This window comes from Bacillus cereus group sp. BfR-BA-01360 (assembly GCF_022663595.1).
GTDB lineage: Bacteria > Bacillota > Bacilli > Bacillales > Bacillaceae_G > Bacillus_A > Bacillus_A cytotoxicus.
Genome location: NZ_JAKUFV010000002.1, coordinates 1 through 57,671, shown reverse-complemented (window position 1 = coordinate 57,671; position 57,671 = coordinate 1). Strand labels below are relative to the sequence as shown.

The window sequence follows — 57,671 nt, the reverse complement described above, 5'->3', positions numbered from 1 at the left end:
CATCTTGCGGATATTGTATTATATGTTCAGCTATACTTCGAAGCTTTGGCGATAAGCCATTTAATGAAGCCTGAATTTTCCCTATACCAACTTTTGTACCAGGCATGTTATATCTTCCCCTTCCATATGAGTTTTATTGTACCTAATTATGCGAAGAAGAAAAACCGTTATTTGGTATCTTTATCTATTTCTTCATATTTCTTGTTTTACAGCGTAAAGTGCTGCCTGTGTCCGATCTTCTACTTCCAGCTTTGCAAGCACATTTGAAACATGTGTTTTCACTGTTTGCTCTGTAATATGAAGCTCTACTGCAATTTCTTTATTACTTCTCCCTTTCGCAATTTCATAAAGAACTTCTTTTTCTCTTTTTGTTAACAATGACAAGCGATTCTGTTTCATCGCTTCCTTTCATATCATATGCAATTTCCTTCAAAATTTTTAAACGCATTGTCTCCTTTTCTGTTGCTGTATCATCCATTTTTATCACCCAATAGCATTATAACATCACGAATTTTCTAAATACTACTTCAAAAAAAAGAAGCTGAATTGCTCAGCTTCTTTATTCTATATCAATAATATTTCTATTTTGTTTCACTTGATTAGATTTTGGTAACTCGATTGTTAACACACCATCTTTAAATTTTGCTTTTACATTTTCATTTTCTACGCCGTTAAATGTAAAACGACGAATAAATGAACCTGTAGAGCGCTCTTTACGAATATATGTGCCATGTTCATTTTTTTCTTCTACTTCATGATTTTGAGTCGCTTGAATTGTTAACATATCGTTTTCAAAGTCAACTTGAATGTTTTCTTTTTGAAATCCTGGTAAATCTGCTTCCACTACATATTTATCAGAATCCTCTTGAACATCTACTTTAAAAGTATTCATGTTCATCGGTTTAAAGAAAGCATCTGTCATCATCTCAAATAAAGAAGGCCCAAATTCTGCAACACCATTTCTACGATTTGTTAATTCCGGAAATAAATCACGCATATTTCATTCCTCCTTATAAGATATGAATGAAAGATTAACTCTTTCTGTCTTTATTATATCAAATAGTCAAAAAAGGTCAAACTATTTGCTTGATTATTTGATTATGTACTTTTTTCCATTATTTCTTTATTATACGGTATGTGAAATTCAAGATCTCACTAAAAAAGAATCACGTTTGTGGGATCTTGAATGATAGACAAGAATAAGACACTAAAACATATGAACACAACGGTATGATAGTAGTACCGTACTCACGAACCTATACGGTCTGTCGTGAGAGTGGTGATGGCACACCGCAATCTTGCACGTCAGCGATACCAGAAATGGACTTCGCCTTTAGTAGCAAGAATCCCACTGACTTTTAGGGGCGGGCGTGTCAAATGATAGGAAAGTCAATGAAGAAAATAAAAAAATTCCGCCAGAAACGGAATTTTTCACTTCAATTATCCTCTATAACATGTATTACCTTCTCCACCAGTTATGTTTTAACTTGTGATTTCACCCATTTTCTATTCAATGATTTCAGTATGAAAACAAAGTTTCATGTGATTGATCATGGCTTCACCAAGGTCAGTAAATGTTGCGACGCCTCGCTTATGTATTGCTGTTTGAAATCCTTCTGCATCTGCTCCAGCTATTGTCAAAAAGTCACAAATGTCCGTACATACTCCAACAGTATGCACTTTTTTCACTTCCAAGTTTTTCAAAGTAGCGGCCAAATCTGTTTTAAAGAATGCATTATAATTTGTTTTTGGGACATAAATTACATTTTCGTTTCCTTTATTTTCTTGATACCATTCATATAATTCACCATATAATTGTTGCCCTTCTGTATTCACAATATTATGGGGCGTCCATAATTGAAAATGAGGATCATCAGGCTGGTGCGCATCCATTGTAACAACAACAATATTCTCTTCTTCTAAAAAGCGAGTTGCTAATTCTGTAATATACGGTACAATTTGTTGCGCTGGTTTACCAGCAGTTAAAGATCCATTATCCGCTACAAAATCATTACTCATATCTACAATTAATAAAGCCTCTTTCCCCATATCCCTTCAACTCCTACTGTCAAATAGATTTTCACTCTGTCTTTGTACTGTTTTTTCAAACCTAATTTTAAACCCTACACTGTTTCATAAACGTTCTACTTGCTCGCATCTCGATTTGTTTCATACTAAACAATAGAAAACGTGCTTTTACGACGTCATATGTTGTATTCGACACTTTCAAACAAAATACCTACAAACATGATAACGATTCTAATCATTATGTCCCTTTCATTCTATATATAAAAAAAGTACACTACCTGTGTAAGTAATGTACTTTTTTTATATATTTTGTTAAGATGCTGGCTGCGTTTCAAAATTCGCTTGTTTGAAACTTACAACGTTTCCTTTTGGATCATTGTTCTCAAATTGTACTGCTGTAACTGTATGATGCCCAGTCTCTAATGTTGTTTGTTTTAATGCCACTGTTGTCTGCGTTACACTCGTAACTTGGTATTTGTCTGCAAATATATCATCTACGAATACAAACGTTTCTTTATCACTTTGAAAATTAGTGAGCTCTACCTCAACTTGTTGTATTAAAGTATCTTTCTTCACAAACACGGTTGGTACATTTCCGTTTTCCGAAGTACCATCTGGCGTAATGACTTTTACTTCTCCTTCCCCCATCGGACTTACTCCTTTAGGAAAAGGAATTAAATTTTCATCACTTGCATTTACAACTTGTTCTTCTTTCACAGACTGCACTTCTTTCATTTCATTTTGCGCAGTACATCCGATAAGCAATAAAGCAGACAATCCAGCGATTATGAATTTTTTCAAAATCCATTCCCCCTGTCTATTGGTCCCTTTCGTTTATTATACAAAAATAGTTTTATGTTCTAAAATTCATTTTTAACACTTACGTGAACAAACTTGTTTATTCGCGATTACTATATCATACTTTCTTTTTTAACAATATTACATTTTTCAAGAAATTTGTGGAACCTCCTCTTTCTATTTCATTTTAACCCATTTTATTTAGGAAATATTCATATGAGAAAAAGAAAACAGACATTGATCAAAGCAATGTCTGTTTTACCATATCATCCTTAAAAAATGAATTTTGTAATCTCTTTTACTTCTTTTCGTGCGAGCTTCCTTGGATGATCTTTTGGATATCCTAATGCAATCACCATATTCATTTGTTTTTCTCGCTCTATTTGTAAATACTCTCGTAATTCATTTTGCGCCAACAGCACCGGCCCTGTCATCGGACATGTGCCTAGCCCTCTTGCATGTGCTGCTAACATTAAGTTTTGTGCTGCTAAGCAGCTGCTTTTCATTCCTTCTTCTTCCCATACTGCCTCTGGAACAAACGAAATAGGATCAAATATTTTTTCGCGAAATTTAGATTCATACGGTGTTGCTAAACATATAATTAGCACCGGTGCATCAGAAAATGCCGTTGCATATGGTCCAAAGGAACGCGTGAGCAGTTTTCCTGCTTTCTCTTGACCGTTCTTTGTAGCTTGATCAGCCAATTTATGTAATGCTTCCCATGTCATATTCTCAATATCTTTAATTTTATCTCGATTCATAATCACAATAAATTCCCATGTTTGAGAGTTTGTATCACTTGGTGCATAGCGAGCACAATCAATAATTTCCTCTATGTCCTGAACAGATACTTCTTGTTCTGTAAACTTCCGTATACTTCGTCGGCCATGAACTATTTCTTTAAATCTTTCATAATTCATATGATAATGTCCCCTTTTATAACGTTTTCAAAAGTCATCCTATTCCTTGCATTATATCACGAAAAAAAGCTGGGAGAATATCCAGCTTCTTTTTTCTTGCAATACTTAATTTGTTACCTTTAAAGGGGCAATACTTTCTTCATAAGCGGCTTGTAATTTTTTTGTCACAGGTCCTCTTTCTCCATTTCGAAATCGCTCATTTCCTATTTGAACAACTGGAAATATTTCAAGAGGGGTTGCAGTAAAAAAACATTCATCCGCTTCATAAACTTCCTGCAAAGAAAATTCTCTCTCCTCCACTTCAATACGTAAAGACTTTGCCAACGAAATCACATGATGACGGGTAATTCCATGTAAAATAAACTGATTAGCAGGATGTGTAATCAATCTATTATTCTTTACGATAAAGAAATTAGAATGACACCCTTCCGTAACAACTCCATCTCGAACCAGTATCGCTTCTTGATATCCTTGCTCATGAATTTTATTTTTAATCATAATGTTAGGAAGCAGATTTAAGGATTTAATATGGCACAACTTCCAGCGAATATCTTCTTCTACCGTAACTTTTATTCCTTCTTCCATTGTCTGAGTAGGTCTTGGATATGGAACAATGTTTGCAAAATACGTAGCTTGTAAATTCGAGTCGTATACATGATCTCGAGGCTGAACACCTCGTGAAATTTGAAGATATACATTCCCATCTTCCTTACATTGATTTTTCTCAATCAATTGTTGAAGTTGCTCGATAAGTTCTTCTTTTGTAAAAGGGGGAATCAAATGAATTTCTTTCATAGATGTAAAAAATCTTTCCAAATGTAACTCTAGTAAATGTGGCTTTCCGTTATACAATCGAAACACTTCGTAAATTCCATCTCCAAACTGCAATCCTCGCTCTTCTAACTCTATCGTCGGCCTTTCTTGCTTTGTATTTACAATTCTTCCATTAAACAAAATCCATTCTTTATAAACACCTGTCAATTCCTTCACCTCTTTACAGCATATTACTTCTATTGTACACCTACTCCCCTTTAATAAAAACAATTTTCTGATATTTCAATCTATAAAACACATACTGAAAATGGATTGCGGTCTCTATCCTTCCCTTCAATATCCCCGCTCTCTTCCTTTCTTCTATCTATACTAGGAATCCATACACTTTCATGTATATACGAAAACCGCCTTATATATGGCGGTTGTTATCATCTCTGTTTAACCAATTTAAAATAAATATGTAAGACTGATAATGAGTATGGCGTATACAAAATAGACAAAATAAAATGAGAAGCCCAATTCCGCTATATAATAAGCCAAATTTCAAAATAATACTTAACAGCGGTGGAAAATGAATGATATTTCGCACCAAAAATAAAGTAATCAGTAAAACGAAAAAAAACGGAGTATATTGCCATTCGCACGGCTTGCGTTTTATTCGCATATTTCTTCGCATAAAAAGTTGGCACATTTCTGCAATAAAAAAGCAACTCCCTATTAATACAAGACCGGTTGTTATCGACATTCCCCCACCTGCCTTACATTTATTTAAGTGTTAAAAACGTTTTATGTATCTATTTTCGTCTAACGTAAAGCCTACTCCTTCAAGAAAAGCTCTTGCTTTATCATTTACATTTTGGATTGCTACTTTTATCTCTTTTATTTGTCTATGTTTTATCATCTCCTCAAATGTAAAATAAGCATTCGTACCATATCCATAACCTTGATAATCAAAATGAATGACAAAATGAGATAATTGTGCACTTTTATCTTGAACGACATAACCAATTACGCCAATATATGTATCATCAGCTTTTATACAATATTGCACGTCTTCTGTCTCTAAGCCGTGGGAAGCAAACATTTCCTTAACTACTTCTTTTGTACCTGCATTCACTTTTTCAAATGTAATCATACATTGTCCATCCTTTTATTCTTATTGTATCAAGTATAGTGTGTATTTATGAAAAAAACCTTAAGATCAAACGTGACCTTAAGGTTTTTTAAAATTAAACTAAGCTATATGCACGCTTTGTTTCTTCATGGAATTCATTTGTATCATATTTATGTTCAACAAAGATTTGATGCCATACCATAAATGCTAATACTGTCCAAATTTTACGGCTATAATCGCCTTGATCCGCACAATGCGCTTCTAGTAAGTTTAATACATATTGCTTATCGATTAAATGCTCTGTTTTGCTTTCTTTAATGATATTAACAGCCCAGTCGTGCATTTCATCTTTTAACCAGTGACGAATTGGCACCGGGAATCCTAGTTTCTTACGATCTAACACATGATCTGGAACAATTCCACGTACCGCTTCACGTAAAATTGCTTTTGTTGTTCCGTTAGCGATTTTTAATTCTGTCGGAATTTTTGAAGCAACGTCAAATACTTCTTTATCTAAAAATGGTACACGAAGCTCTAATGAATTTGCCATTGTCATTTTATCCGCTTTTAATAAAATGTCTCCACGTAACCATGTGTACATGTCAATATATTGCATTTTACTTACATCATCATAATCTTTAATTTCATTATACAATGGTTTCGTGACATCCATATAGTTAATACTTTCATTGTAGTGCTTCATGAATACTGCTTTTTCTTCTTCACGGAAGATTTTCGCATTGCCATAGTAACGCTCTTCAATTGGTGTACATCCACGCTCTAGGAAGCTTTTTCCTTTAAATCCTTCTTTCAGTGCTCCGCTCAAAGCTTTTAAAACAGCTTTTCCTGGAGTAGGAATGTAAGAGAACATTTTTAAAGAATTGGGCTCACGATAAATATTATATCCACCAAACAGTTCGTCTGAACCTTCACCAGAAAGAACAACTGTTACATGTTTACGCGCTTCTTTTGCAACGAAGTACAATGGTACTGCTGCTGGATCCGCTAATGGATCATCCATATGCCACATAATTTTCGGGAATTCATTCATAAACTCTTGTGGTGTTACAAATACACTATAGTTTTTCACACCTAACTTCTCAGCAGTTTCCCTCGCTACGTCTACTTCACTAAAGCCGCGACGTTCAAAACCAACAGAGAACGTTAGAAGATTTGGATTCATTTCTTTTGCAATAGAAGCAATAATAGATGAATCAATACCACCAGATAAGAATGAACCTACTGGTACATCACTGCGCATATGCACTTTTACTGAATCATATAGTACATCGCGAATCGCTTGAATATGCTCTTCTTTCGTTGCGTTTGAAGCCTTGAAATATGGCTTCCAGTAACGATGAATCTCCATTTCTTTACCAATTTCTTTTACAAAATAATGGCCAGGTTCAATTTTATTGATATCTGTTGTCAATGTTTCTGGTTCTGGACCATATTGGTACGTAAAGTAATGTTGTAGCGAAGTTGGATTTACACCTTTATCTTGCATAACATGCATAATACTTTTCTTTTCAGATGCAAAGAATGTTGTATCCCCTTCTGTTGCGATGTAAAGAGGTTTGATGCCGAAATGATCACGCGCTCCGAAAAGTTTTTTCTCTTCACGATCCCAAATCATAAAGGCAAACATACCGCGAAGGTAATCCACACACTTTTCTTTCATATGTGCATATAACGCAATAATTACTTCAGTGTCAGATTGCGTTGCGAATGTTGCCCCTTTCTCTAGTAACATTTCTCGCAATTCTACATAGTTGTAAATTTCACCATTAAAAATAATTACATATCGATCATTTTCATAAGTTAGCGGCTGATGTCCTGCCTCTAAGTCAATGATACTTAAACGGCGGAAGCCAAATTGTACATGCTCATCACGAAAATACCCTTCGTCATCTGGACCACGATGGAAAATAATCGTGTTCATATTTTCAAATTGATGTTTTTCTGTTTCTGAAAACTCTCTAGGGTTTTCACATAAACATCCTACAAAACCACACATACTTCTTACCCTCTTTCAGTTTTCATTCTGTTTCTATACTACTATATCAACCCTATTTATACTAGCATAATCAACTTAATATGGCGACAAAAACTATAAAAAAATCACTCCGTTTCGCATTTTTAGCATTTTTTTATATAAACCTGAAAAATAGGCACTCACATTTCTCCACTTTTGTCATATGATATTGCAAATTGATTTCTAGGAGGGATCGTCATGAGCGAAGAGCAAAAAGAGTCGTCTTCACGTCCACCAGCCCGAAATTACTTGAAACAAATTGATGATTTTTTCGAGCAGACACCTCTTCGTAACGTAATTGCTGATTTGAATCATTTTTTCCAAAAGGGAAATCGTTTATTAACATTCCCCGTTGATTTATATGAAGCTGGTGAAGAACTTGTTGTTACAGCTGAACTTCCAGGTGTCCAAAAAGAACAAATACAAATTGAAATGCAAAGTGAATACTTAAAGATTTCTGTAACTGAAGATATTCTTGAAGAAACAGAAGACAAAGCTTCGCATAATTATTATCGTCGTGAACGCTCTGTTTCAGAATCTTCTCGTATGATTAAATTACCCTATTTAATAAATAAAAAGACCGCAAAAGCTACTTATCAAAATGGTGTATTAGAAATTCGTGTCCTAAAGCTTCCGCAGCAACATGATATTTTATCCATCGATTAATTTACAAGTGAATGTATTTTAAAAAGAAGGATGCTGAGCATCCTTCTTTTAATCCAATAGCCGTTTCATATCACGCAATATATCTTCATATGGAGTATTACTAATTCCACTATACTTTTTCATTACTTTCCCATTTTGATCAATTAGATAAAATGATGTTACATGAACAACCTGCCCATTTTCTGGCTTTTCAACAAATGCTTGAAAATTTTCTTTTGAGAATTTTTTTATATCTTCTAACGAATATCCTGTTAATAAGTTCCAATTACTTGTATCATCTGTAAATTTTTGTATAAATGTTTTTAAATTCTCCGGCTTATCTACTTCAGGGTCTACGCTAAACGAAACAAATTGAACATCTAATTTTTGTTCTTTTGCCATTTTTTGCAATTTCGCCATATTGGCAGTCATCGGTGGACAAACTGTTTGGCAATTCGTAAACATAAAGTCAGCTACCCATACTTTTCCCTTTAAATCTTTTGTTCCAAATTGTTTTCCATCTTGATTTATATATTGAAAAGTTTCTAAATCCCAATTTAATGGTTTACGGAGTTTTGATCCTGAGCCGCATCCTGCAAGTATAAAGAAGCAAAAAACAACTATGAGACCAATCAGCTTTTGATAACGCTTCATTTTCAAACCTCTCTTCTCTTTCCTTAATATGTATTTTAAGTTTATCATAACAAAAGTAAACACTATGAGAAAATTGTTTATCCTATTTGTTCACGAAATCGTACGAATTTATAGAGATTCGTTTCATTTGCAAGTAAATAACTGGACAAACATTTCATTATTTACTAATATTATTCCTTTACAATATCTTCACATTGCATACTTCCAACAAATACATGCTTATTTTGTAAAGAAGTTCAAACCATTCTTTACAAGTTTTAAATGATTCATCAATGCTTTCCACTGTTTTCCTTTACAAGATTTCGGTACAATACAACTAAAAAGATTTTAAATGAGGTGATGTTCATGGCGAAACGCTACGAAAACATGGATACCGTTAGTACAAAAAAATCGATTCGTTCGTTTTTAAAGTGGCGAAGAGAACGTAATTTAAGTAAAAAAGATTTTTCATTTCTCGTGGAACAATCACCTGTAAAGCAAGTTGAATTTTTACGAAAGAACAATGAACAAACGACTATTACATGGATCGGACATTCCACTTTCTTCATTCAAACAAACGGATTAAATATTTTAACGGATCCTGTCTGGACAAAGAAATTAAAGTTTATACCGCGACTTACAGAGCCCGGACTCTCACTACAAGAACTACCTAATATCGACATTGTGCTTATCTCACATGGTCATTACGACCATTTAGACTTTTCAACACTCCGCCAACTAGACAATGATGTTCTATATTTAGTACCTGCGGGACTTAAAAAATTATTTTTACGAAAGAAGTTCACGCGTGTAGAAGAATATAACTGGTGGGAATCTACAACAATTGATGAAGTCTCATTCCATTTTGTTCCATCTCAACACTGGGCGAGACGATCATTGTTTGATATGAATACTTCTCACTGGGGAGGTTGGATAATTCACAATGAAACAGCGGACGAAACCATTTATTTCTGTGGAGATAGTGGCTATTTTCGAGGATTTAAGGAAATTGGAAAACGCTTCTCAATCGATGTCGCACTCATGCCTATAGGTGCCTATGAACCAGAGTGGTTTATGAAAGTCTCTCATGTCTCACCTGAGGAAGCCGTACAAGCCTATTTAGATGTGAATGCAACTCACTTCATCCCTATGCATTATGGAGCATTTGCGCTTGCAGATGAAACGCCGAGGGAAGCTATCACACGCCTTCGCAATAATTGGAATTTGCGTATGTTACCTTGGGAACACTTACATGTGCTATTTCTTGGGCAAACATTTCTATATTCTTCCGTACCAAAACAGGCAGAAACTAAAAAAATTTTAGAACCTTTCCAAGCATAGCCTTTTTTCTTGAAAATATATTATATAGAAAAAAGCGGAAGGTGCTTAGATGAAAGAATACTTACAAACACGATTTATCATTAGTGGAAGTGCTTGTATAGCTCTGCTTATTTCTTATTTTTTATACAATTAAAAAAAGCTACTTGAATAAAAATTTCAAGTAGCTTTTTTCTACTCAGCTAAATACATAAAACCGATTGCTCCTGGTCCTGTATGCGTACTGATAATTGGTGTTGTATAGAGAATCTCTGCCTGTGCAAATCCGCTTACTTTCTCAACAGCAGCTTTTACACTTTCTGCAAGCGAAAGTGCTTTTGCATGTGGAATTGCTACTGCCTTCACAGTCTTTCCAGCTATATCTTGTTCAAACAATTTCGCTAATGTTTTTACAATTTGTCCTTGGCTACGTACTTTCGTAACAGGATTATAAACTCCATCTTCAAGGCTAGCAATTGGTTTAATATTTAATAATGAACCAATGAAGGCTTTCCCCTTTCCGATGCGTCCACCTTTCACTAAATTTTCTAGCGTATCTACAACAACATATAAACGAGTGTTTTTTCTTACTTCATCAAGACGATTTAAAATTTCTTCTAATGAACGACCTGCTTGTACCATCTTGGCTGCCTCAAGAACTTGATACGCTAAACCATGAGAAATAAATTGAGAATCGACAACTGTTACTTTTGTGTCTGTCATGGATGCTGCGCTATTTGCGGTTGCAACTGTACCGCTCATCCCACCCGTCATATGAATGGAAAGAACTTGGCTACCATCTTCTCCTAATTTTTCATACATTTCAACAAATGATCCCATAGCAGGTTGTGATGTTTTTGGTAATTCCTCTGACTTCAGCATTTCTTCAATAAATTCATCTGGTTGTATATCTATTCTATCTAAATATGTTTGTCCATTTACAGAAATAGATAATGGGATTACATGAATATCATATCTCTCAATCACATCTTGTGATAAATCTGCCGTTGAATCTGTTACAATTTTAATTTTTTGCATATTTTGCTTCTTCCCTTTCCAATACGCTCTCCTTGTTATTATACTAGTATTCCTAATGCTTTCAACCATTTGAAAGCATTTTTCTGTAAAAAATCTTCTCTTTTATGCCCAAAAAGAAAACGGCAGAGCTCATTTGCTCTGCCAATAGTTCCATCATGCATTTTTTTCAAGTGTATTTGTTCGATATACATTTGCGTAATCATTCCACTTTAAACAACTTTGTAAATATTCTCGGAAAGAGTATGAGACCCTCGGGTGTTTTTGTTTTTGAATTTTTGTGATAAATAATTGGAGGCGCGACTGAATCAGAAACGCTAATGGATGATGTGCTTGTAGAACCGGTATTTCGAATATTTTAATACAATTTCCTGTTGAATGAGTAAAGTAAAAACTTTTCATAATCACAATATCAATCCTCTTTTTTATTGGATTTGTAACTTCAGTATAAACTTACAAAGGTGAAAAGTTTGTCTAAATTTCGGAGATTCTATAATTTTTTTCTTTTTTATATTGTATGCGATTATAAACATAGTATAACAAATACACTCAAAAAGTGCCTTTATAATGAGGCACTTTTTGAGTGTATTTCTTCTCTTCTTTGCTTCCTTCTACTTGTAAATTTAGATATAGCAATACTTATTTCATAAATACAAATAAGAGGTACAGCCACTAAGCTATGTGATAAAAAATCAGGTGGCGATATACAAGCAGCAAGAATGATTAATATAACGTAAGCATATCTTCTGACTTTTTGCAGAAATTCCGCTGTTAATAAACCTATGCTTGTTAAAAACATAACAATGACTGGTAATTCAAATATAACCGCAAATGGAATTGTTAAATTTAATACAAAATGAAAATATTTTTCTGTCGTAAACATCGTATAAAACATTTCATTTCCAATTGTTGTTAAAAAATGAAATAAAAATGGCATTACAATAAAATATCCAAAACATAAACCCGCTATAAATAATACAAATAATACAGGAATATACATTAATGTCATTTTCTGCTCACGCGGATGTAATCCCGGTTTTACAAACAACCAAATTTGCATTGTTGCAATTGGAATTGTACAAACAATGGCGAATACAGTAGCAATCGAGAAAAAGATCCATAATACGTCACTCGGACCGAGAACTGTCAGCTTCATCGGTAAATCTTTTACTAACCAAAAATAAATATCTTTCGTAAAAACAAAACCGACTATTAAAAATACGATAAATGATAAAACAGTAATTATTAGACGTTTTCGAAGTTCTACGATATGTTCTACTATACTCATCTCTCGATCTTCCATCTCGTTCACCACACTTCTCTCACCCAATCTAGCAAAAATTCTACTACACTCTCTCGTTGAAATCGACTTTCATATATCGATCATACTCCTTGACTATAAAAACAAGAAAAGCATTTCTAAAAAGCACTCTCCTTTTCTATGCATAGACGTTCTTCCTATCTAAGAAATATTTCATATCACGTTTTACTATGATTTATTTTTTCTCTTTCTCCTGAAATGCATCATCCGTTAACTCTCGCGTCGATTTTTTAAATTCTTTTAATGTTTCACCTAAAGACCGTCCAATTTCTGGTAATTTTTTCGGACCAAATAATATAAGTATGGCTACTAAAATTAAAATTAATCCCGGAAAACCAATATTTGATAACATTTCCTCATCCCCTTTTCACTCGATTTTTCCCTTCTACTATCCCACAACCTCATTTTGTCAAAAAATTTCGTAAACGTCAACGAATCTATTATATTTTGTCAAAAAAATTAAAAAATATAATCAATTATACAAATTTCATTTCCTATTTTTATTGCATATGATATGTTTAAAGAGATAGTAATTGATTTTATCGATGGAAGGGATTAATTATGACACAAAAGATAACTAAAATGACACAGTTCGTAAAAGAAGAAATTGCGAATGCGATTACTCACGGAATTGGTGCTATTTTAAGTATACCCGCATTAATCATATTAATTATCCATGCTTCAAAGCACGGTACAGCTTCTGCCGTTATCGCTTTTACAGTCTATGGCGTAAGCATGTTTCTACTATATTTATTTTCAACATTATTACATAGCATTCACCATCCAAAAGTTGAAAAACTCTTTACCATTTTAGATCACTCTGCTATTTACTTATTAATAGCCGGAACATATACACCTTTTTTACTCATTACGCTACGAGGCCCTCTTGGCTGGACACTTCTTGCCATTATTTGGACATTAGCAATCGGGGGGATTATCTTTAAGATTTTCTTTGTACGCCGCTTTATTAAAATGTCAACACTTTGCTACATTATTATGGGATGGCTTATTATAGTAGCTATTAAACCCCTGTATGAAAACTTAACTGGACATGGATTTTCTCTCCTTTTAATTGGGGGGATTCTCTATTCAGTCGGTGCTATTTTCTTCCTGTGGGAAAAACTACCGTTCAATCATGCAATATGGCATCTATTCGTATTAGGCGGTAGTACAATGATGTTCTTCTGCGTATTATTTTACGTTTTACCTGTCGCATAAAAAAACTCTCAGCTTTTTCAAGCTGAGAGTTTTTTTATTACTTATGTAATTGAGCAACAATCATATCCTTTGTATACTGCGTTAATTCTTTAACATCCATACTTCCATATTGCTCAGGTGTAATTGGTTTTGAAATAGTAAGCGTTACATGTGCTGGTTTCAGCCTATTTCCATTCGCTTCAAACATCTTATATGTCCCCTCTATCGTGACTGGTAAAATAGCTACTCCCGATTTGATTGCAAGGTGAAAACTCCCTGCTTTAAACTCACCTATTTCGCCGCCTTTACTGCGTGTTCCTTCTGGAAAAATTACGAGAGAGTGACCCTTTTTTAATCGTTCAATCCCCTCTTTAATCGCTTGAAGAGATTGACGGCGATTACTGCGATCCATAAACACACAATTCATTAATTCCATCCAAGCTGGTACAATCGGAATTTTTTTTATTTCTGCCTTTGAAACAAATCCAATCGGCTTATTTAAATATCCTAGTAAAACAGGGATATCCATATTACTTTGATGATTACTTACAACAAGTACCGGTTGATCTTTCGGTACATTTTCAAGACCTTTTACTTCTACAGTCGATCCAGCTCCAGCTGCACCAACCATCTTTTTTCCAAACCAATTTGTTGTTTTATATACAAGGCGATCTTTCTCTTGTGGCGATAGTGTATTTACTTTCTTTTGAATGCGCCACAATCTCGGTGTAATACCGATTACAATTACAATTAAATATAAAGCTTTAAAAAACGTTTGAATCATACAAAACCCCCACCTATTATCATTCCGTCCTTCATTATACTAGACAAACGAGGGAAAAAGAAGAAAAAATGTCCAAACGACAAGCGTTTGGACATTTTTGAGTTTTCTATATTAGAAACGTTTTGCTAATTCACGTGCTTTAGCAATTGCTGCTTCTTTAATTTCTTGTGCTTTTTCAGGATTTGCATTCATCCCTTCGACTGCAAGATATTCTGTGTCAGATACACCGATAAATCCTAATACGGTATTTAAGTGTTGACGACCAAAGTCTACTGCTGCATAGTCACCTTCAGAGTAAATGCCACCTGTAGCTTGGATATGAAGTGCTTTTTTACCTTCTAATAATCCTACTGGACCATTTTCAGTATATTTAAACGTTTTACCTGCAATAGCAATATTATCTAAGTATGCTTTCATTACTGGTGGGTAACCGAAGTTCCACATTGGTGTTACAAATACATAACGATCTGCATTCATAAATATTTCTAAGTTTGTGTTCATTGCTGCAATTTTTTGTTGTTGATTTTCAGTTAATGCTTCAAAACCTTCACCTGCTGCAAATTTGCCCCAAGCTGCAAATACATCTGCATCAATGACTGGTACTGTTGTGTGAAATAAATCGATTGTTATAACTTCATGTTGTGGGTTTTCATTTTTATATGCTTCGATAAAAGCTTCTCCTACTGCCATACCGAAAGATGTTTCTGCTGAATTTGGATTTGCTGTAATAAATAGAACTTTTGTCATTATATTCTCTCCCTTTATACATTTATCTTTAATTTGAGATTTGTTTTTTAAAAGTAAATTACTTACCTTATGTAAGTATAATACAAAAAGGTTTCTCCTTTGTCAACAAAAAATAGTAGCTTTTTTTTCGTAAGTTAATAAGTTGTTTAGTTTTACTATATCCCATTATAACAACTTTATAATATTACCCTTAAAAAAGCTATCTCTACTTTAAATAGAGATAGCTCCTCTCGTTATCTATCACTTTTGAAAAACATGCTTTACTTTCTCAGCTGGAATATTGCTTCCACCCCGCCCTTTTACATCTTCAATCATCATTGTAACAATCATGTCAGGTGCATTTAAATCAAAAGCAGCGAACCATCCAAGTTCTTTACCTTCTGCATCTTTTGCTGCCTTTAACTCAGCCGTTCCTGTTTTTCCAGCAAGAGTCATGCCATCAATTTTAGCAATTTTCCCTGTACCATCTGGGTCATTAATAACTTTTGTTAATGCTGTTTTTAATATATCTTGGTTTTCTTTAGAAATGACATTCTCTTTCCAAGCCTTTGGTAGTTTCTCTGTCTTGATAAGGTGCGGTGAAGGTATCGTTCCATCATTTACAATTGGCGCATATGTGAAAGCTAAATGAAGAGGCGTCATTAATACTTGACCTTGTCCATACCCTGTATCCGCCATTTGAATATCATTTTTCATTCCATCATTCACAATTTTTGAAACTGGGAACCCGTACTCAATTGGTAATTTCTCATCAAATCCGAATTTTTTTGCTTCATTTATAAATTTATCTTTCCCAATTTTTAATGCTTGCTGTGCAAAATAAATGTTATCAGAATACTTCATCGCTTTGTCAAAATCAATTGGACTTGCATCTTTTACACGTGTTACATAATAGTTACCCCATGAGGAATCTTTCGTCCATTTCAATCCTTCAATTTTTAATTCTTCCTTCGGATCAATTGTTTTTGTTTCAAGACCAATTGCACCTGTAATAGGCTTAAATACAGAACCTGGTACAGCTAACTGTGTAAATCGGTTCGTCATCGGCTTTTTCAGGTCATTAGCCCAAGCTTCACGTTGCGCTTTTGAAACTCCTCTTACAATGATATTCGGATTATAAGCTGGGCTACTAACAAGTGCGATTGTCTCACCACTTTTCGGATTAATGGCCGCACTTGAGCCTGCTTCTCCTTTCATTTCATTATAAATTTTTTCTTGAATCGTACTATCAATTGTTAAATTGATATTTTCACCATCTACCGCTTCCGTTTTCACCAATGTTTTGATTTCTTTTCCTTGCGCATCTTCCATAAAGACACGCCCACCTTTTTTACCACGTAGCTTTTCTTCAAACACTTGCTCTAAACCAGCTTTTCCAACTGGATCATCCGCTTGATAGCCCTTTTTCGCAAGTTTCTTTAAATCATCAGCATTTACTTTTCCAATATAACCAGTTAAATGTGCTGCCGCTTCTCCTAATGGATATGTACGAACATCTACAGGACGAGTTACAACACCCGGTAAGTCAATAAAATCATTTTGAGTAGCTCCCTCTTGTAAAATGCCAATTGGCACAAGGTAATCTGATTTTACCCATTTTGCATTTAATTTTTGATCGATTTCTTCCACAGACATATTTAATAGTTTCGCAATCGCTTCTTTTGTCTGTGCTGCATTATACTCTAATTTACCAGGAACAATGCTTACTTGAGATGCTTTTCCATTTATGGCAAGCCCTTTCCCGTTGCGATCATAAATTTCACCGCGTTTTGCTTGGAATGTTTGCATACGGATTTTGCTATCTTTTGTCATCCCTGGAAAGATAAAATCAGGAGTCCAGTCTATTTTCCAAACTTCTTTATCCCCACTTTTTTCTTTTACCATTTTCGCTTCGTGTGAAAATGAAATATTTCCACCAACAGTATCCATACTTACTTTAAAATGTACAGGTCCTTTGCCTTCTTGTTCCTTATTTCCCTCACCTGTTTCTACCTTTAAGTTTTTCACCTCAATACCCGCATAAATTTTCTCGTATTTCTCAGTAAATTCTTTTTTAGAAATTTTCTTTTTTGCATTTTCTGATAGTTGATCATACATCTCAGCGAACTTTTGCTTATTCCACGCTTTGGCATATGTATGAAATGCCTCTACTGGCGTTTCTTCTTTGCCACAGCCAACTAAGACCAACATGAAACAAAGAAAAAGAGCCCCCCATATTTTTTTCAAACTATTCTCCTCCTCCTAGTAAGCAACGAAATACACACTCTCTTTCATAATAATATATAGTAAAAGGCACATGCTCGTTCTCATTATAGCATCTTCAAAGCAATTTCAGAAACTTTCATCTAACCATGTAAATAAAAAGATTGATGCAAATAAACATATTCACATCAATCCTTTTTATTATTGTTTCTTTTCATATATATGATAGTAATATGTGTACGGGTTCTTCTCGTCCGTTACACCTTTCTCTACAAACACTTCTTTCCACTCTTTCATATCGATTTCTGGAAAGAATGTATCACCTTCAAAGGCATGATGAATCTTCGTTATATATAACTTATCCACATACGGTAAGAATAGCTCGTAAATTTGCGCTCCACCAAAAACAAAGATTTCCTCTTCATTTTTACAAAGTTCAAACACTTCCTCCACAGAATGAGCAATCTCACAACCTTCCACGTAATAATCCGTATTGCGTGTAACAATAATATTTCGTCTTCCAGGAAGCGGTCTTCCAATGGCTTCATAATTTTTTCTTCCCATAATGAGAGGGTGTCCCATTGTTGTTTTTTTCACGTATTGTAACTCGCTTGGTAAATGCCAAGGCAACTTATTATCTTTACCAATTACTCGATTTTCATCCATTGCAACCATAAATGAAATAATCATCTTTTCATCTCCTCTTACAATCAGACTGCAACTGGTGCTTTAATTGCTGGATGCGGGTCATATCCTTCTATTGTTAAATCTCCCATTTCAAAATCAAAAACAGATTTCACATCTGAATTTAATTTTAATGTTGGAAATGGACGTGGTTCACGTGCTAATTGCTTCTTCACTTGTTCAAAATGATTTGTGTAAATATGTGCATCGCCAATTGTATGAACAAACTCTCCTACTTCAAGGCCACACTCATGAGCAATTAAATGCGTTAACAGCGAATAGCTTGCAATATTAAATGGAATACCTAAGAAAATATCTCCACTTCGTTGATATAATTGACAAGAAAGCTTTCCATCTGCTACATAAAATTGGAATAATGTATGGCATGGAGGAAGTGCCATATTTGGTACATCTTCAGGATTCCATGCCGAAACAATTAAGCGGCGAGAATCCGGTGTTTTCTTAATCATTTCAATTACATCTTTTAATTGATCAATCGTTTCACCTGCAGCCGTTTTCCAAGCGCGCCACTGCTTGCCATATACATCTCCTAAATAACCATACTTCCGCGCAAATTCATCATCTTCTAATACATTCTTTTTAAAGATTTCCATTTGCTCATCGTATTGTGTTTTAAATGCTTCATCTTCTTGTGAGCGCAGTCCGAAATTCGTCATGTCCGGCCCTTTATATTCATCACTTTCTACCCAGTTTTTAAACGCCCATTCATTCCAAATATTATTATTATGTTGCAATAAATAACGAATATTGGTATCACCTTTCATAAACCAAAGTAACTCACTTGCAACAAGACGAAATGGCACTCGCTTTGTCGTTAATAAGGGAAACCCTTTACTAAGATCAAAGCGCATTTGATATCCAAATACAGATACCGTCCCTGTTCCTGTACGATCTTCTTTCTTTGTACCATGCTCCATGACATGGCGGCATAAATTTAAATATTCATATTCAGCATGTTTCATATATAAGAAAAACCCTCTTTCGCATCTATATCTATATGGAGTTTATCATATTAAAAACAATCATGCATACATTTACAAAGTTCTCACCCAAAATATTTATATTTTAAATTAGTTTAAATATCGAATTTTTCTAAATAATAACTTTATTGATCGTTAAAAATTTCTTAATTTTTCCACATCCAAAAGGCTTTCACTCTCAATGATAGAAATACTAGCATGGGAAGAAAAAATATATTTGGAGGTTAAAGCGATGGCGAAAATTGAAACCCCTGTTATAGGAAACTTACAAACGAAAGTTAAAATGATGATGAACGATTTACACGTCCCCGGCGCTGCTATAGCAGTAATAAAAGATGGCGAGGTTATGATTTCGGAGGGATTTGGTTATCGAAATGTAGAAAAAGGAGAAGCTGTTACACCGAAAACACGCTTCGCAATTGGTTCCGCAACGAAAGCATTTGGCACCTTTTCATTAAGCTTACTAGCGCAACAAAACAAATTTTCATGGGACGCTCCTGTTCAATCTTACATCCCAACCTTCTCTTTATCGGATGTTTTTGCTACATCTCAAGTTACAGGACGTGATTTAGCTTCTCACCGAACAGGAGTAAATCGTCATGATACGCTTTGGTACAATTCTTCTGTAACTCGACAAGATATCGTGGAACAAATAAAGTATTTATCCCTTGATGCACCATTTCGCACGACATTTTTATATAACAATTTAATGTATGTAACCATTAGTTATCTTGTGGAAAAAATCACAAGTCGGTCATGGGAACAATACGTTACAGAACATATTTTAGAACCTCTCAATATGCAGCAAACAAACTTTTCTGTCACAGACTTACCAAATACAGATAATTATGCATTACCTTATATTGAAAATGAGGGCGAAATAAAAGAAATTCCGTTCCGCAATATCGATACGGTAGGCGCCGCAGGATGTATAAATTCTACAATTGAAGATATGGCAAATTGGGTGCTTCTTCACTTAAATCATGGAAAAATCGGAGAACAGCAATTACTCTCTAATGAATACTTACAAGATATGTATATACCGCACACGCCAATTCCAGATCACCCCATTTTATCCACTCCTGAATCTCCATTGAACGGCTATGGACTTGGTTGGTTTATTAGCGCCTATCGTGGTTATAAACTGATTCACCATGGCGGCAATATTGATGGATTTACGTCGCTTATATCCTTTATGCCAAACGAAAATATAGGAATGATCGTATTAACAAACTCTGGAAATACATTACTTCCTATTTATCTTACAAACTATATTTACGATAAACTACTCGGTTTAGAAAACATAGATTGGCATAAACGTGCAGTAGAAGATAGTGAAAAAATGAAAGAAATGATGAAAGAGCCAATTGAATCGCTGCCTGAGCAAGTAAAAGGGACGGTACCTTCTCACAAATTAGATGACTATACTGGAACATTTAAGCATCCTGCATATGGCCTGTTAACTGTATACAAACAAGGTGACTCGTTATATGTACAATTTATGGATATAGAAATGCAACTGCAACATTATCATTACGACATATTCGTTACTACAGTTACCTTGTTCCAAACAAAAATGAATATATTATTCGCCTATGACATCAATATACACGGTGAGTTTCCTACTTTGCAATTACACTTACCACAAATGTTAAGTACTGAGCCTCTTACATTTACAAAAAGAACGTGAATGACCTAAATCATAGAGGGAATCCTTGTTTCCCTCTATGATTTTATAATCAAAATCGTATCTTATATTTCTACATTAAGTGTATAAGCAACCTCTACTATAAATCCATTTGGATCATAAAAATCTATCGTATAGTATCCCTCTGCATAATGATTCATTTCAATCGGTCCACGAATTACCACTACTTCTGCACTTCTAACAAATTTTGCCACTTCATCAACTACGTTCCTACTAATAGCCTGATAACAAATATGTCTTGGTCCTAATGTCCTTACAATCCTTTCATCTACTTCCTTAAAATATATTTCAGTACGTCCCGTACTAAATGCATATTTGTTTAACTGTCGCCACCCAATGATAGCGAACAATTTACTATAAAACAGCATAGACTCCTCTAAATTTGCTACCCAAAATTCAATATGATGAATACCGGGTTCAAACTGTGTCATCTCCTTCTCTCCCCCTTATTTTCTCCTTAAATCAGTCTAACGATAAAGGTATTCGCCGCTACTATATGTTTCCCTGTTATTTTCATATATGTAAACACAAAAAAGAGCAAGGGTGGTTTCCCTCACTCTTTCTTATGATAGCCATTTGGGCGGCATATTTGTATTCCAATAAATATCCCCTAACTCATGATGCGCTATATACCCATCATCAAAACGATGATAATGGAAGTTGAAATAATATCCATCTTGCGGTGGATGATCACGTCTTACATGGAATCGTAATAAGTCAGTTCCTGTTTTCGTATCATACACATGAAAAATCTTTTCGTTATTTCCACCAGCTGGTTTTTGTGAAATTGCTAACGATTGCAATGACTCTTCCGGTACATCGTGTGCAAGGTTAGCAATCGCTTCCTCTATTTTAGGTAAAATAATCTCTTTAAACTCATCTTCAATTACAGGTCCAATTTTAGAACCAAACTTTTGCATAGATTGTTTTTCAGCTTCTTTCATCGCATAAGTAATAAAAGATTCTGGTGTTAGCCGTTCATCATTTTCTTTATATGTATAGGACGTTTGCTCCAAATTTTGTTGCCTAGTAGGCTTGTCCGCTGCTTTTGTATTGTCAAGCAAAATGGAAGGAGGCGTCACTAAACCAAATGTAAATACAGTGATTAATACGACTAACGTTTTTCTAACCCAATTTGGCATCTTCATTCCCTCCCCTTTTACTCATTACCATTTATATAACGATTATTTCTTCCATTATACAAAATGATTTTAATTTTTGCACTTTATAAATTTATTGGCATCTCTATAAGCTTCAATTGAATATGGAATTGTAAGATTTCATACACTATATATAACAACAACTAGGAGGGGATGTAATGACTCTAGACGTCATATACTCCGGCATTAGTATTGTCATTCTACTATATTTTATCTATCAGTCCATTACAGACTAAAAGAGCCGTTTTCGGCTCTTTTTCTATGGCAAAAATAGAATCCAACCTACGATGACGGCAATTAAAATTCCTACAACAATTGCTGGTAATAGATAAAATTGAGCAAGAACCACTGTTGCATAAATCAAAATTGCTGGAAGCAATAAATACTGCGTCGCTCTCCATTTTAGCAATAATACTTTGCCCTCTTCACAGTATAAATGAAGAAACATTTTCTTCGTAAACTCATGCCAATAATCATGTGAGTAATGCAAAATAGCAAACAATGCAAAGATAAGAATGATGATTGTAATCCACCACGGTGTTCTCATTATACTAATTGTACTTATAAAAACAATCTGCCCATAAAACCTCAAAGAACTTCCGGTACGAAAAAATTCTTTTAAAAAAGATTCTACAATACGTGCATCAGATTCTTTTCCTAAAAATTTTTTAGAACGAGGAAACAACCACGGCTTTTTGCTCGAACTGCTCGGATTTGTCACATGCCCGCCAACTTGCATAATTCCCCTCGTCCAGCGCATACTTTCTTCCTTTTCTTTCTCAATTTCTTTAAAAAAGTACTTCTTATAATTCGCTTTTTGTTTTATGCATGCTACGCTAATCAAAACTGGTACTATAATAAATATAATGGAATAAACAGCGCTTTTTAAAATAAAAAATATGCCGCATCCAAGATAAATGAAACAAATAAAAAATAGCAAACTACTAACCATCCATAAGACCCATCGTTTCCCAATACATACATTTATATACCGTACTAATAATGACAACATAAATCGAAAAACAGTACAAAATCCCCATACTAATACAATTTGTAAAGGTGATGCTCCTATATTTTTCATACATAGCGGTAACATAAATATGATTAAGATAACATTTGTTATACTAATCCGAACAAACGTATATAACATGCCATATCGCATTAATTTTTGCATATGTACTGGATATTGAATAAAAAATAAACAATCCGCCCGTTCCAAAAACGATCGTACTCCTCTCGAATAGATAATGCAATAAAACATAAATACACCAAGCAGAAAATAAGTAGTCTCTTCCATTGCTATTTCTCTTGTCCATAGCGACCGATAATAGATTCCACAAAATATAAATGCTGGAATAATTAAATATAATGCAACTGTCCAATCTGTCACAGAGCGTATCGATTTCCATTTTCTATGCAATTCGCTATATAATCGTTTCTTAAATTGTTCTTTTATCATGTTGTTCCCGCCTTACAATCGCATCAAAACAATCTAATAGTGGACTTCCTGGCATTTCTGCTAATGCTTGAATTGCTTCTAAATGACCATCTGCTACTAAAGTACCTTGTGAAATAAGAAGAAATCTTTCACAAATTCTTTCTGCTGTATCTAGTACGTGTGTACAGAGTAAAATTCCAACGCCGCGCTCTTTTTCTTTATATAAAAAGTTTAAAAACTCTTTTGTTGCGACTGGATCTAAACCGATAAACGGTTCATCAATGATATAAAAGTCTGGCTCTGTTAAAAACGCAAGAATAAGCATTGATTTTTGCTTCATCCCCTTTGAAAACTTAGATAAATATTCATGCTTGCGTTCTTCCATCCGAAACGTATGTAGTAATTCGTTTGCCTTCTCTTCCCAGCTTCCGACTTCACAGCCACGTGCAGCCATTAATAGTTCAATATGTTCCCAAAGTGTTAAATAATCATAATAGGTTGGCTGTTCTGGTACATATGCATATGGATTATTCTTTTTTCCAAATGATATTTCACCCTCCATATTGGTAAGCAAACCTAGAATCGATTTTATCGTTGTACTTTTCCCAGCTCCATTTGCACCAATCAGTGCAACTAACTCACCTTGTTTCATCGAAAAAGCTATATTACGGATTATTTTTTCATCTGTTTCATATCCAGCTGAACGAATATTAACTTGTAACAAATATTTCCCCTTCTTTCTCACTTCAATAAACTTAAGAAAATCATAACACATTCTCTATTAAAACATCACTTTATACATCTATTTTAATCATTATTGTTCTACAAGAAGGAAAAATCATTATTTAATAGAATATATGGAGTTTATAGTTATAAATCAAGGAGTTGATTGTATGGCATTTCAAATTCGAGAAGCAAACATAAATGATATTCCATCACTATGTTCACTAACAAAAGAGCTAAAAGGCTCAACTATTTCTCACAAAGATATGCAAACTAGATTAGAATTTGTTAAGTTCAGTCCATTTGATTTCCTATATGTGTATGAAGAAGATGATAAAATACACGGTTTCTTCGGGTTTCGCATACGAGAGAATTTGGAGGATGTCACACGCTATGGAGAAATTTCCATTATTAGTGTTGATTCCACATCACGAAGAAAAGGAATCGGACAAATTTTAATGGCGTATGCTGAGCAATTAGCCAAAGAGCATAACTGTATTGGAACCTGGCTTGTCAGTGGTACTCAAAGAACAAATGCTCATCCATTTTATAAAAAATTAGGATATGAGATAAATGGATATCGCTTTGTGAAACATTTTTAAATTACGATTCGAAAGGAATAATCATGATGAAACATATTCAAGCTATCTTTATCGATCGTGATGGAACAATTGGTGGCGATCATACAGTACGCTACCCTGGTGCTTTTACTTTATTTCCATTTGCACAAAAATGTTTACACGCACTTAAAAATCAAAATATTAAATTATTTTCTTTTACAAACCAACCAGGCATCGCTGAAGGAAAAGCAACTACTGAAGATTTCATTCAAGAACTCACCGCATTTGGTTTTGATGATATTTATCTTTGTCCCCATAGACATAATGATGGATGCACATGCCGTAAACCAAGTACTGGCATGCTTCTACAAGCAGCCAAAAAACATAATTTAGACTTAACAAAATGTATCGTGATTGGTGATCGTTGGACAGATATCGTCGCAGGTGCAAATGTTCACGCGAAAACGATTTTAGTACAAACTGGAGCTGGATATGATGCTTTGCACACATATCGTGAGAAGTGGGCACATATTACACCAAATTACATTGCGATCAATTTTGAAGACGCTGTAACGTGGATTCTCAACCAATCATAAATATATACTTATTTCAATAAATAAAGCTCAACTTACAATTTTTTGTACGCTGAGCTTCTTAACTATATATACAATTTTAAAATGTTAATTCATAATGAAAATAACGATTATCTCGTAAATATCCATTTTCCGCATATAATCGTTGCGCCGAGAAATTATTCATTTCTGTCTGTAATTTTAAACCTTTTGCGCCATGTTCTAACGCGAATTTTCTCGCTTCATCTAATAGTTTTTTGCCAATACCTGCTCCGCGTTTATGAGCTTGGACAAATAAATCATTTAAAATCCATAGTCGCTTCATTGAAATGGATGAAAAAGAAGGATATAACTGTGTAAAGGCAAGATATTCTCCGTTTTCAACTGCGACAAAAATGACAGATTCTTTTCCTTTCATCCGATTTCGTAAAAAAGATTTTGCTTCCTCCACATTGGATTCTTGTCCATAAAACATACGATAATTATTAAAGAGTTCTGCTACCCCGTCTAAATCTGCAATTGTCGCTTCATATATTTTCATTTTTCTCCGCTTCCTTTCCAATATTCTTTCATAATATCCGTCGCCCACTTAGGCTGAATGATTTTTTCATGCGGGATAAATTCCTGCATAACAGGCTTTATATCCAATATAGGAGTCCCATCAATCGCATCTAGGCCCTCAACTACTACTATTTTTCCTTCTTTTCTTACGAATTTGACAATTGTAGTCCCTAATCGATTCGGTCGATTTTTCCCGCGTTGTGCAAAAATACCTACTTTTGGATACTTCTTATTATTACGTGGATGCCTTGCTGCATATTGAATTTGGTCATCCTTTACTTTATGAAAATAGAAGATAATCTCAATATGTGAAAAACTCTCAATCCCCTGTATACTTTCTTCAGAAAAGAAGTCTGTTAATATAATGGTAGATTTTGTTTTTCCCCAATCGTCATCCTTTATCATCTTTCTTTCATTTTGTACAAAAGCGATAGGCCGAAGTGAAAACATTTATATCTCCCCTTTTTGTAACCCCTTACATTATAAAGTATTTTCTGAATGTTTTCCATATATATAATTATATAGTTTACATAACATTATTATCGAATTTCCATTACATAAAACTATATTTCCATTCCCCCCCTCTTGAGAGACTATTTTTATTACACACATTTAAATTATTATATTTTATTTTTATTGTGTAATTTTAATATAATAAATAACATTTCAAGAATAATAAATAAATCCTTTTTATTTATACAATTCCAGTTAAACGATAAATACCAATCACTACAAAAACAGCTAATGTTTTAATAATCGTGATAGCAAAAATATCGCGATAAGATTGTTTATGCGTCAATCCCGTTACTGCCAATAATGTAATAACTGCTCCATTATGAGGTAATGTATCCATACCTCCTGCTGCCATTGAGATGACTCTATGCATAACTTCAAAAGGAATATGATATTGCTCAGCTGCTGCCATGTACTTTTCTGCCATCGCACTTAATGCAATTCCCATTCCCCCTGATGCTGATCCAGTAATTCCAGCAAGAACATTTGTCGTAACAGCTCCATTCACAAGTGGATTCGTAAATGTTGTCGAAATTCCATCCCTAATCATTCCAAACCCTGGAAGAGCTGCAATCACGCCGCCAAATCCGTATTCGGCACCTGTGTTCATAGCTGCAAGTAATGCACCGCCAATACTTGCGTTTAAACCAGCTTGGAATCCTGTAACTAAACGTTTCCAATTTAAAATAATCGTTGTAACAATTCCAATTAATAAAGCTAATTCCACAGACCAGACTCCTAATACAGCCGAAAGTTCTACTTTACCAAAATCTTTTAATCCTATCATTGTAAAATCAAAACCTTTTGGATACCATATCGGGATCCATGCTGTAAAAAATTTATTCATGACTCCTACTAATATAAGTGGAACAAATGCAAGCACTTGTCGAAGAGGCGTAATTTCAGAAACTTGAATGGCTGTTTTTATATTTTGTTTAGGTTCTAAACTAGCTGCCATTTCTGGAGCTCCATCTCCCAATCCATCATATCCTTCTCCATTTTTAGCAGCTTGTTTGCGCCGTCTTTCCAAGTAAAGCATACCGACCACAAAAACAAAAATTGCTCCGATTGTCCCAAGAACGGGTGCAGCATAAATATCTGTTTTAAAAAATGTAGTTGGAATCACATTTTGAATTTGTGGTGTTCCTGGAAGAGCATCCATTGTAAACGTAATAGCTCCAAGAGCAATTGTTCCTGGTATTAATCGTTTTGGTATGTTTGCTTCACGAAATAAATTCGCTGCAAATGGATAGACTGCAAATGCAACTACAAATACGCTAACCCCACTATATGTCAAGATTGCTCCCATAAGAACAATGGCAAGCATGGAACGTTTCACACCAACAAATTGAATAATTGTCTTTGCAATAGATTCAGCAATACCAGACATTTCTACTACTTTTCCAAAAATTGCTCCAAGCAAAAAAACTGGAAAATATAACTTAATAAAGCCAACCATTTTCTCCATAAAAACATTAGAGAAAAAAGGAAGTACATGGCTCGGTTCGGTTAATAATACGGCAAATAATGCACAAATTGGTGCAAATAATATAACTGAAAACCCACGATAAGCAACAAACATAAGCATACCGAGTGCTAATAAAATAATAACTAATTCCATCTTCTCCCTCCTTTTTCATTTCCACGGAAATATTTTAAAAATTTTCAGATTTTTCAAGAACTACTAACCAGTGGGTCATATTGGTAATCAAAAGAGATTTGATATAATTTCTTCACTTCATCGTAGGATGGAATACGTGGGTGATTACTCGGACTTCCGCTAGCTAATGCATCTTTTGCCATTTTTGAAAGGGCATTCATAAATTCAGCTTGATCAATCCCATACCCTCTTAAATTAGGAATATGAAGATCAAAGCAAAGTTTCTTTATTTCCAAAATGATATGATTTGCAGCTTCTTCATCAGAATACGAACGTAACTCTGCATTTATATGTCGCCCGATGTCTGCAAAACGCTTAATAGCACAAACTTTTGTGAAATCTAAAACAGCCGGTAATAACATTGCATTCGATATCCCATGAGGCACATGAAACAATGCTCCAAGCGGACGGGACATTCCATGAACTAATGTAACTGAAGCATTTGAAAAGGCAATCCCAGCTTGTAATGATGCAATCATCATCGCTTCTCTAGCTTCCATATGATTGCCATCTTCATAAACAATGCGCAAATATTTCATAATACTTTTCATCGCTGAAAGTGCAAGCACATCTGTAAGCGGTTGTGAAAATCGAGAAATATAAGCTTCCATTGCATGACATAACGCATCTATTCCTGTTGCTGCCGTAATATGAGATGGTACAGAGCGTGTTAATTCCGGATCAATAATCGCTACTTGTGGTATAAAGTTTGGATGCTTAATCATCATCTTCACATCTGTTTTTTTATTTGTAATAACAGTAACACTTGTTACTTCAGAACCAGTGCCAGATGTTGTTGGAATCGCAATAAGTGGCAACGATTCACGTTTTATACTTACATAATTTTGTACGTAATCTTCAATCTTACCTCCATTTGTGGCTAAAACAGCTACAGCTTTTGCTGCATCAATACAACTCCCGCCGCCAAGCCCAATAATAACGTCACATTTTTCCTCTCTACAAATCCTTAATGCTTCTGACACATGCACATTTGTCGGTTCAGCATTTACATTATTATACGTAACGACTTCTATCTTATTTGCTTTTAGCTGCTCTATACATACATCTATATAGCCGAGTTTTCCCATAATAAAATCGCTAATAATAAAAGCCTTCCTTCCTAATTTACTAGCTTGTCCCCCTAATTTTTCAAGCGAATTTCTTCCGTATAAAACAATCTTTGGCATCCGAAATTCCGCTACTTCTTGCAAATGTCTCACCTCTTTTTCATTGATTCATCATTTATGATGTGAAATTTTTCGAACCCTATATTTCCTCTTACTAAACAATCTTGATTTATATATTAGTAGATTCTTGTTAAAGGATAAAATGTTATTGCGGAAAAGATAGCAAATAAGGCGAAAATCAGTGCAAATGACCTAACAGAATAACCAGGATAAAGAACAAACATAATTAAAATAACTAACTCCTACTATACCTTTATATTTAACTGAAAATTCAATCTTTTATTAATGAATTTTTATTAAATCACACTCCCTTCCTACTTTGCTACAAAATGTTCCTAATAGAAAAATATACTAATTAGTATTCGATTCTATATAGAAAAATCCCTTTAAACGAATTTGCATCATATATTTCCCTTTATACATAGCACCTGCAATTCTTCGACATCTTTTATACTATTTTATATATAGGAAATATACAAACACTACAAATATGTTATATGATAAAATAAAAGTTCTCTTCCTCTCACTTTTTAAATACTGAGCCATCATCTATCCTTACTTTTAAAGTATAGACATTCCTATATGATGGTATTAATTTAACAGAAAAAATGGTGAAATAGATGTCAATTACGCTCATTTTTATAATCATTTTTACAATTATTATTCATGCAGTTGAAACAAGCTCATACAGCATTCGACTTGCTGGTGTTCGTTTAAAGAAAATCGCTGTTGCATTATCTGTAGTGGGTATGGTTTTGCTCATCTCTCGAACTTCTAACTTACTGCAAGCTTTTTTAATAGGCGGAATTGTAGATCAGGCTAAACTTGATTCTTCAATTGATTTAGAAAAGGTGATTCGCCTCGTTCTATTATCCGCTTCTTTTGGGACATTACTTGCTATCATTTTATATCCAACATTAACGAAATTATTTGGATATGTGATTCAAAACTTCGAAGCGGATGGCTCATTTATACGAATGATGAAAACAAATAATATACAAAAGCTAAAATACACAAAAAAGTATGTTCGTTTTCCAAAATTTGAAATGATTCACCGTATGCGTATTGGGGGAATTCCAAAACGCATTATGCTCATTAATATGTTTGCAACCGCCATTTATACAGCTGGTGTTCTGTCTGCTTTATATGCATCTTTTTTAAATCCAACGTATGCAACAAATGCTAGTACAGCTTCTGGCCTTGTGAATGGATTTGCTACTATTTTATTAACCGTACTATTAGACCCACGTATCGCTCTTTTAACAGAACGCGCCCTTCAATCAGAAAATGGTGCAGAGATGATGAGTAAAATGTATGGTTGGCTTATGATTTCTCGACTGCTTGGTACATTGTTAGCACAGCTTTTATTCGTACCGGGAGCATATTGGATATTATGGATTATTGAATTCATGCATTAAACAAAAAGGTGCTTCTCATATTTGGAAGCACCTTTTTCTTACTTTAAAAAGTAAGTAACAGCCGCCGCAAATAAATCTGCCTTTTCATAATGCGGTGTATGACCACATTCTTCCAAAACAATGACTTTTCCGTTTTATACATTCTGATGAAATGCTTGCACTTGCTTTTCACAAGTTACTACATCATACTTTCCTACCATAAGTAACATAGGATTTTTTACAGTTTTTAATTTTGATAGCAATGATGTATGACATGCGTCTTCTTCTGAAGTCCAATATTTGAATTATGATTTTGATTATGACTAGAAATCTTTTCATATACTGCATTATAAAGTCCATTCTCTTTTATAAAGCTTTGAAAAATATAATTTTCTCTTCTTAGAATTGACATAACATTAGGATTATCCTTCTCTCTTAACCAATACCATTCATCTACAATTTTATCCTTAAAGTGATTTAATACTTTAGGTTGTCTCTATCCTTTCATAACAGATATATCTTTAAGCTTTTCATCTCTATTCATAATATAAATTAGACGGGAAAAACTCCCGTCTGCTCCTTTCCTCCCCTATTTAATTGATTGTTTCGGAAAACTCCTCTTTTGCATTATCTTTCTTTTCAACTAATCTGCCAGTTAAAACTCCCAGAGTATCCACTGTTGCTGCTGCGAACCCACCAACAATAATAAGTGTTCCTGCAGATAAGATAGAAGATAAGGCTCCAATAATAGATGTAGAAACTGGCTCCAATCCAAAAGAAATTCCACGAGCAATGCTATTCACCCGACCAAGTAAGTGATCTGGAGTAAAGAGTTGAAGAGAACTTCTGTATAATGTTGATGCAGGACCAGCAAATAATCCACTTAGAAAGTAAAAGCCACAAGCTGCAAGCAGATTTCCACCCAATCCAATTAAAGCTAAAGAAATATCACTTAACAAGAACAACATGAATAAGCCCGCAAGAGAATTTGCTACTTTCTTTGGAACTACTGGTAATATTAAAATTCCTACTACTAACCCTATACCGAAACTACTAGACATAAATCCTAAATTTTGCGCTCCATTTCCTGCAATATTTTTAGCAAAAAGTACAATTCCTACAGAGTATATGCCTAATACAAATAAATTAGCTAATGCAAATGTTGGTAGTAATACTCTTAAACGTCTTTCACTAATAACCCATTTAAATCCCTCTTTTAAATCTTGTACCATATTTTCCTGGGTTTCTCTGTTTGGTGGAAGGGTAGGTAAAAGTGAAAAGAAGATAATACTTACAATAAATAAGCATCCTATAATGATGAAGGCTCCCATTGATCCTACAGAAGCTACAACAATTCCAGCAATTGCAGCTCCTGCACTTAAAGAACCGTACTCTAACAACTGAATCCAACGGTTAGCATTTATAATTTCAGCTTTTGGTAAAACTAATGGTACTAGGCTAGCACCAAGAGGTAACCTAAGTGCATCTAGCGTTCCTAAAATTATCGCTGTCCCTATCCATAAAGGTAAGTAAAACCATTCATTAATGATTAAGCATGCTATCAATAAAGCTACTAAACTTACAGATCCAGCAATAATCATTCCCATTTTCTTACGCTCATATCGATCAGCGAATACTCCACCAATAAATAGAAGAATTCCTCTCGGAATTGACCAAGCCGCTAATACTAATCCTAATGAAAAACCGCCCATTTCTTGTGCAACTGTCCAGCTTAATGCAACAATTAAAAATTGATCTCCCAAGTAAACACAAGCTTGACTAAAAAATATTGCAATAAATGAGCGATTCAAAAACAAAGATTTGGTGAAGCTGCTATCATTTTTCACTTTTGTTTGCTCCTTTTCTATTTCAACGTTAATGGTTTGAGATTACATATCGAACAATCAGAAAGTTTAGGCATATCATGATATTTTTGTTCAAATGTAGTGAAATTAATTTCAAACAATTTATTTTCCGTAAGCAATGAACCCAACTTTAGCGTATAACGTAAATATTCATATGATAAATAATATGCAAAGAACATACACGAAGGACCTAGAGCTCCATTTGGTGAATTTACTTCATTGTTTCTTATATACTCTAATTCTTCTACAAGTTCTGGAGAATTTATAAGATCATGATTAATTCTACATTGATAACAAGAACAATTAGGTGTGACTGAATAAGCCGTTCCAATTGAACATCCAATACTTGCTCCCACCATTGGAATTTCTTTTTTTACACAAACTTCATTTATCCAAAAGTCAATATAACCATTTGGTTTATCAGCTAAACAAAATACAAAATCAGGATTTACTTGATGAATTATGTCCTCTACATTATTTAATGAAGAAACTTTACAATCTATAACATCAAACTTAATATCTGGATTAAAATCCATAATACGTTTCTTTGCCATCTTTGTTTTTAATTCTCCAACAGTAGATGTAGAATATAAAACTTGTCTATTCAAATTACTTAGTGCGATTTGATCAAAATCAACTGCTGTAATATGTCCCACTCCCAATTCAGTAAGTGCCATACAAATATTTGAACCTATTCCGCCTAAGCCGAAAACTAAAACTTTGCTATCTTTTAAAACTGCTTGATAGTCATACCCATTCATTCCTTTCGAATGAGATAGAGTATTAAAAAAATTAATATTAACTGAATATCGTTCTAAATCATTTTCAGAAAGAGATTCATTTGGAGATATATTCATATCTTCTATGTAACCATTTTCTGCAAGAAGATTGATACTATCTATAATTTCTTCATATGAAAAAGTTTCACTCAACTGATGAGAAATTTCTTCTATTGTATAACTTCCATTTAACAATTTAATTAATGGTTTAAAATATTGATTGGGATCTTCAATTTCAATAGCATGTTGAGAGCCACCACCAATCCGTACACGACCATTTAAATAAAGAACTTGATGAATCAATTTGATTCTAGGTTTACTAGTATTTTGTAACATTTTTATTCCTCCTTTTATTAATATAGTATTTCAAATTATTATTAAACAAAATGAAGTTGTTCCAAAAGGATACTTTCCACCAAACAAAATACCATATATAAGTTTATTTATAATACCGCTCACGTATATATAGTATCCAAAAAGGGTGTCCCATAACTTCCGGGACACCCTCATCTTGCTTGCAAAATTATCGTGGTAAAGTTACAGATTTGATTACAGCTACTTTTTTAATGTTCATCTTTTTCATTATTCCCACCACCTTCATTATGTAGTACAAGTTATCCTTGCACAATTGAGTATACTATTCAGATTATTAAACCGCAACACTTAACTGAATTTTCTCAATATTCTTAAATATAATTTGTGATAATATTGAGAAAATCAGAATTTTTATTAGCAACTGATATACTAAAAAAGATTCATTTTCTTAATTGCTCTCAGACTGTAGACAAACTCGATGAAAATCGAGCTTGTCTATAGTTTTTTAGATATAAAACCTAATGTTCACCCGAGTCCTGCCCACGCTAACCCTTTTCCAACTCCTATTGCGGTTGCTTTTAGGGCACCTTTCCATGTATATCCCTTATTTCAATTTTTATATAAATACTTACCGAAACCAACTGCAACAAGCCACCATGGTATCCGGATCTACATTCATTACTGGATTAGTTTCTGTATACGTATAACCATTTTGTGTGACTGGATTATCCTCATCACCCAGATCAGAAGTCTACTGAAATAAATATACCATGCTCTGGGTGATAGTATCTCGCAATCAAGTAATACATACCAAATACAAGGGTATTAAAAGTGTAGACTTTGATATCATTCAAAATCCATTCGGCGTATCTCCTATGAATACAGGTATCCTTTACCTAGAAATCGGAACTAAGAAGCACACTGTTCGCAATAGCCCAGATTATAATATCAATGCGCTTTAAAAAACAATTCGTGACAGATTGAAGTAAATATTAGTACTCGAAAGGCGGCTTACGGATGGTCTTCTTCTTTTTGTTTTTAGAAGTAATCTTCTTAACTACGAAAACTTAAGTTGTACCGTAGATACCATCTTACCATTAATAAGATAATATCAGGTTGATATCGTTTCCACTTGAATAGATTTTACTTTTCCATACTGATCATCACGTCTTTTTTTTTAGAATACTAGTATCAGTATGTAAAAGTTTGGGAGATTACTTCCAGATATTTTAAAGTTTTTGCACCAGAACCCTAGAGAATAGACGCATGCTGAGCACACACAAAAAGGTGCTTCCAAATATAAGAAGCACCGTTTCTTACTTTAAAAAGTTAGTAACAGCCGCCGCAAATAAATCTGCCTTTTCATAATGCGGTGTATGACCACATTCTTCCAAAACAATGACTTGTCCATTTTGTGCATTCTGATGAAATGCTTGCACTTGCTTTTCACAAGTTACTACATCATACTTTCCTACCATAAGTAACATAGGATTTTTTACAGTTTTTAATTTTGATAGCAATGATGTATGAAATGCACCTTCTTCTTTCAATCTGGCAAAATGAATCTCAGAGCGCTTATAAAACTGCTCCCATTCTACTTCACTATACAGACTATAGTCTGTTTCATCCTCCCCATAATCATATATTTCCATTCTTTTCTCTCCTAATTCATTGCTTAACTTTACATACGCTTCTAATAATTCAGCTGAATTTATATCACTTTCCGAAATAGCTATACATTCTTTCCCTATCTTTTCCTTGCCGTACTTGATTAACAGAGCACCCGTCTTTTTTAATAAAGCTCTACTTGTTAAAGAAAAATCAAAAGTAGGTCCTTCAAAAATAATTTTTTGAATAGATTGCGGGTATAACGTTGCGTATAACAATGCTAGAAAGCCGCCAAATGAATGTCCAATAACAGACCATTTCTCAATCTGCAACATTTCCCTCAATTCTTCACAATCCTCAATGATATCTTGTAAGCCAAATTGTTCTTGTTTTTCAATTTTCGCTGAACGTCCTGCCCCGCGTTGATCAATCGCAATCAGTTGAAACGAATCTTGTAGTCTATGCGCTTGATGATACGTAAAATCAAAACACATCTCTCCAGGCCCTCCATGTAAATATAAAATGGGCCTATTCTCAGAAGAACCGTATATTTCAACATATAATAATTTCCCTCTAATATTCATTTGCTTCCCTTTTGGAAAGAAAGGATGTTTATGTTTCACCTTGCATTCCCCCTTTTTACATTTAGAGAAAGCATTAAATCGCATTATTAACTGAATTTTTAAACACACCAAGTTAAATAATTCCAATTACATTCAAAAAGACAATGACAATTGCAACTGGTGCAACAAATCGAAGTAAAAATATCCAACAAGTAAATAATCCTTTCGTATAATTCCCACCAACAAAGAACTCGGCTTCCAGCACCTTTTTCTCCATTTTAAATGATACAAAAATACTAATTAATAATGCACCTAGCGGCATTAAAATGTTACTAGATAAAAAATCTACTGCATCAAAAATATTCTTATTACCAATTGTGATATCGCTCCATACTCCAAACGACAGTGCTGACGGTATACCGACTAGGAAAATAGCCCCTCCAATCATCCAAGATAATTTCTTTCTTTTTTCTTGCTTACCATTCGCTACAGCTGAAACAACTGTTTCTAGTAAAGAGAACGCCGAAGTTAACGTTGCAAATGTAAATAATGCAAGAAATACTGTTAAGAAAAAACTTCCAAATGGAATTTGACTAAACACAGATGGCAATACGATAAATAGTAACCCTGGTCCTTCAGCTGGTTCCATTCCTAGTGAAAATACAGCAGGAAAAATAGCAAGCCCAGCAAAAAGAGAAACAAATAAGTTTAACCCAACAATTGTTATCGCCGATTTTGGCAAGCTTTCTTTTTTATTTAAATAGGAGCTATACGTAATCATAATAGAAATACCAATACTAATCGCAAAAAATGATTGTCCCATCGCAAACAAAATACTTTCGGATGTAACTTTTGAAAAATCAGGCTGTAGAAAGAATGTAACTCCTTTCATTGCATCATCAAGTGTTAAAGATCGAATAATTAAAGCAATAAATAAAATAAAAAGCGCTGGTAACATATACTTACTTGCTTTTTCAATCCCATTTTGTACCCCTTTTGATACAACCCAAATCGTAATAAACATAAAAACAAAATGACCAGCAATGGCCCAAGCAGGGTTCCCAATTGTTTCTGTAAATAGCGAACTATAATTTTGTTGCGAAGTAATAAGTTGTCCCGTCACCCCTCTAAATAAATAGATTAATACCCACCCACCAACAACACTGTAAAAAGAAAGTAGAATAAAACAAGTACCAACACCAAGGCGACCAATCCAGTGCCATCCCGTGTTTGGTGCAATGCTTTGAAATGCACCAATTGCCTGTTTTTGCGTACTACGACCAATCATAAATTCCGCTACTAATAAAGGGAGCCCAATCAATACCGTGAATAATATAAAAATTAAAAAGAATGCACCCCCTCCGCTCTTTCCAGCTATATAAGGAAACTTCCATATCGCTCCTAACCCAATAGCAGAACCTGCTGCTGCCATTATAAATCCTAACTTTGACGTCCATTGCTCCGTCTGTTTCATCTTCTTTCCCCTCCCAAATCACTTTATATTAATAACCAAATTTCATTGACCAATCTAAAAGCAACCTCCATTTTCTTCTCTATAATAAAAAATGGCCTAACATCTCTTTTTATCAAGAGACGCTAAGCCATTTACTTAACGCGGTACCACTCTTTTTGATTCCATTATGAATCCACCTTAGTAGCAATCGTATGATTACAAACCTGTTATCGAAGGTTAACCGTTAAGATTTACTAAGAATTAGATTTCCGTTCCACCTTATTGCTCCTAGGCGAGTTCAGGATGTTATTTGACTATGTCACACCAACCCATAGCTCTCTGCACAAATACTTGACCTTACTACTCCTATTCAACGCACTTCAATATTCTGAATATAATTTCTTTTTTTAAATTAATACAAATTATATCGATTATATTTCAAACTGTCAATAAGATTTATATATTTTTTGTCGAAAAAAATGTTTTCAAATATGCACGCTGTACGTAAAGTTCCATCTACTTCTAAAATCTTTTATATCGCTCTTTCCTAACAATACTTCATATCTCTTCATAAAAAAGGCAGAAATGGAACTAGATTACCACTCTTTTTTATTCTTAATTTGTACGAATTCCTCTTGCTGTCCAAATTCGATCAATTTCTGCAGCATGTTGTCCCCCATAAAGAAGCGCATCCGCTTGTTTAATTGCTCGTGCTCCATCATGAAATGTCGCATTTGGTGTCAAAGACCAATGGGATTGTAAAATGATTTTTGTCGCTACATCACGCCCAAAGGCTTGCGCCATTTCATACTCTCCTTGCGCCCAAATTTCTCCGTCTGCATGTACTTCATTTTGCATATCTTTTGGATATACTTTATTATTATCTAACCGACGAAGACATGTTGGATCAGAGCTCGAATAAGCTGTTGCATCCCATTCTCCAACACAAGCTTTCCCATATTCTGTCGTCGATACAGCATCTTCATACGTCGCACCTAAGAAATCACCAAACCCTTCCCCCATTGCTCCGCCTTCTAAGGAACTTCCGAACCCTGGAACTTGATTATCTTGGATAGAGTGTCCATATTCATGTGCAATAATTCCGGCATCCTCTGCATCATCTACTCCACCTGTTCCAAATGTTAAAGCTTTCGTTGAGGGAGAATAAAAAGAGTTATCAGCCGTTGTTCCATTTACATTCACTTTAATGGAGCGATTGTTAATATTTTGAAAGCCCAACCCTTGAATATAACGTTGCAAAGTATCAATATGATAATATGCCATGACATCTTCAAAACTATCATGAGAACGTGTGTAATTGAATTGAAAATTTGTAGATTTTGTTTTTGCCTTAGAAGAAATTGTTACATAATCACCAATTAAAAAACCCGTTCCATCTAAACCTTTTAAAATAACCGTTTTCAATTGATTATTTAATTCTACTGAATCTTTATCATTGTTATCTTTCAAGCCTGTTAAGCTACCATTTGATACGACTGGATTTGGCAAAAATACTTTACCCGTTCCCTCTACTTTACGGTTTATATCCACCTTTTTTAATAGCTTTCCACTTCCAGCATCAATCAATGTTTCCCAAGCACCAAATGGTTTATTAGAATGGACAACAACTTTATATACCGGTATAGCAACTCCCTCTTCAATGATATATCCAAATTCTTTCGTCGTTGGTGCCCATAAATTACTTTCATTTTCAGCACCAGATACATATGATTTTGACTTTTGTTCAGCTTCTTGCTCACTCATCTTTTTCTTTATTTCTTTCACCCTTTGAACAGGCTGGTAATCAGAAACTACTAATACACTTTGTCCTGTCCTATTTATTGTCACCGTTATTTGTCGTGAAAATACAGGAGCATCATTTACGACTTGTTGAAATCTCACATATGAGGCTACTGGCGTTTCAGTTGTTGAAATATATCGTAAATCTGATAGATCTTCCTTCAACGCATAATGCGCTGCATTTTCTTTCAAATATTCTATTGCCTTTTCTTTAGGGGAATACTTTTCTAGGCTTACTTGTTCTTTCTCCACTGCCGAAGCTGTAGATACCGTCCCTAACACAAGAGGTATAACCGCCGCGAGCGCTATCACTTTCTTATTCATCAATAGAATCACTCTCCCTAATAAAATCAGAATGTACGAGTAATTCTATAAAAGTAATTCCATTACCTTTATAATGATATTATAAAAAGAAAAAGTAATATTTTCTCAATATTTTTTCGTGAAATAAGAAACTAAAGACTCAATGAATCTGCCCAATCAAATATTAACGCAAAAAACCATAGCCAAAATACACGAATTTGACTATGGTTTCAACCTTTCTTACATTTTACCCTATTCTAAAGAAGCAACAATAAATATGGAACCTTCCACTCATTATGCGATTTAACTAGCTGAATGCAACTGAATTCGCAACTTCTTCTCCTATTCATTTATATCCTCATTCTATATATTTTATCTGAACCCCTTATCTCCTTTCACATCTCTTCTGGCGCACCAATTCCAAGTAAACGCAAGCCCTCTTTTAATACAATCGTTACCGCATACACAAGTGCAAGTCTGCTTTCTTTCTCATGATCATCTTCTAAAATACGTACATTTCCATAGTATTTATTAAACGCCTGTGCTACATCTAATATATACTTTGTAATATGAGAGGGTTCATTTTTTGTGAAAGCTGTTTCAATCACTTGTGGGAATTGATTTAATAATTTCAATGTGTTCCAACTGTAATCGTCATTTAATGCAAATGTTGCTGTTTCAAATTCTACATGTTCTTTTCTTAAAATCGAGCAAGCACGTGCATGTGTATATTGAACATATGGACCTGTTTCCCCTTCGAACTTCAACATTTTCTCTAATGAAAATTCAATATTGTGCATACGTTCGTTTTTCAAATCATGGAAAATGATTGCCCCTACACCAACTTGTTTCGCAACTTCTGCTTTCTGCTTTAAACTTGGATTTTTCTCCTCAATATGTTGCTGAGCAAGTGCGATTGCTTCTTCTAGTACTTCTTCTAGTAATACTACTTTCCCCTTACGTGTAGACATTTTCTTACCGTCTTTTAAAATAAGACCAAACGGCACATGCTGCATCCCCTCAACCCATGTGTAGCCTAATTGTTTTAATACGGTAAAAAATTGTGCGAAATGTAAGCTTTGTTCCGCCCCTACTACATAAAGCGCCTTATCAAATCCGTATGTATTTTGACGATATAAAGCTGCTGTTAAATCACGTGTAGCATAAAGAGTCGCCCCGTCAGATTTTCTAATTAAACATGGCGGCATATTCTCTTCATCTAAATTCACAACTTGCGCTCCATCTGATTCCTCTAATATCCCTTTCTCCTCTAGCATTTCAACAAATTCATCCATCTTATCGTTGTAAAAAGCCTCTCCTTGAAAATTTTCAAATTCTACTCCAAGAAGTTCATAAATGCGAGAAAATTCTTTTAATGATTCATGGCGAAACCAGTTCCATAAAAAGACTGCTTCTTCATCATTATCTTCTAACTTTTTAAACCAAATACGTCCCTCCTCTTCTAACTCTGGGTTTTCTTTTACTTCCTCATGAAATTGAACGTATAACTGAAATAATTCACGAATTGGATCTTCTTTGACAAGATCCTTATTTCCCCACTTTTTATATGCGGTAATAAGCTTTCCAAATTGCGTTCCCCAATCACCAATATAGTTAATACCGACAACTTCATAACCACATTTTTCAGCAATATGTTTTAAAGCATTTCCAATCATTGTTGAACGTAAATGTCCCATAGAAAATGGTTTTGCGATATTTGGAGAAGAATAATCAATTACAACTGTCTTTTCCTGTCCAAAATGATGTTGCCCATATTTTTCTTTTTCAGCTAAAATGGTTTTCAATATATGATTACTTACGACAGAACGATTATAAAATATATTTACATACGGTCCCACCGCCTCTACTTTTTTGAAAAATGACCCTTTTAATTCTGAAGCAATTTCCTTAGCAATTTGTGCTGGTGCTTTTTTATATTGTTTTGCGAGCGTAAAACATGGAAATGCTGCATCCCCAAATTCATCTTGCTTTGGCGTTTCGATTAAAGCCATAATTTCTTCTAATGACAATCCGGCATGTAAACTGTTTACTAGTGCTTTTGCAAATTGTTTTTTGTATTCCATACATTACCCCTCCTTTTATTAAAACCACAAAAAACTCGCCTCTAAAAAAGAGACGAGTTATCACCCGTGGTACCACCCTTGTTGTTCAATTTGAACCACTTTCCCGTTTATAACGAGGACAGGGAACCCCGGCTTACTCTACTATTCGCTTCAAGCAGCGTCTCCGAAGTGCGCTTCATCCTCTTCTCCGTACTAGGCTCACACCATCCCTAGCTCGCTTCCCTTCTGAAGAAGGACTACTCTCTTCATCTACGACATCCTATATAATTGATTATTGCCTATTATACATCTTTTCAAATAATTAGCAAGTTTCAATAACACCAAAATGAAATTTTGCACTTTTTCGCTTATATACAAAAAAATGATGTCGTTCAAATCTTTCACTACGAAAATGATCTTTTAAAACAACTCGTTTCTTTGCAACACGCTTCGCTTCTTGAATCGTTTCATCTGTAATATCATGATATAACGCAAAATGTTTCAGACCGCGGATTCCATCTGATTCCACAATGGTTTCTTCAAACATTGGATCTAAATATACTACATCATAGCGATTGTCTTCACAGTGCTTTAAGAAATTAAAATGTTCACTTTCCTTCACGATAATTTGGCGCATCGCTTCATCCATTTCTGGAATACCCGAACACCATTGTTTTAATCCTTTATCCATAATATAGGCCATGTAGCGATTCCCTTCAATTCCAGTTACAGCACCTTCTTTTCCAACAATATAACTTGCGACAATACTATCTGATGCCATACCAAGCGTGCAGTCTAACACTGTCATTCCTTTTTCTAACTTAGCAGCCTGTACAAATGAATCCTGCTCTCCTCTCATCAACCTTTTCACACGAAACATAGCTGAATTAGGATGAAAAAAGAATGATTCATCCGTTCCGTTTGGATAAATAGCTAATCGATTCTTCCCTACGACAAGCACATCATCTTCAAACTGCTTATGTAATTGATGCACCGAAAGCTCATCTCGCATAGCAAAAGGGCATTGTAATTCTTTTGCTACTTCTTTTGCATACACTGTCATTTCTCTATTTGTTCGTCCTGCTGTTGTTACAATCATTTCTTTTCACCTCATATATAAAGAAAAAAGGGAGAATTCCTTCTCCCCCGTTCCTTAACAATGCTTTTCAAAAGCTCGTTCTAAGTTATGAATAATTTCTTCCATCGTTGCACCTTCAATTTCATGGCGATGAATGAAGTGAACAACTTCTTTTCCTTTTAATAAAGCCATAGATGGTGAAGATGGTGGAATCTCTCCAAAATACTCGCGCATTTTTGCAGTTGCTTCTTTATCTTGCCCTGCAAATACAGTTACAAGATGATCAGGTCGTTTTTCTGAACGCACAACTGCTTGACCAGCTGATGGACGCGCTAAACCTGCTGCACAGCCACAAACAGAGTTTACAACAACTAATGTTGTACCTGTTGCTTGTTCCATATATTCTGTTACAGCTTCTTCTGTTGTTAATTCTTCAAATCCAGCACGCACTAATTCTTGACGCATCGGAATTACCATTTGACGCATGTACTCTTCGTATGCATTTGACATCTTTCTTCTCTCTCCTTCAACTTTCATTCCAAATTCATCATATCACGGTCTAATAATAGGTGCAAAAGAAAGATAGTAATCCTATCATTTTTTTGCAGGAATTTCACAAATCCCTTCCCGGCAATGTCCAACCGGTACTAGCTTTCTATTATTTGCAATATAATCATATACTTTATTTCCAAACTTCAGCAACACGGATAACTTAATGAATGGAACAATAGGCCAATAAGATGGTACTACCTTTGCTATTACATAAATGCTATGGATTCCATCGTACCACTGATCGGCTTTCCACACATAAAGCCTTTGTTCCATCTTATGTTGCAATGTTTCTGATAACTGATATTTCTTCACTACTTCTTTCTCACGAAAAGAAAGAAACGTTATACGTCCCTTTCTATCAAGTTTCTTTGTACGCTCTGTAATCGCAGTACACATCGGACACCAGCTATCATAGAAAACTATCATATTATTCTCCTTTACGCGCTTCCGTCATTTGCTTCCAAACAGATCCTTTCGCTTCTTCTCCACCCTCAATGCGTTCTAGTGCTAGACGCGCTTGCATCGCTACTTCAAATTCTGGGTCATCCTGTGCGGCGCGCAAGGCTGGTATTGCACTTTCATCACCAAGCTCAAATAAAAACATCGCTGCACGCCAACGTACTAACTTACTTGGATCTTTCAATGCCTTAATCATCACAAACATCGCTGCTGGATCTCCTACATCTGATAAGCAATCTCCTGCCGTACGCCGTACACTGACAGAACGATCTAACATCGCTTTATATAGTAATGGTAGTACCTCTTCTCCTTTAATCATTCCTAAATAGGCTGTTGCTAAACGACGAATCGATACTTTTTCATCTTCTAGCGCTTTCTTCAAGACAGGGATATCGTCTTCAGTAGGATCCATCTGTTCCAATGCAGCATACCGTTTTTTCCAATCTGGATCTGACATCATTTCTTCCGTTACTTTATATGGCGTGCGCTTTTGAATTGTTACTTCTACTGCACCGGCTTGATCTAACAACTCTTTCACTGTTTCATTTATGCGCTCTTCAGGATATGCCGCAACAATTTCTTCGACAACTTCTGTTCCGATTTCTTCAAAATTGCCATAGCGTGTACTTTGTTCTACCCATTTTCGCTCTTTCACAACATTTGGAGCAGACATTTGGACTTTCATAATAGCTTCTTTGAATCGGTCTGGTAAACCAACTCGCTCTTCTGTTGTTCCATCTGTTAATTTCACCTGCATGGGAATGGAAAAAAACATTTGAATAAATACTTTCACTTCTCCAAAATGAGAAAGCTGCTCTTTCTCATCGTCTTCTACTACCTCTTCTCCAAATACAGTGCGAACTTGTTGTAAAAGAACTTTCCAATCATACTTCGCATTTCGCTCAACAGCTAAAAAGTCAGCAACATGGTATACACCTTTAATACCTTCGATTTTCAAAATATGCTGTACTTGCTCAGGAGCTTGATCTACATTTTCTTTCGTATAATTATTACGTGCTCCTGCTGGTAATACCTCATTCAAAATAACTTTCATTGTATTTGGACTTGGCGTCGGTTCAATTGCTTTAATCTTCACGTAAATATACTCTCCTTTATTGCTTGTTCTTAGCTGTATTGTAACATGTCCTATTCCTATACTCCTACTAGGATGCTTATTTTTACGAACTCTTCTTATACTGTGGATCAATCAAATACAATCGTGCAAGCACTTCTATCATATGCATTTTGTTTTTCATCCATTTGAAATCTCTCTTTTCCTTTCTAAAAACGTAATTCTTTCAATTACAACTTCTGTTCTATATATTCTCTTTCCTTGATCATTCTCGTAATTGCTCGTATGAATACGGCCCGTAATGCCAACGAGAGAACCTTTCCGGCAGTACTCTAATACATTCTCAGCTGACTTTCTCCAAACAACACAATAAATATAATCTGCTTGTTGTTCCCCTAAACTATTTCGAAATCCTCTATTTACAGCAATACAAATACGTGCATAAGGAATTCCTTGCTTTGTATAGTATAATTCTGGATCTTTTGTTAATCTTCCAACTAATACAACTCGATTCATCATATATATCACCTCACATTTTTTCTCCATTGTAGAAAAAAAGAGAAAATAGGTAAAAAATGAAAAATGATATATTTCCGTTCAGAAATCATAACTTTAAATCTAATAAAATAAAAAAAGAAATTGTATATGATGCAATCATGCAGAATTTCTTGAAATATTTATGCTTCTCGGTAAAAGATAGAATACCCTCCACGAGTCATTCGTATATCAGCACGATAAAAGTAAGCGAATTCACTTTACTTACAAATTCTAGCTGTTCTTGAGATTCTTTAGCATACTTCTCAACAGCTGTATAAATGATTTCAGAGGATCGATACTAAAGTACATCTAATTCGAAAAACTTTAATTTATAGTTCTCCCCCATTGATTATCTATGTTAGATCATAACAAACTTTCATTAGCTTTAGAAAGAGAAAAGCAAAAAACCTGTACGTTTGCAAACGTACAGGTTTTTCTACTAATCATTCTTTGCAAAGTAAGAAACGAAGCGAAGAATTTCTAAGTATAACCATACTAGCGTCATCATTAGACCCATTGCGCTATACCACTCCATATATTTTGGAGCGCCGCTGCGTGCACCATTTTCGATTAAATCGAAATCTAGTAATAGATTTAATGCAGCAACGACAATAACAACCGCACTAATGATTATACCGATTGTTCCACCTTGGTGAATATATGGAACTGTTACACCAAAGATATTTAATGCGAAAACAATTAAGTACATAATCGCAATTCCAACGGTTGCAGCCATAATACCTGTGCGGAATTTATCCGTTACTTTTACTACGCGAGTCGCATATAACACTAACATTGCAAATAAAATGGAAACAGTTAGTAGTACCGCATTTAAAACGATAGAATCTCCAAAACGCATTGTGTATATAGCTGAAACACTTCCTAACACAACACCTTCTACCGCTGCATAAATTGGCGCACCAATCGGTGAAATACGCGGAATAAAGATTGATGCAAATGCGATAATAGCAGCAACAATTAACGCACCAATAAATACTGGCATTTTCATTACACCATTCATCATCTGTATGTATGAATAGACAGACGTTGCAAGAAGCAAGATCAGCATAATAAAAGTTTTGCCTATCGCTCCGCTAATTGTCATGGCAGACGCACTTGCTCCTTCTTTACGAAATGCCTCTTTTTTCAACATTGGATTAGATGTTCTCATTTTTCCCCTCCTATAATAGGTTCTACCAATAGTGTAAAGTTTTTCTCTTTATATTTCAATATATGCAGCTTGTTTTTATTTTAATCCTTCAACAATATCTGAAAGCTCACTCCATCGTTCCATCGCTTTCTCTAGTTGTTCTTCAAGTTGTTCCTGTGCTTCAGCAAGTTCTTGCGCCTTCGTAAAGTCAGAACCTACATTTGCAAGTTCTTCTTCAACCGCTTCCAATTTTTCTTCCAGTTCTGCTATCTTATCCTCAATTGTGTCCCACTCGCGTTGTTCGTGATAAGATAGTTTGCGTTTCCGTTGTTGTTTCGGTACTTCTTCTACTTTCTTTTCTTTTCGTACTTCAGCTTTTTCAAGTCGTTCTTTTGTTTTTTCTATTTCTAAATAGTCACTATAACTTCCTAAAAATTCACGAACTTCACCATTTCCAGTAAAAATAAATAATTCGTCTACGACTTTATCTAGAAAATAACGATCATGCGATACGGTTAACACTACGCCTGGAAAATCTTCTAAATAATCTTCTAATACTGTTAATGTTTGTGTATCTAAATCGTTTGTTGGTTCGTCCAATAACAATACATTCGGTTCTCCCATTAAAATGCGCAATAAATATAATCGTCTTCGCTCACCACCAGATAATTTCCCAAGTGGCGTTCCATGTGAATGCGGCTCGAACAAGAAACGCTCTAGCATTTGTGAAGCACTAATGACTTTGTCATCTGTCGTATGAATAACCTCTGCAACCTCTTTAATATATTCAATCATACGTTGATTTAAATTCATTTCTTCGTTTTCTTGTGTATAATACGCAATTTTTACAGTTTGTCCTACTTCAATTTCACCACTATCCGGAGATAATTTACCTGCAAGCATGTTTAATAATGATGATTTCCCGCTACCATTTGCTCCAATAATCCCAATGCGGTCACCTGGTTTTACAATATGACTAAACTTATGAAGCAACGTCTTATCCCCAAACTTTTTCGTTACATCTTTTAATTCAATCACTTTCTTTCCTAGTCTGCTACCGCTAAGTGCAATATCAACAGCCTGCTTCGCAGCAGGTCCTTCTTGATTCTTTAAATCTTCGAAACGTTGAATACGAGCTTTTTGCTTCGTTGAACGTGCTTTTGCTCCGCGGCGAATCCAAGCTAATTCTCGGCGATATAAATTTTGTCGTTTTGCTTCTTGCGCTAGTTCTTGTTCTTCACGAAATGCTTTTGCTTCTAGAAATGTACTGTAATTCCCTTCGTAGCTATATAATTTTCCTTTATCTAATTCAAAAATGCGGTTTGTTACGCGGTCTAAGAAATACCGATCATGTGTAACAAGTAAAACAGCTCCTGTATACCTTGATAAATACTCTTCCAACCACTCTACTGTTTCATGATCTAAATGGTTCGTTGGTTCATCTAGTATGAGTAAATCTGGTGTTTCAATAAAACATTGTGCCATCGCAATACGTTTCTTTTGTCCTCCAGATAAATTTCCAACTCTTGCAGTAAAGTCTGTGATCCCTAATTTCGTTAAAAGAGACTTCGCATTCGCATTTGCTTCCCATGCATTCATTGCATCCATACGTTGCTGCATCGCAAATAATTGCTCTTGTACTTTTTCACTATTTGGATTTTGTTCAATCTGCAATAGCGATTGTTCATATTCACGAAGAAGCCGAATAAGAGGTGTATCTCCATGAAAGACTTGTTCAAGAACAGTTAAATCTTCCTTAAAGTCTGGCTGCTGTGGTAAATAACTAATTGTATACCCGCGCGTATGTGTCATATCGCCTGTATCTGGAATTTCTACACCAGCGATAATTTTTAACAATGTTGACTTCCCTGTACCATTTACCCCAATAATTCCAGCACGTTGTCCTTCCGCTATGCTAAATGATAATCCATGAAATAACGGCTTATCTCCATATGATTTTGATACATTTTCGACTGTTAACATTTTCATATTTGCCCATTCCACTCTTTCATAAATTGTTCAATAAATTCTTCCATATAAAGATGACGACTTTCCGCCTCTCGCTTCGCTGCATCTGTATTCATTAAGTCTTTTAACTTTAACAGCTTTTCGTAAAAATGATTGAAAGATGGATCATTATTTTTTCTATACTCTTCTTTCGTCATCGATTCACGCGGCGGAATATTGGGATCATACATTAATCTTCCCTTTGCTCCTCCATATGCAAATGTACGAGCAATGCCAATAGCGCCAAGAGCATCTAAACGATCCGCATCCTGAACGATTTTTCCTTCTAGCGATTCTACCTTGCCGCCATGTCCACCTTTATAAGACATATTTGCAATAATATGTAGAATATGTTTCCTTATTTCCTGTTCTACCCCTAACTTCTCTAGCCAGTCAGAAACCTTTTTCATTCCAGCTTCTTCACTTTCATTCAGTTTCTCATCCGCAACATCATGAAGCAAAGCTGCCATCTCAATAACAAAAAGATCCCCACCTTCTTGCTTGGCTAAAGAAGTCGCTAATTTATGTACACGCTCAATATGATACCAATCATGCCCGCTTGCGTCTTTTTCTAAAATATTTTTAACAAACGTCACTGTTTTTTGAATTTGTTCCTGTTTTATCATTTATCTTCACCCAGTTTCTTATTGTAACACGCCCTTATTTTTTCATCACATATTTTCTTGTCTGCCCATAGACTATTTTGTATGTATGATGATGAAGGAGGAAATCAAATGTTCTATCATAATCAACAGCCTTACCCGGGGCAACCGTACTACCCTCAAAACGCAGAACAACATGCTGCAATCACAGACCAAGAGCTTCACGTAACATCACAACCTCAGTATTCAAGCCAGTCAGACTTTGTAAAAAACTTTCAAGAAAACCAAATCTCACAAAATCCATATCTCACTCAACAACATCAAGAACCTCAATATAGGCAGAATTCCTATACGCCACAACACTCAGAAGAAACGCAGTATCTTCCAAATACAAATCAACAAAATCCATACTTATCAGAGCAAGCTACCTATCAGCAACCTCAAATGTATCAACCATATCCAAACGTTCGCGTTTCGCCACCAGCACCAACATTAAACCCGATACAACCACAAATCTTACCACCAGGCCCTGCGACACCAATTCCAACTGAACCGACACAAGAACAAATTCAACAAGTTGTCGGCACACAGTTTCTCTCTTTAAAAAAACCTGTCCTTGATTTCGTAAAACCTTGGGTTCAATACGGTATGAATGAAGCAAAGCATACATCCCACGAACACGCAATGACCGAAATTGCTGCAATTATGTTTTTAGTTGGAAAAGGATTCAATCCAACGATTGCGCATTATATTGTAGAATCTTGGGAGAAGAATGAGCAGTTTTAGAAGCATTTTACATTTCCAACAAAGAACCCCCTAAATGTTTGAAATACAAGCACTTAGGGGATTTTTTATTTATCCCGCTATTTTAGGGGCAGCCCGATTGGTGGGGGCTCATAATCAGTGGGGGATGAGGAAAAACCCCACTGATTAAAGTTTCACTTTATAATTATTGTCTTACTTCATAATACCATCCGCGCGCTTTTAACCATGCTTCAAACTTTGCAAGCGATTCTTCGCTTAAACCACCTGTGACAGCAAATGGATTGTTTCCTTCCCCTGGAAACTCAATCTTTGCCCACCAATTATGATCTAAAAAATACTTTGAAACTTCCGAAATAGCATTCACACCTAATCCGCCTGTGACAACATATTTACTTACGGGTACTAGATCTACTCCTGTAACAGTTGACACAAGTGCACGCGCCGCCTTGTCCGCATTTTGATTATATTTCTTCATGTCACTTTCATTATCTATAAACAATAGTTCAAAATAATAATCTGTTTTTGTTTTATTTAACCACCCTAAATCAGGACGAGATTTTACCCCGCGCCAGTTTGTCCCAAATGCATTAGCAACAACTTCCCCAAGTTGTTCACACTTCGCTAAATTTCCATAACTCGGATGATATAACACTTCAGTTCCACTTGCAGAACCGTTGAAGGAATTCAAATGAAAAGTGGCATCAAAAGCACTTTTCACGCGTAAATGATTATTTGCACAATTGGTCCAAACGGCCGTCTGTGTTGTGCCGACGTTATCCGTACAATCTACCACACTCCAACCCGCTTGTCTAAAATAATGTCCAACTCGCTGCACAAAATCCCGAGCAACTAATTCTTCTCTGCCGTAAGAACTGTTTGCCCCAGGAACGATGCTATTATGACCTGCTGAAATTGCCGCAATTGGCACTATAAATCATCTCCTTTTCTATTATCATATTCAGAACTTGTCTTACGGTCAGAGCAAATGCCTAAAATGCTACGATATTCTTACATATTATGATTCTCTTTTTTTTGATTGGCTCGCTAACCTCTGCACACTTAATAAATTTTTCACTGTAGCTTTGAGTAAAATCACGCCGTAAAAAAATATGGCAATGTTCTCAATCTCGTTTAGCCTCTTTTTTTATAAATTAAAGAGACAGTTTAATTGAAGATGATATAATAAATCTGATTATCTTAAGGGGGGCATTGTTTTGTACGGAAAATGCATTAAATTTTACGAATTCGGTAGTCCTAAAAATGTGTTAAAAATTGAATATAAAAATATAGAACCACCAAAAAACAAAGAGATTATAGTTCGAATGTTAGCGCGACCTATAAATCCATCTGACTTAATTCCAATAAGAGGAGCATATGCACATCGGATTTCTTTACCTAACATACCTGGTTATGAAGGAGTTGGTATTGTAGAAGATATAGGCTCCTTAGTTTCTAAAGACCTTATTGGCAAACGTGTCTTACCTTTACGTGGAGAAGGTACTTGGCAAGAATTTGTTAAGACATCAGCAGACTTTGCTATTCCTATACCTGATTCAATTAATGACTTTACAGCAGCACAAATGTATATTAATCCAATTACAGCATGGGTGACTTGTACGGAAATTCTAAAATTAAAACCAAACGATGTTTTATTGGTTAACGCTTGTGGTTCTTCCATTGGGCACCTTTTCGCTCAACTATCGCAGATTTTAGGTTTTCGATTAATTGCAGTTACAAGAAACAAGAAATATACAGAGGCTTTACTTCACCTTGGTGCTTCTTATGTAATAGATACTTCTACCGTTTCACTCTATGAAGCAGTGATGGAATTAACAAATGGAATCGGGGCAGATGCTGCTATTGATTCCATTGGAGGCTCAGATGGAAATGAATTGGCTTTTTGTTTACACCCTAATGGGAATTTTTTAACCATAGGGCTTCTATCAGGGATACAAGTAAATTGGGGAGATATTGTAAATAGGGCGAGAGTAAATGCTAATATGTTTCATTTACGAAATTGGAATAAAAATGTCTCAGTATATAAATGGCAAGAAACATTCCATCATTTGATTCATTTAATAGAGGATAAAAAATTACGCTTCATGACAGCTGATTCTACTCATGATTTAACAGATGTAATAAAAGCTATCGATGCAGTCGAATCCTTTAAAAAAACGAAAGGGAAAGTATTTTTAACAAGTTATTAACTTATGAAAGCAAAAAAGTATAATCAATTTTTTTATTCTAAACTATCATGTAATACAACAAAAATCTTCTATCAACAGGAGATTTTTGTTGTATTATTTAAAATTGAAACGGTCCTTCCTGTTTTTCTATCTCCTACAAACAGTTGATTCATCCAATTATATTGTGATAACGCTCTTTCCAATTTGTTACTTATTTCATTAGAAACAGAATAAAAGTAAGACAGAACCTTCACTTGAGAGGTGCGTAAATAAGGTTCAATTCTAGAAAAAACAGCAGAACATTTTCAATCCCGAATCTGTAAATAAAGTAGCCCCTCCTACTTTATCACTTGTATACAATAAAAAAGAAGATTCATTTTGTTAGAATCTGCTTTCTTAAATACCATTCATCAAATAAAAACATAGAATATTGCTTCACATAGTCCCTTTCATAATTAATCCTAAAATTGCTAAAACAATTGAACTGATAATAATCCGTAAAATCCAAGTTGTATTCAAGCTTATTTTTTCTAATTGTTTATTTATGGTAGAAATATCTTTTTCGTTAATCGTTGTACGAGTTTCCAAATTACGAATATCTCGCATAATTTCCTTTTGATTTAACTTTAAGTCTTCCATTTTGGACTTTAGGTGATTAATTTCTTCCATACTTTCACCACTCTCATAAAAAGGTATATACTGATAACTTGCTTATCTTTTTTATCTTGTATCAAAAACCTTTATATATCATTACCTACTTACTAATATGGAATCCCTCCACTATATATTCATCGTCATATTTATCATAGTGTAGGCCACTACCTATTTTTTGCCTTGTAACTTGATCTTGTAAGAATAAAGAACTTTCATCCCTAGTTGTCCCGATTTCAATTCCATATTTTTTCGTTAAGTAGGCCAATTCTATTAAAAACCATTCTCTTCGCAATTCTACCGGCAGGTTGTATGTTATTTTTTTCATCTCATTTATCACCTCATCTATTTTCCAGAAAGGATTTCTGATTCATTTCTATACTATTTGATTACTTTCATATGCTTTATAGCACTATACTATATGCATGTCCGCACGAAACTGTTCCACCTTTCCAAATAGCAGTAAATCAGAATGAAGAAATACAAGCGATATATAAATCGCAAATATAAAAATAAAAACCTGCACTTTTTTCTCTTTTCATTTCACATAAAAACCATTTTACTATGATACACATTTAGTTAACATAAAAATATTATGTATTAGTAGGGAGGTGGAGTTCTCTCACACCTTCCTACTATACTACTTCACATTAAGAACATCTTGATGCACCTATCGCTAGCAAGAACTCCGCAAAACTTTCAAGAATTGGCACTTTTAACGTAATCAAATCATCCACTTTTGTAACCAAGAAGAACTCACCATTTTCTTCCAAAACACAAAGCACTACTAATTGTAAGTTCATTTCATTTCCCTCCTTTCAGACGAGATACTATACTCTATGAATGAACCTCAAAAAAGTAATAGTATTTATATCTATTTTTTATGATATAGAGAAAAAATAATCTAAAAACCTATTAAAAACTACATACCCTTAATATATTGCTATACAATTAAATAAATCATATTTTACAAATGGAGGTAAAAACATGTTTTTGGGATTAATATCGGTGCAATTTTATTTTTGATTGCTATCATTCTACTCATTTTATATATTGTTTCATCCTTTAAGAAAGAAAAATGGGAAAGCAATGAAATACGGGAGGCCTGCAGTTGTTTGTGTCTTATTACAAGAAAGTTCTAGACTAAAAATAAAAAGGGCTATCCCATAAGTCGGTTTCACCGAGTTATGGGACAGCCCTTTTTACTTCTTTGTTTTGATATAAACTATGCAATACTTGAACGGATTTCTTTTGCTCTTTGTTCCGCTTCTTCTACGTTAGATGCATGCCCTAACTCTACTAATAACCCAGTTGCAACCGTCCCTGTACGATTTCGTCCACCGGAGCAATGGTAAAAATATTTTTTCCTTGTTCTACAGCTTCCTTAACTGCCCCAATTGCATTTTTAACAGAGTCATCATCTTCTTCTATAACTGGGTAAGCATGTCGCTTAGCTTCAGCTGGAAATCCTTCTGGTTCTTCTCCTCCAGCACGTAAGTCAAATACCTCTGATACGCTACCCCCTCCTCATCAACTGAATCTTTTGCTTGCTCTATGACTTCCTTACGATCGTTTTCAACTTCTACTTTTGGATCCATTCGGCTTATCGTAATATTTCCTAGTTCTCCATGCATGACATAATTAACATGTGCTGCAGAATCAAAAATTTCAACCTTTTTCATCTCTGATTTCTCCCTTTCTTTATAAAATAAGCCGAGAAAAAATTCTCGGCTTATTTTGTTTTCAATTATTCTCCTGTTTCAGCGAATTTTTTAATGCGTGCGCCAATTTCATCACGAACTCTTTGGAATACAGACCATTCTTGACCAGCTGGATCATCAAATCCCCAGTGAACTCGTTTTACATGAGGCGGTGTGGTTGGACACACATCATTTGCATGACCACAAAGTGTTACAACAAGATCCGCTTTATCTAAAATGTCACAATCAATGATATCTGATGTTTGATCCGTAATATCAATATCTACTTCTTTCATTGCTTTAACCGCATTCGGATTTACTCCATGCGCCTCAATACCAGCAGAAAGTACATTCCATTTGTCACCTAAATATTCTTTGCCCCAAGCTTCTGCCATTTGGCTACGACAAGAATTTCCTGTGCATAAAAAGTAAATTATTTTCTTGTTTTCCATGATAATTCCACCTTTATTATGAATATTTATTTGGGTTGTGTTTGAAAGTATTTACGCTGGAACCAAAGTGCGACATTTACAAGTGCGATCATAACTGGAACCTCGACTAAAGGTCCGATAACTGCTGCAAACGCTGCACCTGACTGAATTCCAAATACACCTACAGCTACAGCAATCGCTAATTCAAAGTTATTACTTCCTGCTGTAAAGGCTAATGTTGTTGATACCCCATAACTTGCACCGATTTTTTTGCCCATAAAGAAAGAGACAAAGAACATGATTACAAAATAAATGAGTAACGGAATTGCAATACGTACAACATCAAATGGTACGCTAACAATCACTTCTCCTTTTAGAGAGAACATCACAATGATAGTAAATAGTAATGCGATTAAAGTAATTGGACCAATCTTTGGAATGAATACTTTTTCATACCATTCTCGTCCTTTCGTTTTTACAAAAATCAAGCGTGTTAGCATTCCTGCGATGAATGGAATTCCTAAATATATAAACACTGATTTTGCAACCTCTGCCATTGTTATATCTACAACAGCACCTTCAATTCCTAACCATTCTGGAATAACTGTTACAAACACATAAGCATATACTGAGAAAAATAACATTTGGAATACAGAGTTAAATGCTACTAATCCTGCCGCATATTCTGTATCTCCTTTTGCTAAGTCATTCCAAACGATAACCATCGCAATACAACGTGCTAGGCCAATCATGATTAATCCAACCATATATTCTGGTTTATCTGGTAAAAATATAATGGCTAAAGCAAACATTAAAACTGGACCAATAATCCAGTTTTGTACCAGTGATAATACTAATACTTTTACATCTTTAAAAACGCGCCCCATCTCTTCGTAACGAACTTTCGCGAGTGGAGGATACATCATTAAAATTAATCCAATGGCAAGCGGAATAGAAGTAGTTCCTACCTGTAAGCTATTCATTCCCTCTACAAAACCAGGGGATAGATATCCAACACCAATTCCAATAACCATCGCAAGGAAAATCCAAAGAGTTAAATACCTATCTAGGAATGACAGTCGCTTTTTCCCCGTGTTGCTCATTCTTCTCACTTCCCTTTCCTATTGTTAAACTAACATTTACATCGAAGGGTTGAATTACACTTTTCAATTTGTTGAATATTTTCTTTCTGATCAGGAACATGTTGCAAAATATCTTTGATAATTGGATAAAAGCTACTTTCTTCATTTAAAGAATAGTAAATCCATTGTCCCTGTCTTTCTTCTTTTAATAAGCCAATATCTTTTAATTTTCGAAGATGTTGACTTATAGATGGTTGGCTCATATCAAAGACTACTTGAAGTTCACATACACAACATTTACGTTCATTTAAAATTGCAATGGTTGTAAGTCTTGTTTTATCCCCAAGTAGCTTCAAAACACCGGATACTTGCGTTAACTCTACAACTGTTTTTTGCATCGCAATCCCTCCTTTCAAATAATTATATAAGCATACACTTATATGTTGAGTAAAAAAATAGATTCTTATGCAGTTGTTCAAAATAAATATTAAACCCTGACTGAATTCCATATAAGTATATAACTAATTACTTATATGTTTCAAGCCATATAACTCATTTTCAGAAAAAATTATTACTTCTGAGTATTCATTGCAAATGTTTTAGTTGAGCAACATCTTAAAACAAAGTATACGATTTTTCTTATTTTGTAACCAATTCATCCATCTGATTTAATTCTTTATATACTTGCTCAAAGTTTTGAAATGTATAATTTCCATATGCAGTATGATCTCCTTGGCATCAATAAGAGTACACTTCTGGAAATTCATAACAAGTTTAAAATAGGACTTAAAGTATTCCATACTAAGTTGGCTTCCATTATTAATAATCATATAATCACCTTATTTCATTTATTTAACAACCTATCTTACAACTTCATCTCTCCATCAAAACGTTATCCTTCCAAATTCCATTTACCTACCCTAGTTTCTCCCACACCTACATATGCACATCTTGATGATACTTTTTACTAACAGAAGCCCATCCAATGATAGTTTAATGTATTTTAGCTACTATACATGTCTTTAGATCACGATTCATTTTCCATTTGTTCCAATCAGAACATTCCGTCTCAATAGTAGCCGTTTTAGTTCATATACCCCTTAAATATATCGCTTACCTGAAGCCAATCTTTTTCTGTTAGCTGAAAATACTATACTCCATAATTTTCATCACCCCTTCTACTATTATGTTTTTTACACTTTAAGGCCCTTAGTCAACTTACTAAGAACCTTAAAGTGAACATTAACCAGTTTTATTAAAGTGTTCTTTAAACTCTAAGTTTTCTTCAAAAAACTGATCACTTATAGGTACTTTCCTTTTGTGTATCTGTTGAACTAGTCAGTCTAACGTCTCCTATTATTGAGATGGAAGATACTATTATTCATTAATGTTTTCTATATTTAAAATTTCTATTTTAAGACCACAAATATGCAGCTCCCTTAATTTGATAGTCTAAGTTTACATGCCCTTATTTTATGGAAAAGTAGTTCTAAAAAAATAGAAAAGCCTCCTTATTGAGGCTTTTCTATTCAGAGTGTTGAAAAACAACGCTGTCAATACGATTTTTAAAAAAACCTTTAAAAATGTCTCCTTTTCTAGAATAATAAAAAGAAAGGAGGCGTTTTCATGTTTTATAATCAAAAAAATCTTGAGATTACACAAAACCGTAAATTTTATGAAGCTATGTATGATCAAGATCATCATTTGGTTCGTATTGAAAAAGAAATGAATTGGAATATTGTTTATACATTAGTAAAACCTTTTTATCAATCTCCTGTGGGGCGTCCTTCTGTAGATCCACTCATTATCGTAAAAATTTTGTTGATTCAATATGTTGAAGGGTTCCGCTCTGTCCGTTTCACATGTAAACAAGTCAAACAAAACGCTACATATAGATGGTTTTTAGGTATTTTTCCTCATGCAAACATACCATGTC

General features: G+C 34.6%; 59 protein-coding genes, 6 pseudogenes and 2 other annotated features (1 of these 67 running past the window's edge). Of the genes and pseudogenes, 10 read left to right on the top strand and 55 right to left on the bottom strand.

Going from position 1 to position 57,671, the window contains the following annotated elements:
• The 10 genes and pseudogenes from MR056_RS02125 to asnB form a co-directional block, all read right to left on the bottom strand.
• Window positions 1–106, bottom strand: the beginning of a protein-coding gene (locus tag MR056_RS02125) for a MurR/RpiR family transcriptional regulator (RefSeq protein WP_087098601.1). Its footprint begins 749 nt before the window's first position; 106 of the gene's 855 nt are visible here — the first part of the coding sequence; it begins with the start codon at window positions 104–106; its stop codon lies off the left edge, out of view.
• Window positions 107–192: 86 nt separating this feature from the next.
• A pseudogene (locus MR056_RS02120) lies at window positions 193–393 on the bottom strand (response regulator transcription factor); the annotation flags it as partial.
• A 166-nt stretch (window positions 394–559) separates the two neighbouring features.
• The gene (locus MR056_RS02115; protein ID WP_012094145.1) at window positions 560–997 is read right to left on the bottom strand and encodes an Hsp20/alpha crystallin family protein; all 438 of its coding nucleotides are present in this window, start codon (window positions 995–997) and stop codon (window positions 560–562) included.
• Between the two features lie 509 nt (window positions 998–1,506).
• Window positions 1,507–2,049: a cysteine hydrolase family protein gene (locus tag MR056_RS02110; protein WP_087098599.1), complete on the bottom strand. Its 543-nt coding sequence runs from the start codon at window positions 2,047–2,049 to the stop codon at window positions 1,507–1,509.
• A gap of 291 nt (window positions 2,050–2,340) precedes the next feature.
• A complete protein-coding gene (locus MR056_RS02105; RefSeq protein WP_012094143.1) occupies window positions 2,341–2,829 on the bottom strand; it encodes a hypothetical protein in 489 nt (162 codons plus the stop codon).
• Between the two features lie 269 nt (window positions 2,830–3,098).
• A complete protein-coding gene (locus tag MR056_RS02100; protein WP_087098597.1) occupies window positions 3,099–3,746 on the bottom strand; it encodes a nitroreductase family protein in 648 nt (215 codons plus the stop codon).
• Between the two features lie 105 nt (window positions 3,747–3,851).
• On the bottom strand, window positions 3,852–4,727 hold the full coding sequence (gene dat, locus MR056_RS02095) for a D-amino-acid transaminase (RefSeq protein WP_087094867.1): 876 nt from the start codon (window positions 4,725–4,727) through the stop codon (window positions 3,852–3,854).
• A gap of 202 nt (window positions 4,728–4,929) precedes the next feature.
• Entirely contained in the window at window positions 4,930–5,265 is a 336-nt protein-coding gene (locus MR056_RS02090; RefSeq protein WP_087098595.1) for a hypothetical protein, read from the bottom strand.
• Between the two features lie 30 nt (window positions 5,266–5,295).
• Window positions 5,296–5,655, bottom strand: a complete 360-nt coding sequence (locus MR056_RS02085) for a GNAT family N-acetyltransferase (protein WP_012094138.1) — start codon at window positions 5,653–5,655, stop codon at window positions 5,296–5,298.
• A 94-nt stretch (window positions 5,656–5,749) separates the two neighbouring features.
• The gene (gene asnB, locus MR056_RS02080) at window positions 5,750–7,651 is read right to left on the bottom strand and encodes an asparagine synthase (glutamine-hydrolyzing) (RefSeq protein WP_087098593.1); all 1,902 of its coding nucleotides are present in this window, start codon (window positions 7,649–7,651) and stop codon (window positions 5,750–5,752) included.
• A 216-nt stretch (window positions 7,652–7,867) separates the two neighbouring features.
• Here asnB and MR056_RS02075 point away from each other — a divergent pair, with 216 nt between their 5' ends.
• Window positions 7,868–8,335 (top strand): Hsp20/alpha crystallin family protein, encoded by a 468-nt coding sequence (locus MR056_RS02075; protein ID WP_012094136.1) that lies wholly within the window; start codon window positions 7,868–7,870, stop codon window positions 8,333–8,335.
• 48 nt (window positions 8,336–8,383) lie between these two features.
• Here the strand turns inward: MR056_RS02075 and MR056_RS02070 are convergent, their stop codons facing one another.
• Window positions 8,384–8,968, bottom strand: a complete 585-nt coding sequence (locus MR056_RS02070) for an SCO family protein (RefSeq protein ID WP_087098591.1) — start codon at window positions 8,966–8,968, stop codon at window positions 8,384–8,386.
• Between the two features lie 345 nt (window positions 8,969–9,313).
• Between MR056_RS02070 and MR056_RS02065 the strand changes: the two genes are divergently transcribed.
• Entirely contained in the window at window positions 9,314–10,288 is a 975-nt protein-coding gene (locus MR056_RS02065; protein ID WP_140388416.1) for an MBL fold metallo-hydrolase, read from the top strand.
• 171 nt (window positions 10,289–10,459) lie between these two features.
• On the opposite strand, the gene MR056_RS02060 is transcribed toward MR056_RS02065, so the two are convergent.
• The 4 genes from MR056_RS02060 to MR056_RS02045 form a co-directional block, all read right to left on the bottom strand.
• Window positions 10,460–11,302: a DegV family protein gene (locus tag MR056_RS02060; protein ID WP_012094133.1), complete on the bottom strand. Its 843-nt coding sequence runs from the start codon at window positions 11,300–11,302 to the stop codon at window positions 10,460–10,462.
• A 153-nt stretch (window positions 11,303–11,455) separates the two neighbouring features.
• On the bottom strand, window positions 11,456–11,707 hold the full coding sequence (locus tag MR056_RS02055; RefSeq protein WP_140388415.1) for a DUF2535 family protein: 252 nt from the start codon (window positions 11,705–11,707) through the stop codon (window positions 11,456–11,458).
• 154 nt (window positions 11,708–11,861) lie between these two features.
• Window positions 11,862–12,602 carry a twin-arginine translocase subunit TatC gene (tatC, locus tag MR056_RS02050; RefSeq protein WP_012094131.1) on the bottom strand — a complete coding sequence of 247 codons (741 nt, stop codon included), beginning with the start codon at window positions 12,600–12,602 and terminating at the stop codon, window positions 11,862–11,864.
• A 193-nt stretch (window positions 12,603–12,795) separates the two neighbouring features.
• The gene (locus tag MR056_RS02045) at window positions 12,796–12,972 is read right to left on the bottom strand and encodes a twin-arginine translocase TatA/TatE family subunit (protein WP_012094130.1); all 177 of its coding nucleotides are present in this window, start codon (window positions 12,970–12,972) and stop codon (window positions 12,796–12,798) included.
• 209 nt (window positions 12,973–13,181) lie between these two features.
• Between MR056_RS02045 and trhA the strand changes: the two genes are divergently transcribed.
• Window positions 13,182–13,838 carry a PAQR family membrane homeostasis protein TrhA gene (gene trhA / locus MR056_RS02040; protein ID WP_087098585.1) on the top strand — a complete coding sequence of 219 codons (657 nt, stop codon included), beginning with the start codon at window positions 13,182–13,184 and terminating at the stop codon, window positions 13,836–13,838.
• Window positions 13,839–13,875: 37 nt separating this feature from the next.
• Here trhA and MR056_RS02035 read toward each other — a convergent pair whose 3' ends face one another.
• From MR056_RS02035 to MR056_RS02015, 5 genes are all read right to left on the bottom strand, one after another.
• A complete protein-coding gene (locus MR056_RS02035; protein WP_087098583.1) occupies window positions 13,876–14,601 on the bottom strand; it encodes a lysophospholipid acyltransferase family protein in 726 nt (241 codons plus the stop codon).
• 111 nt (window positions 14,602–14,712) lie between these two features.
• A complete protein-coding gene (locus tag MR056_RS02030; RefSeq protein ID WP_087098581.1) occupies window positions 14,713–15,348 on the bottom strand; it encodes an FMN-dependent NADH-azoreductase in 636 nt (211 codons plus the stop codon).
• A gap of 240 nt (window positions 15,349–15,588) precedes the next feature.
• Complete coding sequence (locus tag MR056_RS02025; RefSeq protein WP_012094126.1) at window positions 15,589–17,574, bottom strand: penicillin-binding transpeptidase domain-containing protein; 1,986 nt, start codon at window positions 17,572–17,574, stop codon at window positions 15,589–15,591.
• Between the two features lie 177 nt (window positions 17,575–17,751).
• On the bottom strand, window positions 17,752–18,240 hold the full coding sequence (locus tag MR056_RS02020) for a dihydrofolate reductase (protein WP_012094125.1): 489 nt from the start codon (window positions 18,238–18,240) through the stop codon (window positions 17,752–17,754).
• A gap of 20 nt (window positions 18,241–18,260) precedes the next feature.
• The gene (locus MR056_RS02015; protein WP_087094862.1) at window positions 18,261–19,217 is read right to left on the bottom strand and encodes a thymidylate synthase; all 957 of its coding nucleotides are present in this window, start codon (window positions 19,215–19,217) and stop codon (window positions 18,261–18,263) included.
• Window positions 19,218–19,467: 250 nt separating this feature from the next.
• Here MR056_RS02015 and MR056_RS02010 point away from each other — a divergent pair, with 250 nt between their 5' ends.
• Entirely contained in the window at window positions 19,468–20,925 is a 1,458-nt protein-coding gene (locus tag MR056_RS02010; RefSeq protein ID WP_087098579.1) for a serine hydrolase, read from the top strand.
• A gap of 62 nt (window positions 20,926–20,987) precedes the next feature.
• Here MR056_RS02010 and MR056_RS02005 read toward each other — a convergent pair whose 3' ends face one another.
• The 4 genes from MR056_RS02005 to MR056_RS01990 form a co-directional block, all read right to left on the bottom strand.
• Window positions 20,988–21,374 carry a VOC family protein gene (locus MR056_RS02005; RefSeq protein ID WP_012094122.1) on the bottom strand — a complete coding sequence of 129 codons (387 nt, stop codon included), beginning with the start codon at window positions 21,372–21,374 and terminating at the stop codon, window positions 20,988–20,990.
• Between the two features lie 132 nt (window positions 21,375–21,506).
• Complete coding sequence (locus tag MR056_RS02000) at window positions 21,507–22,085, bottom strand: YpjP family protein (protein ID WP_012094121.1); 579 nt, start codon at window positions 22,083–22,085, stop codon at window positions 21,507–21,509.
• Window positions 22,086–22,362: 277 nt separating this feature from the next.
• On the bottom strand, window positions 22,363–23,562 hold the full coding sequence (locus tag MR056_RS01995; protein WP_087098577.1) for an ABC transporter permease: 1,200 nt from the start codon (window positions 23,560–23,562) through the stop codon (window positions 22,363–22,365).
• Window positions 23,543–24,265 carry an ABC transporter ATP-binding protein gene (locus MR056_RS01990; protein ID WP_087094858.1) on the bottom strand — a complete coding sequence of 241 codons (723 nt, stop codon included), beginning with the start codon at window positions 24,263–24,265 and terminating at the stop codon, window positions 23,543–23,545. The genes MR056_RS01995 and MR056_RS01990 overlap by 20 nt, the downstream gene beginning before the upstream one ends.
• Window positions 24,266–24,434: 169 nt before the next feature.
• On the opposite strand from MR056_RS01990, the gene MR056_RS01985 reads away from it, so the two are divergent.
• Complete coding sequence (locus MR056_RS01985) at window positions 24,435–24,866, top strand: GNAT family N-acetyltransferase (protein ID WP_087098575.1); 432 nt, start codon at window positions 24,435–24,437, stop codon at window positions 24,864–24,866.
• A 26-nt stretch (window positions 24,867–24,892) separates the two neighbouring features.
• Window positions 24,893–25,420 carry an HAD-IIIA family hydrolase gene (locus tag MR056_RS01980; RefSeq protein WP_087094857.1) on the top strand — a complete coding sequence of 176 codons (528 nt, stop codon included), beginning with the start codon at window positions 24,893–24,895 and terminating at the stop codon, window positions 25,418–25,420.
• Window positions 25,421–25,496: 76 nt separating this feature from the next.
• Here the strand turns inward: MR056_RS01980 and MR056_RS01975 are convergent, their stop codons facing one another.
• From MR056_RS01975 to MR056_RS01960, 4 genes are all read right to left on the bottom strand, one after another.
• Window positions 25,497–25,937, bottom strand: a complete 441-nt coding sequence (locus MR056_RS01975; protein WP_012094116.1) for a GNAT family N-acetyltransferase — start codon at window positions 25,935–25,937, stop codon at window positions 25,497–25,499.
• A complete protein-coding gene (locus MR056_RS01970; protein WP_012094115.1) occupies window positions 25,934–26,407 on the bottom strand; it encodes an SAM-dependent methyltransferase in 474 nt (157 codons plus the stop codon). The genes MR056_RS01975 and MR056_RS01970 overlap by 4 nt, the downstream gene beginning before the upstream one ends.
• 244 nt (window positions 26,408–26,651) lie before the next feature.
• Window positions 26,652–28,091 carry a GntP family permease gene (locus tag MR056_RS01965; RefSeq protein ID WP_087098573.1) on the bottom strand — a complete coding sequence of 480 codons (1,440 nt, stop codon included), beginning with the start codon at window positions 28,089–28,091 and terminating at the stop codon, window positions 26,652–26,654.
• 53 nt (window positions 28,092–28,144) lie between these two features.
• Complete coding sequence (locus MR056_RS01960) at window positions 28,145–29,350, bottom strand: iron-containing alcohol dehydrogenase (RefSeq protein ID WP_041809664.1); 1,206 nt, start codon at window positions 29,348–29,350, stop codon at window positions 28,145–28,147.
• A 587-nt stretch (window positions 29,351–29,937) separates the two neighbouring features.
• Between MR056_RS01960 and MR056_RS01955 the strand changes: the two genes are divergently transcribed.
• Window positions 29,938–30,735: a lipid II flippase family protein gene (locus tag MR056_RS01955; protein WP_012094112.1), complete on the top strand. Its 798-nt coding sequence runs from the start codon at window positions 29,938–29,940 to the stop codon at window positions 30,733–30,735.
• 38 nt (window positions 30,736–30,773) lie between these two features.
• On the opposite strand, the pseudogene MR056_RS01950 reads toward MR056_RS01955, so the two are convergent.
• From MR056_RS01950 to MR056_RS01875, 18 genes and pseudogenes are all read right to left on the bottom strand, one after another.
• Window positions 30,774–30,998, bottom strand: a pseudogene (locus MR056_RS01950) (alpha/beta fold hydrolase); the annotation flags it as partial.
• A pseudogene (locus MR056_RS22515) lies at window positions 30,962–31,186 on the bottom strand (hypothetical protein); the annotation flags it as partial. The pseudogenes MR056_RS01950 and MR056_RS22515, both read right to left, overlap by 37 nt.
• Before the next feature lie 121 nt (window positions 31,187–31,307).
• Window positions 31,308–32,561: an MFS transporter gene (locus MR056_RS01945; protein WP_012094110.1), complete on the bottom strand. Its 1,254-nt coding sequence runs from the start codon at window positions 32,559–32,561 to the stop codon at window positions 31,308–31,310.
• A gap of 17 nt (window positions 32,562–32,578) precedes the next feature.
• The gene (locus MR056_RS01940) at window positions 32,579–33,694 is read right to left on the bottom strand and encodes a HesA/MoeB/ThiF family protein (RefSeq protein WP_012094109.1); all 1,116 of its coding nucleotides are present in this window, start codon (window positions 33,692–33,694) and stop codon (window positions 32,579–32,581) included.
• A gap of 640 nt (window positions 33,695–34,334) precedes the next feature.
• A pseudogene (locus MR056_RS22345) lies at window positions 34,335–34,485 on the bottom strand (RHS repeat-associated core domain-containing protein); the annotation flags it as partial.
• A 247-nt stretch (window positions 34,486–34,732) separates the two neighbouring features.
• Window positions 34,733–34,837, bottom strand: a pseudogene (locus tag MR056_RS01935) (IS6 family transposase); the annotation flags it as partial.
• 152 nt (window positions 34,838–34,989) lie between these two features.
• The gene (locus MR056_RS01930; protein ID WP_087094983.1) at window positions 34,990–35,865 is read right to left on the bottom strand and encodes an alpha/beta fold hydrolase; all 876 of its coding nucleotides are present in this window, start codon (window positions 35,863–35,865) and stop codon (window positions 34,990–34,992) included.
• A 112-nt stretch (window positions 35,866–35,977) separates the two neighbouring features.
• Window positions 35,978–37,318, bottom strand: coding sequence for a sodium-dependent transporter (locus MR056_RS01925; RefSeq protein WP_087098571.1), 1,341 nt, complete (start codon window positions 37,316–37,318; stop codon window positions 35,978–35,980).
• Window positions 37,319–37,430: 112 nt separating this feature from the next.
• Window positions 37,431–37,680: a binding site (T-box leader), on the bottom strand.
• A gap of 232 nt (window positions 37,681–37,912) precedes the next feature.
• On the bottom strand, window positions 37,913–39,424 hold the full coding sequence (locus MR056_RS01920; protein ID WP_087098569.1) for a M36 family metallopeptidase: 1,512 nt from the start codon (window positions 39,422–39,424) through the stop codon (window positions 37,913–37,915).
• Window positions 39,425–39,795: 371 nt separating this feature from the next.
• A complete protein-coding gene (gene argS / locus MR056_RS01915) occupies window positions 39,796–41,484 on the bottom strand; it encodes an arginine--tRNA ligase (protein ID WP_087094854.1) in 1,689 nt (562 codons plus the stop codon).
• Between the two features lie 45 nt (window positions 41,485–41,529).
• Window positions 41,530–41,745: a binding site (T-box leader), on the bottom strand.
• Window positions 41,746–41,785: 40 nt separating this feature from the next.
• Complete coding sequence (locus MR056_RS01910; protein ID WP_087098567.1) at window positions 41,786–42,562, bottom strand: class I SAM-dependent methyltransferase; 777 nt, start codon at window positions 42,560–42,562, stop codon at window positions 41,786–41,788.
• Window positions 42,563–42,616: 54 nt separating this feature from the next.
• Window positions 42,617–43,051, bottom strand: a complete 435-nt coding sequence (locus tag MR056_RS01905) for a BrxA/BrxB family bacilliredoxin (RefSeq protein WP_087098565.1) — start codon at window positions 43,049–43,051, stop codon at window positions 42,617–42,619.
• Window positions 43,052–43,135: 84 nt separating this feature from the next.
• Entirely contained in the window at window positions 43,136–43,519 is a 384-nt protein-coding gene (locus MR056_RS01900; RefSeq protein WP_012094101.1) for a thiol-disulfide oxidoreductase DCC family protein, read from the bottom strand.
• Window position 43,520: 1 nt separating this feature from the next.
• Window positions 43,521–44,648, bottom strand: coding sequence for a conserved virulence factor C family protein (locus MR056_RS01895; RefSeq protein ID WP_048722873.1), 1,128 nt, complete (start codon window positions 44,646–44,648; stop codon window positions 43,521–43,523).
• 156 nt (window positions 44,649–44,804) lie between these two features.
• On the bottom strand, window positions 44,805–45,143 hold the full coding sequence (locus tag MR056_RS01890) for a single-stranded DNA-binding protein (protein WP_041809657.1): 339 nt from the start codon (window positions 45,141–45,143) through the stop codon (window positions 44,805–44,807).
• A 457-nt stretch (window positions 45,144–45,600) separates the two neighbouring features.
• Window positions 45,601–46,332, bottom strand: a complete 732-nt coding sequence (locus MR056_RS01885; protein ID WP_087098563.1) for a Bax inhibitor-1/YccA family protein — start codon at window positions 46,330–46,332, stop codon at window positions 45,601–45,603.
• A 75-nt stretch (window positions 46,333–46,407) separates the two neighbouring features.
• On the bottom strand, window positions 46,408–48,300 hold the full coding sequence (locus MR056_RS01880) for an ABC-F family ATP-binding cassette domain-containing protein (RefSeq protein WP_087098561.1): 1,893 nt from the start codon (window positions 48,298–48,300) through the stop codon (window positions 46,408–46,410).
• On the bottom strand, window positions 48,297–48,944 hold the full coding sequence (locus MR056_RS01875) for an HD domain-containing protein (protein ID WP_012094096.1): 648 nt from the start codon (window positions 48,942–48,944) through the stop codon (window positions 48,297–48,299). The genes MR056_RS01880 and MR056_RS01875 overlap by 4 nt, the downstream gene beginning before the upstream one ends.
• Before the next feature lie 108 nt (window positions 48,945–49,052).
• On the opposite strand from MR056_RS01875, the gene MR056_RS01870 reads away from it, so the two are divergent.
• Window positions 49,053–49,706, top strand: coding sequence for a superantigen-like protein SSL4 (locus MR056_RS01870; RefSeq protein WP_087098559.1), 654 nt, complete (start codon window positions 49,053–49,055; stop codon window positions 49,704–49,706).
• A 163-nt stretch (window positions 49,707–49,869) separates the two neighbouring features.
• Here MR056_RS01870 and MR056_RS01865 read toward each other — a convergent pair whose 3' ends face one another.
• On the bottom strand, window positions 49,870–50,613 hold the full coding sequence (locus MR056_RS01865) for an N-acetylmuramoyl-L-alanine amidase (protein ID WP_176371930.1): 744 nt from the start codon (window positions 50,611–50,613) through the stop codon (window positions 49,870–49,872).
• A 286-nt stretch (window positions 50,614–50,899) separates the two neighbouring features.
• On the opposite strand from MR056_RS01865, the gene MR056_RS01860 reads away from it, so the two are divergent.
• Entirely contained in the window at window positions 50,900–51,892 is a 993-nt protein-coding gene (locus MR056_RS01860) for a zinc-dependent alcohol dehydrogenase family protein (RefSeq protein WP_012094093.1), read from the top strand.
• A gap of 414 nt (window positions 51,893–52,306) precedes the next feature.
• Here the strand turns inward: MR056_RS01860 and MR056_RS01855 are convergent, their stop codons facing one another.
• The 8 genes and pseudogenes from MR056_RS01855 to MR056_RS01825 all read right to left on the bottom strand — a co-directional run bounded on the left by MR056_RS01855 (window position 52,307) and on the right by MR056_RS01825 (window position 56,133).
• Window positions 52,307–52,540 carry a hypothetical protein gene (locus tag MR056_RS01855; RefSeq protein WP_012094092.1) on the bottom strand — a complete coding sequence of 78 codons (234 nt, stop codon included), beginning with the start codon at window positions 52,538–52,540 and terminating at the stop codon, window positions 52,307–52,309.
• A gap of 85 nt (window positions 52,541–52,625) precedes the next feature.
• On the bottom strand, window positions 52,626–52,850 hold the full coding sequence (locus MR056_RS01850) for a hypothetical protein (RefSeq protein ID WP_012094091.1): 225 nt from the start codon (window positions 52,848–52,850) through the stop codon (window positions 52,626–52,628).
• A gap of 322 nt (window positions 52,851–53,172) precedes the next feature.
• The gene (locus MR056_RS01845) at window positions 53,173–53,325 is read right to left on the bottom strand and encodes a hypothetical protein (RefSeq protein ID WP_012094090.1); all 153 of its coding nucleotides are present in this window, start codon (window positions 53,323–53,325) and stop codon (window positions 53,173–53,175) included.
• A gap of 422 nt (window positions 53,326–53,747) precedes the next feature.
• A pseudogene (locus tag MR056_RS01840) lies at window positions 53,748–54,037 on the bottom strand (protein-tyrosine phosphatase family protein); the annotation flags it as partial.
• Window positions 53,950–54,204, bottom strand: coding sequence for a hypothetical protein (locus tag MR056_RS22505; protein ID WP_087098555.1), 255 nt, complete (start codon window positions 54,202–54,204; stop codon window positions 53,950–53,952). The gene MR056_RS22505 and the pseudogene MR056_RS01840, both read right to left, overlap by 88 nt.
• A gap of 65 nt (window positions 54,205–54,269) precedes the next feature.
• A complete protein-coding gene (gene arsC, locus MR056_RS01835; RefSeq protein ID WP_087098553.1) occupies window positions 54,270–54,674 on the bottom strand; it encodes an arsenate reductase (thioredoxin) in 405 nt (134 codons plus the stop codon).
• Window positions 54,675–54,700: 26 nt separating this feature from the next.
• The gene (arsB, locus tag MR056_RS01830; protein ID WP_012094087.1) at window positions 54,701–55,756 is read right to left on the bottom strand and encodes an ACR3 family arsenite efflux transporter; all 1,056 of its coding nucleotides are present in this window, start codon (window positions 55,754–55,756) and stop codon (window positions 54,701–54,703) included.
• A 29-nt stretch (window positions 55,757–55,785) separates the two neighbouring features.
• A complete protein-coding gene (locus MR056_RS01825) occupies window positions 55,786–56,133 on the bottom strand; it encodes an ArsR/SmtB family transcription factor (protein WP_087098551.1) in 348 nt (115 codons plus the stop codon).
• A 1,228-nt stretch (window positions 56,134–57,361) separates the two neighbouring features.
• Here MR056_RS01825 and MR056_RS01820 point away from each other — a divergent pair.
• Window positions 57,362–57,671, top strand: a 310-nt coding sequence (locus MR056_RS01820) for a transposase (RefSeq protein ID WP_242136513.1), incomplete at its 3' end; no start/stop codon positions are given.

Coding starts and splice junctions, on each gene's coding strand:
- MR056_RS02115 (WP_012094145.1), bottom strand. CDS start 997: ATGCGTGATTTATTTCCGGAATTAACAAATCGTAGAAATGGTGTTGCA.
- MR056_RS02110 (WP_087098599.1), bottom strand. CDS start 2,049: ATGGGGAAAGAGGCTTTATTAATTGTAGATATGAGTAATGATTTTGTA.
- MR056_RS02100 (WP_087098597.1), bottom strand. CDS start 3,746: ATGAATTATGAAAGATTTAAAGAAATAGTTCATGGCCGACGAAGTATA.
- MR056_RS02090 (WP_087098595.1), bottom strand. CDS start 5,265: ATGTCGATAACAACCGGTCTTGTATTAATAGGGAGTTGCTTTTTTATT.
- MR056_RS02085 (WP_012094138.1), bottom strand. CDS start 5,655: ATGATTACATTTGAAAAAGTGAATGCAGGTACAAAAGAAGTAGTTAAG.
- asnB (WP_087098593.1), bottom strand. CDS start 7,651: ATGTGTGGTTTTGTAGGATGTTTATGTGAAAACCCTAGAGAGTTTTCA.
- MR056_RS02075 (WP_012094136.1), top strand. CDS start 7,868: ATGAGCGAAGAGCAAAAAGAGTCGTCTTCACGTCCACCAGCCCGAAAT.
- MR056_RS02070 (WP_087098591.1), bottom strand. CDS start 8,968: ATGAAGCGTTATCAAAAGCTGATTGGTCTCATAGTTGTTTTTTGCTTC.
- MR056_RS02065 (WP_140388416.1), top strand. CDS start 9,314: ATGGCGAAACGCTACGAAAACATGGATACCGTTAGTACAAAAAAATCG.
- MR056_RS02060 (WP_012094133.1), bottom strand. CDS start 11,302: ATGCAAAAAATTAAAATTGTAACAGATTCAACGGCAGATTTATCACAA.
- tatC (WP_012094131.1), bottom strand. CDS start 12,602: ATGGAAGATCGAGAGATGAGTATAGTAGAACATATCGTAGAACTTCGA.
- MR056_RS02045 (WP_012094130.1), bottom strand. CDS start 12,972: ATGTTATCAAATATTGGTTTTCCGGGATTAATTTTAATTTTAGTAGCC.
- trhA (WP_087098585.1), top strand. CDS start 13,182: ATGACACAAAAGATAACTAAAATGACACAGTTCGTAAAAGAAGAAATT.
- MR056_RS02035 (WP_087098583.1), bottom strand. CDS start 14,601: ATGATTCAAACGTTTTTTAAAGCTTTATATTTAATTGTAATTGTAATC.
- MR056_RS02030 (WP_087098581.1), bottom strand. CDS start 15,348: ATGACAAAAGTTCTATTTATTACAGCAAATCCAAATTCAGCAGAAACA.
- MR056_RS02020 (WP_012094125.1), bottom strand. CDS start 18,240: ATGATTATTTCATTTATGGTTGCAATGGATGAAAATCGAGTAATTGGT.
- MR056_RS02015 (WP_087094862.1), bottom strand. CDS start 19,217: ATGAAACATGCTGAATATGAATATTTAAATTTATGCCGCCATGTCATG.
- MR056_RS02010 (WP_087098579.1), top strand. CDS start 19,468: ATGGCGAAAATTGAAACCCCTGTTATAGGAAACTTACAAACGAAAGTT.
- MR056_RS02005 (WP_012094122.1), bottom strand. CDS start 21,374: ATGACACAGTTTGAACCCGGTATTCATCATATTGAATTTTGGGTAGCA.
- MR056_RS02000 (WP_012094121.1), bottom strand. CDS start 22,085: ATGCCAAATTGGGTTAGAAAAACGTTAGTCGTATTAATCACTGTATTT.
- MR056_RS01995 (WP_087098577.1), bottom strand. CDS start 23,562: ATGATAAAAGAACAATTTAAGAAACGATTATATAGCGAATTGCATAGA.
- MR056_RS01985 (WP_087098575.1), top strand. CDS start 24,435: ATGGCATTTCAAATTCGAGAAGCAAACATAAATGATATTCCATCACTA.
- MR056_RS01980 (WP_087094857.1), top strand. CDS start 24,893: ATGAAACATATTCAAGCTATCTTTATCGATCGTGATGGAACAATTGGT.
- MR056_RS01975 (WP_012094116.1), bottom strand. CDS start 25,937: ATGAAAATATATGAAGCGACAATTGCAGATTTAGACGGGGTAGCAGAA.
- MR056_RS01970 (WP_012094115.1), bottom strand. CDS start 26,407: ATGTTTTCACTTCGGCCTATCGCTTTTGTACAAAATGAAAGAAAGATG.
- MR056_RS01965 (WP_087098573.1), bottom strand. CDS start 28,091: ATGGAATTAGTTATTATTTTATTAGCACTCGGTATGCTTATGTTTGTT.
- MR056_RS01955 (WP_012094112.1), top strand. CDS start 29,938: ATGTCAATTACGCTCATTTTTATAATCATTTTTACAATTATTATTCAT.
- MR056_RS01940 (WP_012094109.1), bottom strand. CDS start 33,694: ATGTTACAAAATACTAGTAAACCTAGAATCAAATTGATTCATCAAGTT.
- MR056_RS01930 (WP_087094983.1), bottom strand. CDS start 35,865: ATGAATATTAGAGGGAAATTATTATATGTTGAAATATACGGTTCTTCT.
- MR056_RS01925 (WP_087098571.1), bottom strand. CDS start 37,318: ATGAAACAGACGGAGCAATGGACGTCAAAGTTAGGATTTATAATGGCA.
- argS (WP_087094854.1), bottom strand. CDS start 41,484: ATGGAATACAAAAAACAATTTGCAAAAGCACTAGTAAACAGTTTACAT.
- MR056_RS01910 (WP_087098567.1), bottom strand. CDS start 42,562: ATGATTGTAACAACAGCAGGACGAACAAATAGAGAAATGACAGTGTAT.
- MR056_RS01905 (WP_087098565.1), bottom strand. CDS start 43,051: ATGTCAAATGCATACGAAGAGTACATGCGTCAAATGGTAATTCCGATG.
- MR056_RS01900 (WP_012094101.1), bottom strand. CDS start 43,519: ATGATAGTTTTCTATGATAGCTGGTGTCCGATGTGTACTGCGATTACA.
- MR056_RS01890 (WP_041809657.1), bottom strand. CDS start 45,143: ATGATGAATCGAGTTGTATTAGTTGGAAGATTAACAAAAGATCCAGAA.
- MR056_RS01885 (WP_087098563.1), bottom strand. CDS start 46,332: ATGAGAACATCTAATCCAATGTTGAAAAAAGAGGCATTTCGTAAAGAA.
- MR056_RS01880 (WP_087098561.1), bottom strand. CDS start 48,300: ATGAAAATGTTAACAGTCGAAAATGTATCAAAATCATATGGAGATAAG.
- MR056_RS01875 (WP_012094096.1), bottom strand. CDS start 48,944: ATGATAAAACAGGAACAAATTCAAAAAACAGTGACGTTTGTTAAAAAT.
- MR056_RS01870 (WP_087098559.1), top strand. CDS start 49,053: ATGTTCTATCATAATCAACAGCCTTACCCGGGGCAACCGTACTACCCT.
- MR056_RS01855 (WP_012094092.1), bottom strand. CDS start 52,540: ATGGAAGAAATTAATCACCTAAAGTCCAAAATGGAAGACTTAAAGTTA.
- MR056_RS01850 (WP_012094091.1), bottom strand. CDS start 52,850: ATGAAAAAAATAACATACAACCTGCCGGTAGAATTGCGAAGAGAATGG.
- MR056_RS01845 (WP_012094090.1), bottom strand. CDS start 53,325: ATGAACTTACAATTAGTAGTGCTTTGTGTTTTGGAAGAAAATGGTGAG.
- MR056_RS22505 (WP_087098555.1), bottom strand. CDS start 54,204: ATGAAAAAGGTTGAAATTTTTGATTCTGCAGCACATGTTAATTATGTC.
- arsC (WP_087098553.1), bottom strand. CDS start 54,674: ATGGAAAACAAGAAAATAATTTACTTTTTATGCACAGGAAATTCTTGT.
- arsB (WP_012094087.1), bottom strand. CDS start 55,756: ATGAGCAACACGGGGAAAAAGCGACTGTCATTCCTAGATAGGTATTTA.
- MR056_RS01825 (WP_087098551.1), bottom strand. CDS start 56,133: ATGCAAAAAACAGTTGTAGAGTTAACGCAAGTATCCGGTGTTTTGAAG.